The 47050-nt window shown below is 33.0% G+C and carries 48 protein-coding genes; 47 read left to right on the top strand and 1 reads right to left on the bottom strand.

The annotated features are described in order from the left end of the window. Positions 1-1473: 1473 nt before the first annotated feature. The 47 genes from CDOMF_RS10355 (at position 1474) to CDOMF_RS10585 (ending at position 45961) form a co-directional block, all read left to right on the top strand. A complete protein-coding gene (locus tag CDOMF_RS10355) occupies positions 1474-1869 on the top strand; it encodes a hypothetical protein (protein ID WP_260953189.1) in 396 nt (131 codons plus the stop codon). A gap of 33 nt (positions 1870-1902) precedes the next feature. Beyond that, positions 1903-2253: a hypothetical protein gene (locus CDOMF_RS10360; protein ID WP_260953191.1), complete on the top strand. Its 351-nt coding sequence runs from the start codon at positions 1903-1905 to the stop codon at positions 2251-2253. Continuing rightward, on the top strand, positions 2243-2746 hold the full coding sequence (locus CDOMF_RS10365) for a hypothetical protein (RefSeq protein ID WP_260953192.1): 504 nt from the start codon (positions 2243-2245) through the stop codon (positions 2744-2746). Before CDOMF_RS10360 ends, CDOMF_RS10365 begins: the two co-directional genes overlap by 11 nt. Beyond that, positions 2743-3483 carry a hypothetical protein gene (locus tag CDOMF_RS10370; protein WP_260953193.1) on the top strand — a complete coding sequence of 247 codons (741 nt, stop codon included), beginning with the start codon at positions 2743-2745 and terminating at the stop codon, positions 3481-3483. The genes CDOMF_RS10365 and CDOMF_RS10370 overlap by 4 nt, the downstream gene beginning before the upstream one ends. A gap of 4 nt (positions 3484-3487) precedes the next feature. Further along, positions 3488-3709 carry a hypothetical protein gene (locus CDOMF_RS10375; RefSeq protein ID WP_260953194.1) on the top strand — a complete coding sequence of 74 codons (222 nt, stop codon included), beginning with the start codon at positions 3488-3490 and terminating at the stop codon, positions 3707-3709. A gap of 20 nt (positions 3710-3729) precedes the next feature. After that, a complete protein-coding gene (locus CDOMF_RS10380) occupies positions 3730-4290 on the top strand; it encodes a hypothetical protein (RefSeq protein WP_260953195.1) in 561 nt (186 codons plus the stop codon). A 1-nt stretch (position 4291) separates the two neighbouring features. Continuing rightward, complete coding sequence (locus tag CDOMF_RS10385) at positions 4292-4447, top strand: hypothetical protein (protein WP_260953197.1); 156 nt, start codon at positions 4292-4294, stop codon at positions 4445-4447. Continuing rightward, positions 4444-5205: a hypothetical protein gene (locus CDOMF_RS10390; protein ID WP_260953198.1), complete on the top strand. Its 762-nt coding sequence runs from the start codon at positions 4444-4446 to the stop codon at positions 5203-5205. Before CDOMF_RS10385 ends, CDOMF_RS10390 begins: the two co-directional genes overlap by 4 nt. Position 5206: 1 nt before the next feature. After that, positions 5207-5491: a hypothetical protein gene (locus tag CDOMF_RS10395; RefSeq protein ID WP_260953200.1), complete on the top strand. Its 285-nt coding sequence runs from the start codon at positions 5207-5209 to the stop codon at positions 5489-5491. Beyond that, positions 5484-6431 (top strand): hypothetical protein, encoded by a 948-nt coding sequence (locus CDOMF_RS10400; protein ID WP_260953201.1) that lies wholly within the window; start codon positions 5484-5486, stop codon positions 6429-6431. Before CDOMF_RS10395 ends, CDOMF_RS10400 begins: the two co-directional genes overlap by 8 nt. 14 nt (positions 6432-6445) lie before the next feature. After that, positions 6446-7072: a hypothetical protein gene (locus tag CDOMF_RS10405; RefSeq protein ID WP_260953202.1), complete on the top strand. Its 627-nt coding sequence runs from the start codon at positions 6446-6448 to the stop codon at positions 7070-7072. Positions 7073-7090: 18 nt separating this feature from the next. Beyond that, entirely contained in the window at positions 7091-7654 is a 564-nt protein-coding gene (locus CDOMF_RS10410; protein ID WP_260953203.1) for a transglycosylase SLT domain-containing protein, read from the top strand. Between the two features lie 18 nt (positions 7655-7672). Further along, on the top strand, positions 7673-7969 hold the full coding sequence (locus CDOMF_RS10415; protein ID WP_260953204.1) for a hypothetical protein: 297 nt from the start codon (positions 7673-7675) through the stop codon (positions 7967-7969). Positions 7970-7978: 9 nt separating this feature from the next. Next, positions 7979-9106: a hypothetical protein gene (locus CDOMF_RS10420; RefSeq protein WP_260953205.1), complete on the top strand. Its 1128-nt coding sequence runs from the start codon at positions 7979-7981 to the stop codon at positions 9104-9106. A gap of 10 nt (positions 9107-9116) precedes the next feature. Beyond that, complete coding sequence (locus CDOMF_RS10425) at positions 9117-9941, top strand: hypothetical protein (RefSeq protein WP_260953206.1); 825 nt, start codon at positions 9117-9119, stop codon at positions 9939-9941. A 2-nt stretch (positions 9942-9943) separates the two neighbouring features. Continuing rightward, complete coding sequence (locus CDOMF_RS10430; RefSeq protein WP_260953207.1) at positions 9944-10408, top strand: hypothetical protein; 465 nt, start codon at positions 9944-9946, stop codon at positions 10406-10408. Positions 10409-10412: 4 nt separating this feature from the next. Continuing rightward, positions 10413-12818, top strand: a complete 2406-nt coding sequence (locus CDOMF_RS10435) for a hypothetical protein (protein ID WP_260953209.1) — start codon at positions 10413-10415, stop codon at positions 12816-12818. Positions 12819-12897: 79 nt separating this feature from the next. Beyond that, a complete protein-coding gene (gene abiEi / locus CDOMF_RS10440; protein WP_260953210.1) occupies positions 12898-13443 on the top strand; it encodes a type IV toxin-antitoxin system AbiEi family antitoxin in 546 nt (181 codons plus the stop codon). Then, on the top strand, positions 13430-14314 hold the full coding sequence (locus tag CDOMF_RS10445) for a nucleotidyl transferase AbiEii/AbiGii toxin family protein (protein WP_260953211.1): 885 nt from the start codon (positions 13430-13432) through the stop codon (positions 14312-14314). Before abiEi ends, CDOMF_RS10445 begins: the two co-directional genes overlap by 14 nt. A gap of 93 nt (positions 14315-14407) precedes the next feature. After that, positions 14408-14812 carry a hypothetical protein gene (locus tag CDOMF_RS10450; protein ID WP_260953212.1) on the top strand — a complete coding sequence of 135 codons (405 nt, stop codon included), beginning with the start codon at positions 14408-14410 and terminating at the stop codon, positions 14810-14812. Between the two features lie 2 nt (positions 14813-14814). Continuing rightward, positions 14815-15777 (top strand): adenine-specific methyltransferase EcoRI family protein, encoded by a 963-nt coding sequence (locus CDOMF_RS10455; protein WP_260953213.1) that lies wholly within the window; start codon positions 14815-14817, stop codon positions 15775-15777. 7 nt (positions 15778-15784) lie between these two features. After that, on the top strand, positions 15785-16390 hold the full coding sequence (locus tag CDOMF_RS10460; protein WP_260953214.1) for a hypothetical protein: 606 nt from the start codon (positions 15785-15787) through the stop codon (positions 16388-16390). Positions 16391-16719: 329 nt separating this feature from the next. Further along, a complete protein-coding gene (locus CDOMF_RS10465) occupies positions 16720-17385 on the top strand; it encodes an AAA family ATPase (RefSeq protein ID WP_260953215.1) in 666 nt (221 codons plus the stop codon). 11 nt (positions 17386-17396) lie between these two features. Beyond that, positions 17397-17636 carry a ribbon-helix-helix domain-containing protein gene (locus tag CDOMF_RS10470; protein WP_260953216.1) on the top strand — a complete coding sequence of 80 codons (240 nt, stop codon included), beginning with the start codon at positions 17397-17399 and terminating at the stop codon, positions 17634-17636. 140 nt (positions 17637-17776) lie between these two features. After that, entirely contained in the window at positions 17777-18541 is a 765-nt protein-coding gene (locus CDOMF_RS10475) for a hypothetical protein (RefSeq protein WP_260953217.1), read from the top strand. Between the two features lie 60 nt (positions 18542-18601). Further along, positions 18602-25735, top strand: a complete 7134-nt coding sequence (locus CDOMF_RS10480) for an SNF2-related protein (protein ID WP_260953218.1) — start codon at positions 18602-18604, stop codon at positions 25733-25735. 96 nt (positions 25736-25831) lie between these two features. Beyond that, positions 25832-27700: a hypothetical protein gene (locus CDOMF_RS10485; RefSeq protein ID WP_260953219.1), complete on the top strand. Its 1869-nt coding sequence runs from the start codon at positions 25832-25834 to the stop codon at positions 27698-27700. A gap of 1 nt (position 27701) precedes the next feature. Then, positions 27702-28454, top strand: coding sequence for a hypothetical protein (locus CDOMF_RS10490; protein ID WP_260953220.1), 753 nt, complete (start codon positions 27702-27704; stop codon positions 28452-28454). Between the two features lie 100 nt (positions 28455-28554). Continuing rightward, a complete protein-coding gene (locus CDOMF_RS10495; RefSeq protein ID WP_260953221.1) occupies positions 28555-29514 on the top strand; it encodes a hypothetical protein in 960 nt (319 codons plus the stop codon). A gap of 6 nt (positions 29515-29520) precedes the next feature. Further along, on the top strand, positions 29521-29901 hold the full coding sequence (locus CDOMF_RS10500) for a replication/maintenance protein RepL (RefSeq protein ID WP_260953224.1): 381 nt from the start codon (positions 29521-29523) through the stop codon (positions 29899-29901). A gap of 3 nt (positions 29902-29904) precedes the next feature. After that, complete coding sequence (locus tag CDOMF_RS10505) at positions 29905-31188, top strand: ATP-binding protein (RefSeq protein WP_260953225.1); 1284 nt, start codon at positions 29905-29907, stop codon at positions 31186-31188. An 11-nt stretch (positions 31189-31199) separates the two neighbouring features. Further along, the gene (locus CDOMF_RS10510; protein WP_260953226.1) at positions 31200-31832 is read left to right on the top strand and encodes a hypothetical protein; all 633 of its coding nucleotides are present in this window, start codon (positions 31200-31202) and stop codon (positions 31830-31832) included. Beyond that, positions 31833-32045 carry a hypothetical protein gene (locus CDOMF_RS10515; RefSeq protein WP_260953227.1) on the top strand — a complete coding sequence of 71 codons (213 nt, stop codon included), beginning with the start codon at positions 31833-31835 and terminating at the stop codon, positions 32043-32045. A gap of 101 nt (positions 32046-32146) precedes the next feature. Beyond that, positions 32147-33226, top strand: a complete 1080-nt coding sequence (locus tag CDOMF_RS10520; protein WP_260953228.1) for a hypothetical protein — start codon at positions 32147-32149, stop codon at positions 33224-33226. A 247-nt stretch (positions 33227-33473) separates the two neighbouring features. Beyond that, positions 33474-34082 (top strand): hypothetical protein, encoded by a 609-nt coding sequence (locus CDOMF_RS10525; RefSeq protein WP_260953229.1) that lies wholly within the window; start codon positions 33474-33476, stop codon positions 34080-34082. Further along, entirely contained in the window at positions 34079-35317 is a 1239-nt protein-coding gene (locus tag CDOMF_RS10530; protein WP_260953230.1) for a hypothetical protein, read from the top strand. The genes CDOMF_RS10525 and CDOMF_RS10530 overlap by 4 nt, the downstream gene beginning before the upstream one ends. Beyond that, positions 35314-36216 carry a hypothetical protein gene (locus tag CDOMF_RS10535; protein WP_260953231.1) on the top strand — a complete coding sequence of 301 codons (903 nt, stop codon included), beginning with the start codon at positions 35314-35316 and terminating at the stop codon, positions 36214-36216. The genes CDOMF_RS10530 and CDOMF_RS10535 overlap by 4 nt, the downstream gene beginning before the upstream one ends. 2 nt (positions 36217-36218) lie before the next feature. Beyond that, entirely contained in the window at positions 36219-36554 is a 336-nt protein-coding gene (locus CDOMF_RS10540) for a hypothetical protein (protein ID WP_260953232.1), read from the top strand. Further along, a complete protein-coding gene (locus CDOMF_RS10545) occupies positions 36554-38368 on the top strand; it encodes a type IV secretory system conjugative DNA transfer family protein (RefSeq protein ID WP_260953233.1) in 1815 nt (604 codons plus the stop codon). The genes CDOMF_RS10540 and CDOMF_RS10545 overlap by 1 nt, the downstream gene beginning before the upstream one ends. Before the next feature lie 103 nt (positions 38369-38471). Beyond that, positions 38472-38915 (top strand): hypothetical protein, encoded by a 444-nt coding sequence (locus CDOMF_RS10550; RefSeq protein WP_260953234.1) that lies wholly within the window; start codon positions 38472-38474, stop codon positions 38913-38915. Continuing rightward, a complete protein-coding gene (locus CDOMF_RS10555) occupies positions 38915-39169 on the top strand; it encodes a hypothetical protein (protein WP_260953236.1) in 255 nt (84 codons plus the stop codon). The genes CDOMF_RS10550 and CDOMF_RS10555 overlap by 1 nt, the downstream gene beginning before the upstream one ends. Beyond that, a complete protein-coding gene (locus tag CDOMF_RS10560) occupies positions 39166-39444 on the top strand; it encodes a hypothetical protein (protein ID WP_260953237.1) in 279 nt (92 codons plus the stop codon). Before CDOMF_RS10555 ends, CDOMF_RS10560 begins: the two co-directional genes overlap by 4 nt. Further along, positions 39441-40148, top strand: coding sequence for a hypothetical protein (locus CDOMF_RS10565; RefSeq protein ID WP_260953238.1), 708 nt, complete (start codon positions 39441-39443; stop codon positions 40146-40148). The genes CDOMF_RS10560 and CDOMF_RS10565 overlap by 4 nt, the downstream gene beginning before the upstream one ends. Before the next feature lies 1 nt (position 40149). Beyond that, positions 40150-40482 carry a hypothetical protein gene (locus tag CDOMF_RS10570; protein WP_260953239.1) on the top strand — a complete coding sequence of 111 codons (333 nt, stop codon included), beginning with the start codon at positions 40150-40152 and terminating at the stop codon, positions 40480-40482. After that, positions 40482-41300: a hypothetical protein gene (locus tag CDOMF_RS10575; protein WP_260953240.1), complete on the top strand. Its 819-nt coding sequence runs from the start codon at positions 40482-40484 to the stop codon at positions 41298-41300. The genes CDOMF_RS10570 and CDOMF_RS10575 overlap by 1 nt, the downstream gene beginning before the upstream one ends. A 55-nt stretch (positions 41301-41355) precedes the next feature. Then, entirely contained in the window at positions 41356-43545 is a 2190-nt protein-coding gene (locus CDOMF_RS10580; protein WP_260953241.1) for a type IA DNA topoisomerase, read from the top strand. 58 nt (positions 43546-43603) lie between these two features. After that, positions 43604-45961 (top strand): hypothetical protein, encoded by a 2358-nt coding sequence (locus CDOMF_RS10585; RefSeq protein ID WP_260953242.1) that lies wholly within the window; start codon positions 43604-43606, stop codon positions 45959-45961. A gap of 65 nt (positions 45962-46026) precedes the next feature. Here CDOMF_RS10585 and CDOMF_RS10590 read toward each other — a convergent pair whose 3' ends face one another. Next, on the bottom strand, positions 46027-46281 hold the full coding sequence (locus CDOMF_RS10590) for a hypothetical protein (protein ID WP_260953245.1): 255 nt from the start codon (positions 46279-46281) through the stop codon (positions 46027-46029). Positions 46282-47050: the final 769 nt, after the last annotated feature.

Here is a 47050-nt window from a genome sequence, read left to right on the forward strand (position 1 = left end):
GGTTAAGTGGATAGCGAAGCGGTTACTATACGTGAGTCATCTCACTCACTCCCCTAGCCTATTTCATATAGCATAAGTTTCATCTAAGCTTATTATATATGCTTAAGTATTTTTTAATATTTGTTATCCTTAAGTTATTCTTAGAATTATCATATCTTTAGTTTTATTTAAGAATATATTTTTATAATATTTTATATCATAAAAATCATACTGACCTATCTTGTCAGCTTGCTTATTTTTTTGAGAAAAATCTCTAGCTCGAGTAGCTTTTGTGAGCTTATCAAAATAATCCGACTTGCCTATTTTTTAAAGTTATGTTAAGATATGCTATATATGATTTTTTGGAGTTTTTGATTATGATTTCTTTAGATAATTTTTTAAAATTAAACCTTAAATACTGAGCAGTTTGTTGTCAAGATTTTAGAGAGCAATAATGAGTTAAAAAAGATGAGCTATATCTTGCCAAGAAGTATCTACTTGAGCCTGATAAAATAATGTAGAAAATTTTAAAAAATAATGCTTTGATAACAATTCGTTATTAGTTCAATATTTAGTTAATATTATATCATTAACAACTTAGTAATATCTAACTATTTAAATGATAATAAACTAATACTGATATATTATTTATATACTACTGATTAAATATCATAACACTATAATGTCAATAACATATCATTACTGATTTGATAGTGTTTTTGGTAGTGGTATAATAGTGTTATGTTAGTTATATGATAATATATCATTAGTGATAGTGTAGTGATATATAAGTAGTATTTTATTGATAGTGTAGCGGTTTAGTTTTGATTATGGTTTGATAATATAATAAAAATATAATGTTATGTTATCAATAGTATTTTTTTATGATTAGATACCATTGCTTATATTACTTAGTATTTTAGTTTGCTTGAATTCTTTTTTGTGAAATTTTAGAGTAGAGTAGAAGAAAATAGTGCTTTTAAATTTGGATATAATAGCGGTAAAATCGATGTTTAGAGCATTTTATATCTGTCCAGCTGAGTGGATTATCTGTCTATTTGGTAGGACTATCTGTCCAGCTGAGGAGACAAAATAAACTCATTTTGTTTGTAATTGATAATAGAAAGAGCCGTTTTTTATAAAAAGTCTCACAAAAATAGACAAAAAAGGCTATTTTAAGCAATATTTAAGATTATTTTCCACAAATTAGTAGAAAATTGTATAGTGAATAAAATGGAGATTACTATGTATCCATACTTGTAGAATGGAGTAGCGAGCTCTTGCTCCATTTTCTCTACATAATAGACAAAATCCCTATTTTTAAGCAAATATTAATTTTATTTTCTATTTTTTATAGACAATTCCTGATAGCATAGGCATAATTTTTTCTTTAGTTTCTTTAGGTTACAAAATGTAACCTTTTAAGGTTATTTTTATTTTTATATTTTTCTTTTCTTTTAGAATGACGATAAAAAATTCTAAAAAGGAGAGATTATGAATAAGAAACTTATTCTATCGTTTGGTTTGTTGGTCGGTCTAGCGACCTTTGGTTTTGGTGCTGATGAGTTTTCTGAGGCGGCAAATGTTGTTAGCTCTGCTTCTACTTCGGGTAAGAGCATTGTTAAAGAGGGCGTGCAATGGACTTTTGCTCTTGTATTGCCTCTAGCTCTTATGATTATTTCTGCTTTTCTTGCGTATAAATTTGAAAAACAAAAAAGTGAGCAAGATAAAGAAACCTCTAAAATATATATGAAAATGGCTGCTGCTGCACTTGGTGGCTTTTTTGCCTATATCGCAATATCGATGCTAGTTAGCCGCTGGTTCTTTGGTGATTTTACAAGTATATTCGATAAGGTTATCTATGCGTTCTTTAGCGGGGTCTTCGCATAATATAAATTTGTAAAAATTCTGGAGACTTAGAAAATGAGATATTTTATTTTTGCTTGCATTTTTTCTAGTTTTGCCTTTGCAAAATGTTATTACATTCCTTGTGATGGTAATGTTAATGCCACCGAACAACAAACTAAAATGGCTTTAAAGCCTGAATTTGAGAATGTGATTAGCGAGCTTAAGATTTTAAAAGAAAAATACGAGACAAATTTAAAAACTTATGAAAAAAGCAACCAATTATTAAGTGATCAGATAGCGCTTGCCAAAGAAAAGGCTTTGAGAAATAAGGAGATTATTTTTCTGCTTACGAAATTTAATCAAAGCCTTAGCACATCTATAAATATAGATGCTATAACAGACGAGGTATCTAAGAATGCAAATTAGAACAACTAAATTTCCGTTATTTTTTTGGGGATTTAATAGATCGTATGAGTGTTCGCTGGACTTCGAGCAAAATATATATAAAAATTTAGAGGCAAATACTGAGTATAAATTTAAAAAGTTGAATAATTTTTTATTTTTAATTCTTAAGTATTTGCCTATTTTGTTCGTTTTTCTATTTACTTTTAATAGATTTGATTTTTCTTTAACGAAACTTACTATGGTCGCATATATTTTTGCGGTTATATTAGCAAGCGCAATCAATCTGTTTGAAAATATGCTTCGTCAGTTTTTGAGTATTGTGATAATTGTCGTTTCGGCAGTTACAGGATTTTTTATCGGTGAAATATTCTTGGTCGCTTATACACTAAAGTATTTTTTACTTCTTAGCGTGCTTATTATGGTCTTTTTAGATATGAGACTCGATTCTTATTCTATCGTAGATGATAAAGGCAAAATTTTATCAAATTTTATAATTCCAAAGAGAACGAAATGAAAAAAATATCTTTGATTTTAATGACACTTTCAGGCTTTATTGTTGCAAATCCGCTCGATCCGCAAAATTTTATTGCACCTACCCAGCAGGAGTTGCAACAAAATCAAAGTCAAAAGATTGATGATTTAAAAGCAAATAGCTTTTATCTAAATTTAGATCCAAAAGATATAAATGCCATTCAAAAAAGAGATGAAGAGGTAAGAAATGCTTTTGATAGGTTTTCGCAAAAAGAGATAAATTATAAGCCAGCCATTCGTCCTATCGCTTCTATGGATAGTATAAATCTGCACCCATATTTTACCACTACCATATTGCTTCCAAAAGGTTCTATCATAAGCCATATCGATAGCTCAAGTAAAATGGCGGTTTTAAAATATGAGAATAATGCTGTTTTAATACGTCCAAATCAGGATTTCAAGATAGCTAATTTTACGATCCTTTATAAATTGAACGATGAAAATCAAATTTTAAACGTGCTAGCTAATTTCTATGAAAAAAACCCGCAGGACTTTCAAGATAAGCTAAATTTGGTTTATTCGTATCTTAATACCCCAAAACTGGATGATCTTGAAGTTTTGAGCGCATACGTAAAAGAATTTGGTTCTCTCCCAAAGGAGCAATATTCATTTATACAAATAGGCGATATAAGCTATCGTATAGTTAGAGATGAAAAATATGGAAATATTATGCGTGGCGGTAATAAATATCGCATAGATAACAATACGATTTACAGGTAAGAATATGGAAGAAATACATAAGAGGCTTGACGGGCTTTCTGAAAAAATAAACAAGCTGGAGGCTATAATGAATGTTATGGCTGATCATATCGAAGTTTTAGAAAAGAGAAGTGAAAAAATTACTGATAAATTTAAATTTGGAAGATTTAGATTTAGAAAACTTAGTGATGATTTACCAAAAATAAGTTTAGAAAAAAGAGCTAGTTTCAGCTTAAATGATGATTAAAAAAATTTAAAGGATTGAGTATGCTAAATAAAAAAACGATAATTTTCATTTCGATTTTGGTTGTTGCGATTGTCGGTATTGCTTTTTTAATCAAGCCTGATAATAGCGAGAGCGTAGCTTCTGAGCCAAAAACGCAAAATGTATCTGCAGCGACTTCGCCAGCAAAAACAGATAATCAACTAACGGACGGAAACGGAACATTTATTCCACCAAAGATGGAGATTAATCCATTTGCTCAAAATCTAGCGAGCGATAAAGATGAGGCTATAAAAAGCTCGGCTAAGGTTGATGCCGATGAGCCAAAAGTTAGCGATATGACAAATTATGAAAATGCGAGGCAAGAGGACGCTATCAAACAAATATCAAAAATGCAAAAACCCAACGATATGATAGCTTTTTTGAAAGAAAAGCAGAGCGAATTTCAATTTAATGCGAAAGAAAAAAGCTTTAAATTTGATCTAAAAGAGTATGCGATCGGAGATAAATTTTTGGATTTTTTTGAGATAACGGATGTCGGCTCAAATTTTATACGTTTTAAAGATGATGGCTATGAATATAATCTTAGGTTTATAAAGGACTAAAATGGGCGGTATAGCTGAAATCATTGCAGAGATGAAAGCGGAGCTAAATAGGCTCTATGCGAAAATCAAAAAAATTGAAGCTTCTCTTGACGAGATAGAAGAATTTTTAAATGAAAACAATGTTGAAGAAATCAAAAAACAAGGAATAAAAATATGAAGAAGATCATTCTTTTTATAAGTTTTATCGCTATCGGCTTAAATGCGGATAGCCTATATACTGAGCCAAGCCCAAAGAGTTTTAAAAATGGATTTAATGCAGGTATAAATGCAGTAGCGTTTCAGGCAAAGGTGGATGGATTTTCTCCGCAAATTATAAGAGTAACTAAACCTTATGTCGTAGCTGTTGAGATAAAAAATATGAGCCTTGATGAAGCTTTGTTTTTACAAATTATAGCTCATCGCGAGGGATATGATACTCATTTAACTAAGCAATATGTAGTATTTGGAGAGTATGAAAGAGAGATGGACGCTAAAAAGGTGGTTGATGCTTTAAAAACAAAGTATAAAATAGAAAGTAGCGTTGCCAAAATCTTAAAAGATCAAAAGCAATTTATTACGTATCCGTATCTATTCAGTGATTTTTATGAGAAACTTTTAAAAGAGGCAAAGGATAGCGGAGTAATAGAGGCTCTTAAAATAGTTGAAATTAAACCGCAGATCGTTAAGAAGCCTGTTAAGAAAGCTGTTGCGCCTATTGCAAAAACCCAAATGATTATCTTAAAAAATTCTAAGGCGATGAGCTACAATCTATCAAATAACGATGAAAGTAACTCAAAGAATTTAAATGATAATGAACTAAAAAGCGGTAAATACGTCTATGAAAAGACTATTACTACTAAACAGGGCGAGAAATTTGTAAAAGTAAAGGGTGAAAACCTATATTTTAGTGTGCTGGACACAGTTATCGGAGAATAAAATGAGAGTATTTTTTATAGCTGTATTGGCACTATTTTTTCTAGGTTGTAGCGGTAAGGTGCAAACAAATAAAATTCCAAATGAGAAAAGGTGGAATTTACCAGCTGAAACGAAAAAATATAATCCTAGTATAAATACGAAATATATATCTGATTTTGAGGAGTATGCGTCAGATTTTTTCCGTCAAAGCATCGGGACAAATAGTGGCTTAAGAAAGGGCTATACGGATGATGAAGAGCTGGATATTTATGGTGTCGGATTAAACAGGGGGCATTTTAGTGAATAAGGTTAAAATAACACTCCTATTTTTAGCTAGTGCGCTTTTTGCATCGGATAAGACAATGGATGGTCAAGCTGTAACTGATCACGCAATAAGATCGGCTAGCGAGGGACGTGAAGTAGTAGTGGAAAGAAAACTCAGTCCTATCGAAATAAATAAAAAGAGTGAAAAGCTGTTTTACGGCGAAACGATTTTAAATTGGCACTACGCTTTGCAAAAAGAGAACTTGCGAGGCAGTGAGTTTTTGGGAAAAACAGCCGAGAATACGCTGGTTAGAAACGTTGTAAAATCTGAAACTGACAATGCTAAAGATACGAATTCTACGACTGAACTTGTGGCGGTCAAAGGATTTTGTTTTATTCCTGAAGACATAAACGTAGGTAAGCAGCCTAGCTCTTTTAGGGTTAATTGCGAGACTAATTACGGCGGAATTGTAATGTTTGCCGATCTTGTAAATGTCAATGACAGAGCGAGCCTTATAGCAGATCCGAAATATATAGAAAAAAACGGATATCGCTTTAAAGTATCAAGCTCTATTGTTACAAATGAGGAAAAAACAAGTTACAACATAGCTACTTTTGTAAATGATCGAAAGCTAGCTGAAATCGGATGGGGAGCGGTAAGTGTAGGCTCTGACGAGTTTAAAACGCATACAAATGCTTATTTAAAGGCACTTGAAAGCTCAAAGACAAAGCAAACTACTGATTATGTAAGTGTAACTGATGGCTCGGGCAATGTCTATCCGCAAGCCGTGCAGAATACAAATACCGAAAAACCTGATCCGCTTGATTATCTTATAGTGGGTGGCGTGAACATGATTGCAAGTATCGCAAAAAATACAGCCGAAATTTTCAAACGAGATTTACCATATCTTTATCAAATCGTAGGACAAACAAAGATATGGATAGATTTGCAAGTCGAAAAAGACGGTGTTTATACTAAGTAAAAAAGGAAAAGCAAATGAAAAAGATTAGTTTAATTTTATCTCTCGGGGTCGCTTTGTTTGCAAATAGCACTAGCACAGAGGATTTTTTCTACAATAGAGGCTATGAAATGGGCTACTCATCTGGTTACGAAAAAGGCGTAGCAGATGCTTTTAAAGAGGCGAAAAGGGTTTTAGAACGATACAAAGATGATTTGTATGCTTATGAGGTAGGTAAATACTTGATTAAAACTCAAAGGCTAACCTATCCGCAAATTTGGCAAGAGCGAACCGATGACGGCAGGGTTGTATTAAGAATTATGCCTAGTATCGTTGAAAAAGAGTTAAATATCGATGAGCTTTTTAGCAGATTTGCAAACATTCCTAAGATGGATCAAGTTGCATCAAGCAGACTGGAGCTTACGACGGAGCAAAAAAATTCTGTAAATTTAAGTAGGCGCGATAGCAATATAAATGAGATGCCTCAAAATGTAAATACGGCAATCAATAAGAAAACCTTAAGAATTAAGAAAAATTCTGCAAATTTAGAGATTTTAAAACGTGCGAATGTTGTTTTTAGCGATGAAGACGATAGCTATAACGTGTTATTTTTTACCGAAAGAGAAGAGAGGGATTTTTGCAAACAATTTGAAATTTGCAAATAAAAACTCTAGGAATGTATGATGAAATCTATATTGTTTTTAATTAGTATGATCTGCCTTTTAAGCGGATATTCCGATCAAGATATTGCCGATGGATTAAGAATGGCAAGTGTTAAGAGCAATATAGATAAAAGAGTGCTTTATACCATAGCAAAGATAGAAAGCGATTTTACGCCTTTAATAATTAGCTTTACTAGCCACAACAAGGATCACGATTACCCAAATTTAAAAAGAAGTATCGGAAAATATAAAAATAAGTATCTTATCTCATTTCGCGGAGATAAAGAGAGCTTAAAGGCGGCTCTTGAAAATTTGATTGAAAAAGGATACCGAGTTGATGCTGGATTGATGCAGATAAATTCAGTCAATTTTTCAAAAGATGAGATCGATGATATTTTTAACATCGAATACAATATCGATAAATCCATATCTGTTCTAAAAATGTGCGTGAGCTTAACAAAAAATACAAAACAGGCTATTGAGTGCTATAACAAAGGGAAGAAAAGCATATATTCAAACTACGATTATTATGAAAAATTTAAAAATAACTACTTGATGGCTTTTGCCAAAATCTCAAATAAGTAGTTCAAGGGGCGGATAAAGATGAAAAAAATAGTAGTTTCTATTGCAATACTTTTAAGCTTTAGTCAAAGTTTGTTTGCTTGCTTGTGCGCTGGAGAGATCGTTCAAAGCTTTAAGCAGTATGAAATGGAACTTAAGAGAGCTTTAAAAGCTCAGCAAAATTCACTTAAGAATTTGCAATCAAAAGTAGATGATACGACTTCAAATTTGGACGAACAAAATATCTTGATTTCAAATGAAAATGAGCTATTTAAAGCAACTATTTTGAAGCAAAGAGAGCTCATTTTTGAGCTTACAAAAAAAATAAATCTAAGATAAGGATGAAAAATGAAAAAAGAGATTGTATTGTTGAGTGCTACGGTTTTGGCACTAAATTTAAATGCTTTTAACCTAGACGACATAACCAATAAAGCGATAGGGTCTGCTTTTAGTTCGCTTGATAAACAATTTAACGGTCTTTTAAAGCAAGGGACTAATCTTGTAAATCAATGCTACGATACAAGTAGTTTTCGTTTTAACACCAACTTGGATATATGTGAGCTTGCTAGCGAGATAGATAAGCTAAATGTTAATGTTTGCTCTTTGATCGGCGGAAGCGGAACAAAGAAAGTAGGCATAACTGGAGCGAAGTATTTATGTAATAGTAAGGCAAGAGAATTTTCTGATTATGCTAGCAAGCAAGCGGGGGATTTTGCCGAGTGGAAAATTCTTGATGAAGAAGAAAGCAATGAACTAAAAGCGAGTTTGCCTAGCGGTCAAAAAGTAAAGGAGTATTTTGGCAATTGGGATATATCAAATGTCTTAAAGACGGACAAGGGTATTGTAAGCTCGTATTTGAAAGATGGCAATATGAAAGCCGTCGGCGTGATAATGGAGTATGCTAAAACAAGCGGAGCAAATACCGATCTAACTAAAATCAAGATTGAAGACATCAAAGCCCCAGCAAATTTAGAAGCTTACAACAAAGGCGTAAGCGAAAGCGTAAAAACGTATAAAAGTGCTATAAAAGAGGCTAATCCAAATCAGGTTTCAAACTCCGTAAAGGCAACTTTATCGGAAGCTAGTCAATCTGAGCTATCTAAAAAGGCAAATGAACACGTAAGTAAAGCTAAAAGCAATTTTGATGTTGCAAAGCAAATTGAAATTTCAAATGCTCTTGCCATATCAAATCATAAAGAGATCGCTATCCCGACAGATGAATACGTCCAAACTATGAGAAAGGATTTAAGACCTTTGCTAGTAGCTCAAATCAGGAAACAACAAGCGATAGAGACATCTATCATCTCTGCTATTGAAGAAAAATATGCCAATAAATATGAAATTGCAAAACTGCTGGCAGATAAGGAAGTAATTATGGCGTTGCAATTTGATGAAGCTTCAGCAAAAGCAGAGATCGATCAGATAGCCAATAGTGCCTCATCAGGCGGTAATTCTATTGGTAAATTTATAAAATAAGAGAGATTTTATGGGATTGTTTAGTAAAAAAGAAAAAAAAGATAAAACAACTAACATTGAGATAAAAAGCGAGGCAGAGCAAGCAAAACAACCTGAATATAAGCCAAATTTAAAAAGTCCGAAAGAGACACTAAATTTTAAATGCGAGCAGTTTTTTGGTAAAAATTGGAAATTTGTAGGCAGCTTTATAGGTATTTCGATGCTAGTTATGGCATATCAAATAGGCGATATTAGCTCAAAAATGGATAAGCTTACGGAAGTAGTTTATGAAAATAACGGCAAGGTTGTTCTTACTACGACGGACGGCAGGGCTTTAAAGGTTGTTAAAGAGCCTTTAAAGGCTGAATATCTTAAGCAATTTGCGGTTTCAACATTTGTAAATAACTTCATTGTTTCCAAATCCCAGCTTACAAATAACTTTGAAAAAATCCAGTTTTCAAATGCTAGCGAAGTGCTTGATAATGTGCCTAGTCTTAGGTTAATCTTAAAGAATTTCATAGATACGCCACAAGGATCGGGCGATATAAAAGCATATTCTACTTGGCTGATCTCATCTGTTGTAAATGATAAATTGCCTGAATACATAGCTTTGAAAGATTATAGCTTAGATCGCTACGAATATAATGGAAATAAATATGAGCTAGAAATTTCAATCAAAGTAATAGCTCAATCTTGGATGATAGCTAAAAGCGAATATGTTGCGCAAAACGGCGTGATAAAAATCAAAGCGAGTGGAAGTTTTGATTTAAGTAAATCAAACGATATTAATCCATACGGAATGCGAATTGATAGGATACAGATTAATCCTGTCGTAAAAGCTTTTGTAAAGGGGTAGGGATGGAAAAAGACGCAAAAAGTATTGAGGAATTAAATCAAAAGCTCATCGATTATATTACAAAGCTACAAACTCAAAACAAGGAGTTGATAGAGGATACGAGCTTAAATGCAATGCATATAAAGCAGCTTAGAGATAAATTTGAAAGAGCCTATAATGGCTTAAATGACGAACTAAGACAGACAAATAAAAACTGCGACGAGTTTTCTCAAGGACTAGAGGTTAAATTTAACGAGAGTGGCAATAACAACTATGCAAACTTTATCAAAGAGCTTGTAAAAAATGATTTTACGGCTATGCAAAACAATATTGTAGAAGACTTTAAAAGAGAGTTCGGAGGAAAAACGCCAGCAAAGCAAGGATCAAGCTTAGTATCTATCATAGCATTGATCTTATCGGGCATTAGCTTTGTATTCTTAATGTTGCTTAATTTTAAATTCGATCTATTTTCACAAATTTTAAGGTAAAGATATGAATATGCTTAAATTTATTAGATTTGTCTTTTTTACATCTATTTTGTCGGCTACTTTTGCAAATGCGAATATGACCGCAGAGGAGATGGAGGTTTTTGCTGGAAATGATAGAGTTGTTGAAAGCGGAGCTTGCAAATGGACGTGTAGAGAAACTAAAGAGCCGTATAAGACAAGGATTATAGGTTTTGATATAGCTAATGGAGAGACCTTTTGTAAAGTTTATAAGGACACGGATTACAATACATATTTAAAATTTAACGCTTCAAAGGTTAATAAGGCTTGCGTGAAAAATATGGGGGAGATTAGCAAGGACATAATGAACTCTACAAAGGGGCTAAAAGAGGTTTATAGGCAAGCAAGCTTACAAACTAGCTCTGTTATGCAGGCTAATACAAGCGATACTCAGCTAACTTTTACTCGGTTTTTAGCTTCTTTTTTAACGCTTGATCCAAATATCATCGATAGAGAGGCGACTGAAAAAATTGGCGAACTAACGCTAAAAAACGGAATTTCAACTTTTAGCGTTTTAAATTTTGCAAAAGAAAAAGATGAAAAGATAGATAGGGGTTTTTGGGAAAGATTAAAAAGAGGTGATGTCGCAGGTTTGGGAGAACGGGTTGAGGAGTGGATGAACCAAGCATATAATAAAAAATTAAGAGAAAAATCTCAAAGCTTATCAACTGTCGATGTTACGCAAACATCCGTTGCAGATGGATTTAATAAAAACAATATGGCATATTTTTCAAATCTATTTCTAGCTAACGAAAAGATTTACCAGCACTTACAAATTATCATATTTATCTTAGTGGGCGGATTTTTTGTAAGCAGGATAGGGGCTGAAAAAATTCAAGTATATTTAGAAAATAGAGGCGAAAGCTCAGGCAAGCAACCATATTTGCATAAATTTTATATTCCAATCATTATGGTAGGCACATTTTTTATGCCTATACCTGAAGCTAATAATCTAGCTCACTCGACCATAGTGCAAAATATGATTAGGTATTTTGCTACTGAAAGCACTAGAGTAGCCGACATCGCAAGCGCCACTATAAACAGAGTTTATTTGGAAAAAATATATAAAAGCTTAGGTATTCTTACTCCCGATGGCATAGACGTATTAGTAGATAGACAAGCGAAAGCGAAATATACGTATCAGCAGATTAGTGAAATTTATAAAGATACTTGCAAGAAAAGATTCCCTGAAGCTTATAATGCTCCTACGATTGAGTATATTACTAGCTTAACGGAAGAAGAGAAGAAAAAATTGCAAGAAAAGGATAAACAAGATTTTCAAAGCGTAAGTGGAGAGCCATATGATATTACCCTTGATGCTTGTTTGCTATTAGAAGTTACCGCTTTAAATGCTAGAAATAACGAAATAAAGTTAAAGCAACAGCTAGACGGAGTTATAAAGGCATTTGATAAAAAAGAGATGCAAAGCAGGATAAATGCTTTAGACGGCTATTTTTCTTTAAGAGAGCAGCAACTAGGCTGGATCAATTCCATTTTAACGCCTACTAGCAGTATAGCTGCGGAAGTTATTATGTTCTCTGGAGATAGAGTTAGTAATTATAATTTAAAAGAGACTACGGCGGCGAATACAAAAAATGCTCTCGATGCGATAAGTAAAGGACAAGCACAAAATGCTAGCGAAGATGAGATAAATGAAAGTTGGCTAGCGATGCTCGGAGGACAACTTGTGTATATGACCTTGCCCGGTGCGACAGCTATCAAGGATTTTGTATATGAAAACGCTAATAAATTTGGTTCGATAATAGGCGGAGCGGTTGGCTCTTCTGGAACGCCGATAGGAACTATGATAGGTAGTATTGTTGGATATTTTGTCGGAACGATCGGAGGTAGCACGGCATCTTATGCTACTGCTATTTATTTAATGCACAAAATGCTTGCGTATTTACCTTTGATTGTTTGCGCTACTGCTAGTGCGATAGCCTTTGTAGCCTATTTAGTTTCGCTTTGTAAGTATTTTTATATCTCTCCGTTTGTCGTGGCTTTTTCGCTCACCACAAAGAAGATGGATAAGATAGTTGAGTTTCTAGTAAGCGGTATAGCGATCTTTTTAAAACCAGTTTTAATAGTCCTATTTATAGGGCTTGCTCTATTTATTTATACTTTAGTCGATGAAGTATATCTTTTCTTGGCGACGGAGCAGTTTAGCGGCATAAAAACCGATGCGTTTAGCCCTATAATTAATTTTACGATCGGATCGGTTACAGGTATGCTTGAAATCTTTGGAAAGCTAGCTTCCGTGTATGTTATGTGGAAGTTAATAATCTCAGGTCCAGCTTGGGCGTTATCGCTTGTTGGAGTAGATGGAAAACAAGATGATATGATATCTCAAGGTATAGAGCAGAATTTATCTAGGAAAGCGTTTGTTGCATAAAGTTAAGCTTTCCTTTATCTAAAAGATTCTATACTAACCTAAAAATTAACAATATTGTTAATTTTTAGGGGATTTAAAAATGACAACAAAAGAATTAATTGCTGTTTTGGATAGACTAGATAACGAGTTTAAAATGCCTTTTATTAGAGTTAAGCAGCTTCGTATATTTTTCCCAAATGAAAGCAATGAAGTATTTAGAGTATCGCTTGCAAGGCAGGTAAAAAGCGGAGTTATAGAAAAAATTTGTAGAGGTTTATATCTAAATCCTCGAAGCAGGCATATCCCTGAAAATCTACTTGAAAATATCGCTTGTCTAATTCGCGATAGAAGAGAATTTTATTTAAGCTTAGAGAGTATTTTAAGTAGTAATGGGATTATCTCACAAATTCCAAATCGCCTTACGTTTATTTCAAAAAGTAGAAGCGATACAATCAATACGCCTTACGGAATTATTGAATTCTCAAAAGGAAATGTAAAGGATATGATTTTTAGTTCGGATATTTACTTAGATAATAACACTGGTATTTATACGGCTACGCCTGAACGCGCATTAAAAGATGCGTTTTTGCATAGACGTTCGATTGATTTAATAGATGAGCAAAGGAAAAAAGATGAGCTTTATTGATCTAAATAAAATTGCGGATACGTATGCTAGAGATAGAGGTGCAAATTTAAAATCTGTAATTATTAAAGAGATGTTGCATTTGGATATTCTAAGGGCGTTAAGTAATTCTGATTTATCCAGCCAAATAGTTTTTCAAGGCGGAACCGCTCTTAGACTTTGTTATCAAGGCGGTAGGTATTCAGAGGATTTAGACTTTGTTCTAGCGGATGAAAACCTTATTTTTGATAAGAGTTTGTTTAGAGAGTTTGAAAGAACATTTGCTGATAGTATGCTTAAAAAATACAATCTGCAATCGGAGCTAGTATATCCAAAGAATGATGATGGACTGGTTCAAAAATGGGTAGCTAAGATATTATTGCCTATCGAAAACAGAAAAGAGAAAATCAATATAGAGATATGTAAAATACCTAGCTATGATAATTCGGTAAAAAGTATAGAAAATTTTTACTCGAGTGCGGCTAGCGATCAGCTAGATAAAATATTATTAAAAGTAGAGAGCCTAGAGGAAATTTTAGCGGATAAGATTGTGGCGTTTGGAGCAAGAGAGTATCTAAAGTATAGGGACATATGGGATATAAAATGGCTCGGTGATAAAAATATTGCTATTGATAGCGATTTAATTTCAAAAAAAATCAGCAACTATAACATAGAAAATTTCGATGAAAAAATAAAAAATAAGCTTGATATTTTAAATAATGAAAATTTAGATGAAGCCTTTAAAAATGAAATGCAAAGGTTCTTATCTCCAAACCTGCTTGCTCAAGTTGTGAAATTTGATTTTTTTAAAGATATCAAAAAGGCTGTAAATGTCGTTTGCGAGGATTATTTAGGCGATCAGTCTAAAAATGTAAGAAAAAGACGCAGGTTATAAGATAATATATTTTTAGTAAATTACATAAAAATAGTTGATTATTTTTAAAAAGTATGCTATAATTCTTAAAAAATTTATCATAAAGGATATAAAATGAAAAAAGTTATCAGTGGTTTAATGGTTTTAGGGCTATTAATAAGTGGCGTGAGTGCGGATATTCTTTCTAAAAAAGATTGTAATGATCCTAAAATAATAAGTGCTTTAAAGACTTACTACAAAGACTTTGAGAAATACGAGGGCAGACCAGCTCCGACGTTTGAGGGTGTTAAATTTAGGATAAAATCCTCTACTTTAGGACAAGGTTATGTAAAAGAGTTTGGTATAAAAAAAGAAGATGGATATATATGCGAGACAGGCGGAAGTGGCATAGGAAAAGCATATAGAGTAATAAAGTTAAACGAAAAAATTTATGTTTATGATAGCAATTATGTTTTTGATAATAAAACAACAAGAGATACAAAAGAATTTGTCTTGAAATACGGGGTTATATTGGAATAATAATGGCAACTAATCAAAAGCTCAATAAGGCAATGCAAGCTAAAAATGATGAATTCTATACGCGTAAAGCGGATATTGAAGTAGAAATTCAAGCTTATCTCGAGTTTAATCCTAGTTTGTTTGTAGGCAAAATCATTCTTTGCCCTTGCGATGATCCGACTTGGAGTAACTTCACAGCCTATTTTGTTGAAAATTTTGAAAAATTGGGCTTAAAAGAATTGATTAGCACTTGCTATGTGCAAAATGGTAAAGGTAAAATTTTACGAAAAACTGCAAGGAATACTGATTTGGCTTTTTTAAATGGCGATGGCGATTTTCGTAGCGATGAGTTGGTATCATTAAGAGATCAAGCCGATTTTATCGTAACTAATCCGCCATTCTCCTTATTTCGTGATTTTATAGCTTGGATTATGGATGGCAAAAAGCAGTTTGCGGTCATTTGCAATAAAAATTGTGTAACGTTCAAAGAGGTTTTTCCTAAAATTAAGGCTAATGAAATATGGTCTGGCTATCGTTCTTGGGCTGGCGGTATGTGGTTTGAAACTATTGATGAAAATGATGTAGATAAGGTAGAAAATGGAGTAAAGCTAAAAAATGTATCGTCCATTTGGCTAACAAATATTGAGCATAATCGTAGATACGATCCTATTGCTCTATATGAAAAAGAAGAAAATCTACTGAAATACCCTAGCCTTAAAGAAAAAAATGCTTATATAAAATACGATAATTACGATGCAATAGAGATTCCATTAACAAAAGCAATTCCGCGCAACTACAAAGGTATTATGGGTGTTCCGATTAGCTTTTTGGATAAATTTAATCCTTGTCAGTTTGAGTTAATCGGTGCAACCGAAAGCGAGGGTAAGGGGTTTTCAAATGGTCTTTGGATTTCTTCAAGCGGTATTGCGCAAGCTTGCGTAAATCAACAACGAGTTTATAAACGCGTATTTGTCAGAGCAAGGTAATAATGAGATGATAGATGTTGCAGATGTTATTCGATTTGAAATTAGCAGAACAGATTTAGTAACTTGTGTTGAGAATGCAAAAAATATCCTATCGGCAATTACTGATAGAAAAGATTTGCATAGTCGAGATGATTTAGAGCGATTTAATAATTTACTTATGGGCGAAATTTCTGAAATGATAGTTTTAAAATGGCTACATAGCAATGGCAAATATGCAGTATCCGCAGTAGATAAAACATCAAATCAGCCTGATTTAGGACACGATCTGCAACTACGTAAAAGCGATGGCGAGCCTATTCGCTGCTCGATTAAATCATCTTTATCAGCACTGAAAGACTTAAAAGACATTATTAAAAATTTTAAATTAGCGACAAAAAAAAGTGAATTAAGAGAAGTTAATATTCAAGTTTATTTTTGGCTCACAATCAATCCTGCTGATGGCAACAAAAGCAGAACAACTGTATTGAGTTTGCGCAATTCAGCAATTATTGGTTGGTTTGGATTGAATGATTTAGCTTGTTTTGAAAGCTATGCAACGGAAAATCGCGAAGTGCCAACAAAGCCATTGAGCGAAGCGCGTAGTATGAAAAGCTTATTGCCTCTTTTATCTTGATGTTATTTTCTCATTGGAGATATTTTAATGAAAAACGCGGATAAGGCTTTCTAGTAGCTGTAAAAATTTTTAAAAGTTCATTTGTATCAAGATCAAAATTGACCATTCTTTGGTATTTTATACTTTTTGACACGGCTTTATACTCCACTCCTCAATTAAAATCAAAAAAACATAAAGAATAGATAACTATTTTTATGTAATTTACTAAAAAAATATTGACAAAGGAATAATAATCTGATATACTACCAATACACTAACGATACGGTAGTGTTATGTTATTATTTTATAATTAATAGCGTAACACTAATTTCTTAACAGAAAGGAGAGTTATGATAATTTCAGTCGTAAATGAAAAAGGCGGCAGCGGAAAAACTACGATAGCTATCAATTTGGCTTTTAAGTTGGCTAATGAGGGTGTAGATGTTATGCTAATCGATGCCGATCCACAAAAAAGTGTTGAAGTGGTGCTTGATTATAGGGTAAATAATGGGCTTGATTTGCCTTTTAATTCCGTATCGAAAACTGGCGATAGCTTAGCTATGGAGGCAAAAAGCTTGGCGAATAAGTATGATAGTATTATAATCGATACTGGAGGCAGAGATAGCAAGGAAATGAGACAAGCTTTGTTGGTAAGTGATATTGTCCTAATACCTACTATTATCACAAGCGGTTTTGATCAGGCTGTTTTAGTTAAGATGTTAAATTTATTAGCAGAAACGTCCATAATCAATACAAAACTAAAGGCGTTGATTATAAACAATAGAGCCTCGACAAATCCAATGCTTCAAACAAAAAATATGAAGTATATGGATTTTTTAAAAGAGATTGAGTTGCCCGATAATATAAAACTAGCCAAAACAATACTATACGAAAGAGAAATTTATAAAAATGTAGTGTTTGACGGCAGAAGCGTTATCGAGATAGAGGGCGAAAATAAAGCGAAAAATGAAATTAGCTCATTATATGATGAGCTTGTGGAATTTGTAAGAAATTAAAAGGAGATACAATGAAAGACAATCCGTTCAAAAATAAAACAAACAATGAAACATTAAGCAAAGCAGAAAAAGATTTCATCAATAAAAATACTGATGAACCTATAAGTGAAGAAAAGGATGAAAAAATATTCGTTCATTTTCCTATTGATAAAGAGCTAAAAGAAAAAATAGTTAAGTATGCAAAGAGTGTCGATAGATCACAAAATTATGTTATGAGGCAGGCTCTTAAAGAGTGGTTTGCAGAAAAGTGAAATCTAGCCTCGCATGCAGAGCTGTGGCAAGTGTTAAAAATTTCTTAGGTTACAAAATGTAACCTTTTAAGCATAATTTAAAACTTAAAAATTTTTTTTATTATATTCTTGGGCTTGAATTTTTTATTAAAGGAGAAAAAATGGCAAGCTACACAGAATTGGCACAAACTGAGCTAGGAAAGGAAATGTTAAAATCGCAAGAGCGATCTCATCAGCTTTCTATGAACAAACACACAAACCAAATAGGCGAAGAGGTTTTTAACGCTTGGAATCCGTATAAGTTGCAAAGCAAATTTCCATTTGCCGTTACTATTGCAAATGCTTACGATCAAATGATAGATAGAACTATCCCAAAAGATATGATCATTTCCACTCGTTTTGAAAACTGGTTGATCAAAGAAAAAAATGAGCTTATGGTCGATAGCAAAATCAACAGAGACAACTATTTTAAGGAGCAGATGAATTTTGAGACTGGCGAAGTTACAAAAAATACGGGCTCGAATTTAGTGCAAGCAAAAATTGACTATCTAGTAAAGGAGCTTGAAAAACTAGAAAAGTCATTTAAAACCCATATGCAAAATAACCCTGATATAGCATTCGCAAGCAAAGAAGAGCTTGGAAAATGGCAAGAATACTATGAAAAACAGCTTCAAAACGTAAGAAACAATATCGAAGCTGGGAATTTTAGCGCATACGATAAAAAAGATGGTGAGAATGTTGTTGCCGCAGGGACAGAAGAAGATGCAAAGCAACACGAGATCAATATAGAGGCGAAGATAAAACAAATCGATACCGCAACTGCTGAGCTTGAACTAAGAACCGCTAAGCAAGAAGCCGATAAAATCGAGGCGGAAACATCGCAGGAAGATATGCCTGACTACACGCAAAGAAGACGACCGCAATAAATATATCGTTAGCCGACTTTAGTCGGCTAACTCCAAAAATGCATATATCATAGGTATTAAATGATCTACAATACACTTTTAGCAATTAGCGAAAATAATAAAATATACGGAACACTTATAGAAAGCGATAGGTTAGATATTCAAAATCTAAAAGATTTACAAGTCGATTTTTTCAAAAATACAATTGATACGGAAATCCATTTTTTTAACGGCGAATATATTTCGGACATAAATTTGGATGATTTTACTCAACAAATAACTACAAAAATTATTTTCAATAAAGATAACAACGAAATTTTAGTTTATAATGATAATAAAATAATACAAACCATACAAGGAGAGAATAATGTATATAGTATTGCCGAAACTAGCGGAAGAACAAATAATATCATACAAACAACAAACGATTTTGGAAGAAGCTCGAGCCGAGAATTTGAAAGAGAGCTTGGCAACAGCGATAATGGACAACATAATATCGGCACAGATGACGGAGAAAAAAAAGGAAATCTCATCCAAAATGTGGGATATAGCGGAAAATCCATTACAGATGAGCTTATCGGAGATATCAAAACTGATAGAGAAAGCGCCATCAAACCAACGGGGGACATACGACTATCAACTCAGCAAAGCACTAATGCCTTATCAGATAATGAATTTCCAAAATTTGAGCTTGGAGCAAGAATTGACAATTTGCTTAGATCAGAACTTGCAAACAAAATTATTTCAGCTTTTATCTCAAATTTTAATGGAACAAGAATTGGAGAAAACAGAACAGAGTTTGGAGAGCGAGATCAAGCAAGAGTTGGCTGGAGTGATAACGATATTGCAGAATATGGATACGACACGGATGATACAGGAGAACAAATATCATCAGAATATGACGGAGGAGGACAAAGAGAATTCTCAGGATCAGGATACTTGGGAGAGTTTGGACTTTTTAGCCAAAGAGATACAGACGCTAAACGGGAAGCTGGAGAGCCTGATAGAGAGTTTGCAAACGAGCAATCTACAAATCAATCAGAGCTTGGAGGATTTGAGAACGGAAATGATGAACATACTATCGGAGATAACGCAGGGCAAGAACAATTTACAGATGATCTCGAGCAATCCGAAACTAAATTCGATGATACAAATGGGCAAGGAGATAATGCAGAATTTGCCAGCTTCGACGACACCACAGATAGTAATGCAATTTTTAATGGCTCAACAGAGCAAGAATATATTGATGAGATTTATAGAGCAGAAGATAATGCCGATAACTCAAATATTTCTGAATTACATAGTCAAGATGAACCATCAGGAACTAACGAGCCAAATCAAACTGGAAGCGATGAGCTTAGCAAAGAGCAATCCGTCAATCAAACTTCCCAAACAGTGGAACAATTAGAACCTGATGAAGCAATAAAAGAAAACAATAAACTTTTTCTCACATTCTCATCATATCAATTTTTAGTCAAATATAAAGCAGAGGGATATAAAGGTAAATTCGATTTTAATTTGACGAAAAGAGAAAGGGTAAAGGCAAACTATGAAGCCTTAAAGCTTACTCAGATTATTTTAACCGATATTAATAGAAAAGACCCGATAGCTACGCCAAGCGAACAGGAAATACTGGCTAAATTTAGCGGATATGGCGGATTAAAAGAATTTTTCGTGGAAGATAGATTTCAAGAGCAAAGGTCCGAACTTTTAGAGCTTGTCGGTCAAGAAAATTTCGATGATTTGATGAGAAGTAGCGAAAATGCCTATTATACGCCTGATGATCTAATAACTAGAATGTATGACGGATTAAACGAGCTAGGCGTTAGCAAAAAAGAAAAGGTTTATGCATTAGAGCCTAGCTGCGGTATAGGCAGGTTTATATCTTTAGCTCCGAGCAATTTTATCTTTGAAGCAATAGAAAAAGATAAAATAACAGCTACGATCGCAAAGCTACTACATCCAAATATAAAAATTTACAATGATGGCTTCGAGAATGTAAATACTTATAGAGAATATGATGTCGTCGTAGGCAATCCGCCTTTTGGGCAAGATAAAATAAACGATTATAAAAGTCGCGGCAATAAACAAAGTATTCATAATTATTTTGCAATTAGGGCTGGAGAGCTGATTAAAGAGGGAGGCGTAGTTAGCTTTGTAATAAGTTCGTATTTTCTTGATAGTTCTACGGATACTCAACGATCGATTATGTCTGAAAACGGCGAATTTATATCAGCGTTTAGGCTGCCTAGTTCTATTTTTCAGCACACTGAAGTATTAACGGATGTATTTTACTACACAAAACTTGCCGACGAAGAAAAAGGTAACAAGGCTAGAAACAGTAATTTCTTAGTTTCAAGCAACAGGGCAAGAAGCTTTAGTAATCAACAAGAAATAGGCTTAAACGAATATTTTGATATTAATCCACAAAATTTAATCGGCTTGCCAGATGTTAGAACAAATCAATTTGGTCAGAATGTTTTAGCATTAGAGGAGGATAGTGGCAATAGATGGCAAGATGAGTTAAGAATTAGAATACACGAAGAACACGAGTTTAGAGGCGATATTTTTAAGCTTAATGAGCCAAATGTTACGCCTACGACGGAAATTCCTTTTTATGAGATGACGGATGAAGAAGTAAGATATATCTACAGCCTTGCTAATGGAAATTTGTTTGAATTTGATGGTAAATTTTACGTTAAAGATGATGAAAATAACTGCCACGAGGTTTATTTTGAAGATGATCTAAGCTTGGATAAAATTGATCTAGTCCCAAAAAATGATGTGATTGAAACAAAAAATAAAAATTTTACTTATAAAAGCTATTTAAATCACTTAGAATTTAGTCTATGCAAGAAAATAGTGGCTTTTAGAGACAAATTAAAAGAAGTCTTAAATGACGAAAAGACGATGCCTAATGATGATAATAGCAGCTTTGCTATTGAATTTAAAAAGCAAGCTCTACTGAATATGAGAGATGAAATCTTAAAAGATTCAGGTGCTAAATTTCTTAATTCAAACACAAGACACAAAAAAGATATCAATGGCAAAATAACAATGCACAATCTATCAAGCATAATAGACCTTGACGGCATTGATAGTTATAAGATTTATGCCACAGAAAATGAAATTAAAGATAAAAATGGCAAAAAATCCTATGTGCTAAGCGACTTTATGCGAAAACGCGTTTTATTTGCAAAAGAGCTTACTTTGGCGAATGACCCTGTTGAAGCATTAGCAAAATCGATTAATGATTTTGGAAAGTTGCAGGAGGACTATCTCACAACATATTTGCCAAGTATGAGCCTTGATGAAATTTTAACCGAGCTTACCCAAAAGAAACTGATTTTTAAAAGTTTAGAAAACAACGGCTATGAGCTAGCAAGCGAATTTCTAAGTGGAAATGTAAAAGCCAAACACGCCAAGATCGTTAAAATGATAAATGATAAAATTAGCTTTGATGGCGTTTCATTAACCCCGCAAGAAGTTGCTAACGAGCTTGAAGCGTATTTTCCTGATTTTGTAAATTATGAAGATTTGGAGGTAAATTTCGGTTCAAACTATGTTGATATTCAAATTTATGAAGATTTTATAAGACAAACATTCTTTTACGAGCCTGAAAAGATACAGGTAAAACTTGAGTATATAGACGGCACTTATGTTTTAAATGATTTTGAAATATTTAGCGAGAGGATCGCCGATGACGGCGTAACAATAGAAAAAAGATTTAAATTTGCCACGTCTGCCGACTTAAATGATAATGCGCTAAACGTAATGGTTAAAAATGAAGCTGGAGAAATAAAATTTAATACTAGGAAAATATTAGAACTTGTAATTAACAATCAAAGCCTAGAAGTTAAAAGATACGAAAAGCAGCTTGACGGCTCAATAAAAACAATAATCGAGCTAGCCCCGACAAAACAAGCAATGGATAACGCCGAGGTTATAAAAGAGCTATTTGATAGTTATTGCTTCAATAATGAAAAAGTTAGAGACAGCATAGAGCAAAGCTATAATCAGAAAATCAATGTTTTTGCAAGCAAGAACGTTAAATTTGATGAGTATCTAAAATTTGATGATTTAAATAACGATATAAAACTTCGCCCGCACCAAAAAGACGCAGTTTATAAAGGTATTATGAAAAATTCATTACTGCTAGATCATCAAGTGGGGGCTGGAAAAACTCTTGCCAGTATCGCGATAGCGATGGAGCAAAAACGTATGGGAATAATTAAAAAAGCCCTTGTTTTAGTTCCAAATCATCTTACGCGTCAATGGGCGGATGAGTTTTTACGCGCCTATCCTGCCGCAAATATACTTGTCGGCGATAAGATTGATAGTAAAAAAGCTAGAAAAGAATTTTTATATAAAGCTAGATTTGGCGAATTTGACGCTATCATTATGAAACATTCTACGTTTGAAAATATGAATGTAATGCAAAGCTATCAAGAGGACGTGATAAGAGATCAGATTGAAAATTTAACAAAGGCAATTGAAGAAAGAAAGGGTGCAAGAGAGAGCGAGAAAGACGAAAATAAATTTCAGATGTATCTTAATAATCAAATCGCAAAATTAAAAAGAAAGCTTGAAAAGCAGGCAAAAGGTAAGAAATTTGATGAAGAGATAGCATTTGAAGATCTAGGCATCGATGCTTTATTCGTCGATGAAGCTCACAATTTTAAAAATTTATTTATCAGCACGAATTTGCAAGGCGTAAAGGGCTTGCCGCTAACAGATAGCGATAAGGCTATGAAAATGCTATGCGCCACTAGATACTGCATAGAAAATGGCTATAAGCTATATTTTATGACTGGAACTCCAGTTAGCAACTCGATCAGTGAATTTTATATTATGCAAAATTATTTGCAACCGCAAGTGTTAAAAGAGCTAGGATTAAGTTTTTTTGATGATTGGCAAAAAGCTTTTACTAAAGTTACTCTAAATGAAGAGCTTGATAGTAGTGGAGTTAATTACAAGATAGTTCCACGTTTGGCGAAATTTATTAACGTTCCCGAGCTTATGAATATCTATAAGCAAAATACTGATATTGTCTCAAATGAAGATATTGAAAGTAAAATAGGCAAATTTGTCCCTAGTATAAAAGGCAATACGCCAACTAACATAATAATTCCTAGAAGCGATGAAATAGCGAATTTTATAGGCGTAGAGGACGAAAACGGCAACTATAATCAGGGTTCGATCATTTATAGGATGGATCATATCGATAAATCAAATAAAAAAGAGAATATATTAAGTCTAACTACAGAAGCAAGAAAAGCGGCTCTTGATTATAGAATGATAGACCCGTTTAGCCCAAAAACGGAAAATTCAAAAATAGCGGAGCTTGTAAGAAAGGCAATAGAACACTATAAAGACGAAAGCTATCCGAACGGAACTCAATTAATTTTTTGTGATATGGGCGTTTCAAAGCAAAATAGTCAAAAAATAGACATAAATAGCGATGCGTTAAGCTCATTTGAAACATTGGAGCAGATTGTATGCAGGCTGGAGCTTGATGTTATTGAAAACGAGGACGGTGAAAGCGTATATGTGAGATATCATCAAGGCAAAGATGGTAAAAAAACAGATAAGATTGTAAAAGAGTATAGCGTTGAAGAGCTAATAGAGGAGCAGGGCGATAAATTTGATGTGTATGCCGATATTCTAAAAGAGCTTGTAAAAGCTGGAGTAGCGCAAGAGCAAATCGCATTTATAGGCGATGCGAAGACAGACATAGCAAAGCAAAATTTATTTGAAAAAATGAATAGAGGAGAGATTAGGTTTTTGATCGGATCAACTTCAAAAATGGGAGCTGGGACAAATGTTCAGCGTCTAGGAGTAGCTATGCACGAGCTAGATTGTCCGTGGCGACCTTGCGATTTGCAACAAAGGCTAGGACGATTTATTAGGCAAGGCAATTATTGGTTTGAACGCGATCCGAATTTTGAAATGTCTGTGTATCGATATGCAACAGAGCAAACGTATGACGCTAGAATGTTTCAAGTTAATGAACAAAAGCTCCGTCCGCTAGCGCAAATAAAAAAAGGTAATTTTGGCGATGGAGTTAGGGTTTTTGATAGTATTGACGCGGAGGTGGCAAATATAGCCGAGATGAAAGCTTATGCGACTGGGAATATGTTTGTTTTAGAAAAACATCGTATTGCAAATTTTATACAAACCGAAGAGCGACTTTATGAGAACTACAAAAAATCAATTATTGCAAATGAAAAAAACTATAAAAAAGCGAATGCAAATATTGTCGAGGAGAAAGAAGCGATAGACTTCTTGCGAAATATCGTTAATTTAAAGATCGATGATAATGAAAACTACGCAATCAAAGCGTTTGGGATAGATACGACACGAAAAGCAAAAAGCAAAGAAGACGAAAATGATTTTAAATTAAGAAAAGAAAAGATCACCCAAATTTTAAATAAGTTTGCAAGGGGTGAAAGCGGGAAAGATATAGTTGCACTTGAATTAAAGGGCATAACGCTTATGTTGCAACATAAATTTACATACTCGATGTTGGACGGTAGCTCAAAATCTCACATAGAGGGTATTTTAAGCGACAAAAACGACAACACCTTTGCCCCGCAAAACCTAATTTTTACAGGAAGAATAGGGGCTTTATGTGTCGATATTAGCTATGACGGAATGCTTCAAAGAGTGGAAAATACGATTAAGAATGCAAATCATATATTCAATATACACAATAACAATCTCAAAGAGGCTGAAGACAAAGCTAAGCTTTATGGTAGGTTTTTAGAAAGCAATAAGTTAGATAATTATAATAGAGGCGATATTTTAAAGACTTTAAAAGAGGATTTAAAAAATATAAATGAAATTTTTAGAATTAGAAATGAATTGCGAAAACAAGGCATCGTCATAAATGACTTAAATGCCGAACAAATTGCCGATCTTGCTCCAAAATATCCGCAATTCTTAAACAAAAACGGCAAGCTAGAACCAAAAACTTCAATGGCAATCGATGATATATCAAGCGTGCAAACCCAAGAAGTCAAGGCACAAGAGCAGGTTGAGCAAAGTAACCAGCCACCAAGTGTTGATATCCAAATTGATGGCAAAATAGAGCCGATAGAAATCAAATTAAAAGAGTATAGCGACCAAGATACGGAAGAAGAAAAATTTAATATTATTTTAGAAAACGACAGAATTCTAAAAGAAGCTAGGCGGGCTAAATCTATTTTAGGATAATAATCAAGTTTTTTTTAGTAATTTACTAAAAAAATATTTACAGAAAATATTTTTTTTGATATAATCAACAAGTTTTATGTTAGTAAGGAGATGGCAATGCTAAAACTTAGCTTATACGGTGCAAATTTTGAAGAACTGAATATCAATAACTTATCAAAAAGAGGCGTTTTTTATTCGCTACAAACCTTTTGGAACGGGGATGAGAGAAGCTATATAGATTATCTTGAATCGATAGGTATTGATTACTTTAATAACTTAAATAATATATTTTCATTTAATAAATCTTTAAATGAAGATATTGAAAAATTTAAATATGCAATTTCTAGCGGGAATACTGGAAATTTTGATTTTAAAGCCATTCCGTTATTTACCAATAAAAATCTACAACCTATACAAGATAGTCAATATTTAAAACTAAACATTGACTTAAGAGAGATACAAGATCGCTCAAAAATAGATGAAATTAAAGATATTTTTCTTATGACGCCTAGTGTATCGCTCGTAGATTTTAAAGAGGCAGGAGAAGAAAATTTAAGTCTTGTATTCCATAAGCGTGGAGCAATGAAATATTTTGATGATTACTTGCTAAATATAGCGAAAGATAAAATCCAGCTATTAGAAAATTTTAAAGTGCCAAAGGATAATAGCTTTATAGTTACTAGATTTTTGCTAGATATTTCGCACAAGCTAAAGGAAGTTGGAATAGATGAAGTCTTTGGATATAGCTATGAGCAAGGATCGCAGATAAAAGAAATTTCAAAAAGTGTCGATGAGATTATTTTTTGGGGAGGGCTAAATTTAGCAGAAAAGGAAAAACAAAAATCTATCGAGCGTCAGAACGAAGAGATCTCAAAAAATGCAAAAGAGATAGCAAAGGCAGAGATAAAAGAGGAAAGAGATGAAAAAAGAAACTCTTTGCCAAAAGATTCAACAATCCAAATTTTGCAAACAGAGAAACAAAATCCTAAAGTATTCAATATTGCATCTATGTCAGAACCTGCAAAACAAAACGAAAAATATGCAGATGTTCCAAAGGTGAATATTGATAAAATCATTGAAGAGAGCTTTTCTTTATATACGCAAAAAGAATTTGAAAAAACAAAACTCAGGCTAGAAAAAGCCCAAAGCGATTCAAAAAGCGCGTATATTGATTTAAAAGAAAACCTAAATAACGGTCTTTCTATAAATGAAGCGATAAAAAATATAACTCAAAAATACAGAAATGAAGATACCATAAATTTTGCCTCCCTGCTTTTTACCAAAGATATCTTAAATTTAAAATTCAAAGAGCAAGAAATAACTGAACTAAAAAATGAACTAGATATTGCCAAAAAAGCGGAAGATGAGCTTTTAGAGCAGATTGCGAAGCGCGAGGATACTATATCCAAGCAAAAAGGCACTATTCAGCTTAAAGTTAATGAAATGACGCAACTAAGAGAAGAGTTTGAAAGTGAGTTAGAGGTATTAAGAGAGGCTGATAATAAGCTTAAGGTTTTAACGCAATATTCAAATGAGCAAGATCAAACGATAGCCGATATGGATAAAGAAAATGAAGAGCTAAATGAAGAGCTTCAAGAGGTAAAACAAGATAATATCAGTCTAAGGGCTAAGAATGACTATTTGCAAAAAACAATTAAAGAGCATAGCGAAAAAATAACCCTTTTGGAAAAAGAGGTAAAAGACGGTTATAAATTTCAAATCGATAACGAGAATTTAAAAGCTAAGCTAGAAAATCAAACTCAAAAAAATACATTTTTAGAGGAAGAAATCAAAAAAGGATATGTGTCGGAAAATAAGATATTTAAGCTTGAGTTAGAAAATCAGAGCCTAAAAGAAAGAGAAAAATTTTTGCAAGAACAAATTGACTATTTAAAAGAAGAATTAAAGCAGGCAAAAAATATAAAAAGCGAAAGTGAAGATCCAAAGGATCACAAAATACAAAGAAGCAAAGATATTTTAAATTAAAATGCTACAAAAAGCTAGAAGTGCGAATTCAAAGAGCTTCTTAAGAGAGCTAGAATTTGCGCTTATTATTATACCAGATGACAATGTTAGAAATTATTTTTTAAAAAAACTGGCAGAAGTTTTTGCAAAGAGAAAAGACCCAAGCCAACTCTTTACTGGCGAAAAAGCCGTTAAAAAAGAAATTCTAGCCTACCTTAATCAACAAGGAGAGGTTAAAACGGCTAATATTTGGTGTAGGAATATCGATCTTAGCATTGAGGCGATAGAGGAGCTAAACGCAACTCTAACAGATAGATTATTAGCCGCTGGCGTGATCGGAATTGTAGAAATTCACTTGCAAGATAGAGAAATAAATTCGCCTCACATTCAATTTGTAGGAACAAATGCTGAGTTTGCCGAACGCATTATCGCGCAAACGCTAGTGGATTTTAAATTTGAAATTAGTGTTGAAAGTGCGATCGGCAAAAAAGAGGATTTTATACCATATTATGAAATTGATGATAGGGCTAGAACGGCTGATTTACAAGATACGATCGAATATGTCGAAGAGAAAAAGAAACAAGAATTTGATGCATTTGCAAATAGATTTGACAGGGAAGCTGAAAAGACGCAAGAGTTATTAAAGAAAATAAAAGAACGAACTCAAAATCTTAAAAAGACGATGCAAAGCAGCGATGAAATTTTTGCAAAAGACATTGCTGAACGTCGTAAAAAACTTAGAAAAATAAGAAAAAGAATAATTAAGCGTAGATAAGTTATTGTTTTCTTGTAAATTACAAAAAATATATTGACAAAAATAAAAAAATATTATATACTCATTTTTAGTAATTAACTTTTAAAAAGTGGTATAAGGAATGAAAGCTAATATAGTCAGCTTAGATAGCAAACGCAAAAAACGTATAACGCTTTATGATCATACGAAAGAAATCGTCGATCAAAATACTGGCGAGGTAAGTAGAACTATACACTCTTTTACAAAAGAAACTACTACAAAAGACGAATTTGTAAAACTCTACCTTGAGAATATCAACTATTTGCAAATCTTGTCAAATTCCGAGCTAAAAATACTTCTCTATGCGATTAAGAGAATTGATTATACAAACTCTTTTTCTTTCTCATCAAACTTTATTGGATATTTTTTAGAAAATAAAATACTTAGCAGATCGGCGGTGTATAAAAGTTTTAAGGCTTTAGTTGAAAAGCAAGTATTCTTAGAAGCAACAGACGAGCTTAAAAAAGAATTTGAATTATATGGAGATGATATATATTTCATACATCCTGATATTGCCAGCAAGGGCAGCTTCTTACAATTAAAAGAACTAAAAAGAACCATAGTCCAAACCTTTGATTTTACAAATCTTACTATGAAACAAGAGCTTATTACCGAAAACAAGTATGATGAGCTTGATGACGTGAGGGATAATAGCAAAGATTACGAGATTAAATCTATATCTTACGATAAAAAAGACAGAGAAGAGAAAACTGAATTTATAGTTGGGAAAAAAGAGGATCATTCGGATGTCATCATAGATGTGGAAGCCAAAGACGGACAAGAAGAGCCTAATTTATTTAATACTATTCCGTCAGAATTATCATCTGTAAGCAATATCTTAATTGACAGCAGTAAAAAAACTGACAATAAAATTGAGATATTAAAACTGGAGCTGGAGCAATCTCAACTGCAATTAGACAAGGCAAATTTGTATAAAAATAAAAACGAATTATCGCAAGTAGATTTTGATTATAAACTCGCCGATATAAATATGAAAGAAGCAAAAATTAAACTAACTTTAGAATTATTAAAAAAAGGATAGCATAAGATGAGTAATTTAAAAGAACAGTATCTAAATGATATGAAAAGTTACTTGGGGACTGGAACGCATAATAAATTAATGTTGGCTATATTAGAAAGAGTAGATGAAAATAATGAGATAGTATTACTCAAGCCACTCAAAGAAGAGATATCAAAAGAGACTGGATTAAACGTAACGACAATAAATAGTCGTATACCGCTCCTTATAGCTAGCGGACTCATAATACGAAAATCTACATTGGAATCAAAAGAGGCAGTCTATGTTTTAAATCCTGATATTTTTGGAAACAAAAACTGGAATGAGATAAAAAAGATAAGCATAAACATAGAATATGATCTCTCTAAAAACAAAAGAAATAAAGATATAAAAATAGAATACAAGGGATAAAAAATGAACTTATTTTCTAAACCGCAACCTCCTAAAATCGGGGGGGGGGGGTTAAATCACCTTTCTCAAGATAGTGCAAATAAAAAAGAAGAATTTGCCGTAAATTATTGGCTCATAGCCAAAGATGCCGTTTATTACAGGGACAAAGAATACTTACTAAATAAAATAGAGCAAGTATTAGGCTTTAGACCTAAAGATAACGGCGGACACAGCGTATGCATACTGCCTAGCGATACTCAAGTAAAGAATTTTCTCTCAAGTATTGATGGAACAAATTATATACTTATATCCACTACACCGCCTTCAAAGGATTTTACAGAGCTTTTTATAGTAAAAAATCTTCCTAATAAATACGGATTTCTTACATCTCAACAAAAATTTTCAAATATCAATGAAGCTCAAGCATTAGAAGCGGAGCTTGGATTATCCGTAATAAATAGCCCTTTTACCCTTAAAGACGTAGGCGGCGCAAAGCCACTAAAAGATTACACCGCGCAACTTATCAACGCTGAGAAATATGGCTATAAAGCAAAAGGAATTTTTCTTGTAGGAATACCGGGTACAGGTAAAACTTTTTTCCCAAAATGCTTTGCTGGAGAACTAAATCGTAAGCTAATAGCCCTAAATTTATCTCAAATAATGGATAGTGATGAACCTATCAGTAAAATAAATCAGATTTTTAGCTACCTAGATGAACGAAATAAAAAATTCCCTGATGAAAAATTCGTTATTTTGATCGATGAGATTGAAAAGATGATTGGCAATACATCTCCAAAAGAAAAACAGATGCTTGGACGCTTGCTTACCGTCCTAAACGATATTCATACGCCTGCTTGCGAATATGAGTTTAATGCCATATTTTTTGCTACTGCAAATGATTTGGCGACCATACTAGATAATAACCCCGAATTTCTACGTAGAGGTCGCTGGGACGAGCTGTTTTTTATTTCGCTCCCTACGCAAGAATATGCAAAAGAGATGTTTGAAATTTATATACGTAAATTTAAACTGGATTATATGCTTGAAATAATGAACCTAGATAAAATTTTTGCGCTTATAGAGAATTTATATCAAAAAGACAATCCTATATCCAACAAATTTCCATACACCCCAGCAGAAATTGAAAACTTTTGCAAAAGAATAGATTTTCTTAAAAAGGCAAAAGGAGATGATTTTAGCACCAATGATATCAAAGATTGCGTTGCTATGATTATACCGCTAGGCAAATCCGCAAAAGATGGCATCAATAAAATGGTCGGACAAAAAGAGCTCTTTATCGAAATTTAAAAGGATAAGCAATGTTAATAAAAGAGTATTTTGATTTTTATGAACAGCACAAAAAGACAGATGGCAAGCTGAAAAAATTTAGCTTGATCGATAAAAAGCTATCAATAGTTACTTTCTTTAAAAGAAATAAGAAAAACCTGATTAAAAACATAAATTTTATGTATTTTGATAGCGATGAAGAATATTTAATGCAGGTTTATAATTCTGATAAAGCAAATCTTATTTTCATAAATACTAGATTGACAAAAGATGTATTGTCCATTTTTACAAATAAGCAGGAGTATGAAAATTACCTTACTATTTACGGCACTTTTTGCATTTTGCTTAATCAAGATTTAAAAATAACAAGCCTAAGCGATACAAGAATTCCAGTTTTTATTAGAGATTTTTTAAAAGACCTTACATATTTCATTTTTTACTGCGATGATTTTCATCTCAATTTACAAGATTTTGTACATGATAATTTTACGCTAAGAATGATATATAAATATGGCTATGATCTACTGTTTAATATCTTTTTGGCTTTTGACGACGGCAGAATAAACGATCGGGATGTTGTCTTATTTTTTGAAAATGAAATATTGGAAGAAAATAGCTTGAGGGGTCTTTATAATAGTTTTCTTCCAAATATAAAGGGATTTTAGATGGACGCAATCAAAGAGAATGAATATATTTGGTTGCCTATGAAAACGTATTGTAAGCTGAAAAATATTACACGCAAGACTTGCTGGCAACAGAGAAAAGAGAAAAAACTAATATATAAAACGGAGAAAAATAAAATTTTCATAGCCATTGACAAGAATAGTTGTTTTATTAACAATAAAAATGAGTATTTTATTTTTAATAGTCAGCTTTAGAAAACTACGTTACAAAATGTAACCTTTTAAGGTTATTTTAAAACAAAAAAAGTTTTTTTAGTGTATTTTGGCAAATATAAATTTTCTATAAAGGGTAATAGATGTCAGCCATAACCACTACTGAAGAGCATATATTGGCTTTTGCCAAATATGCTAGAAATTCCGATGATGAAACTATCGTTCAAGCTAGCGATAGTCTGCTTTTGCTTTTTGAGGCGAACAAAAATAAAATGGACTTAAACGGTAGCAATGCTTTTGAGGAGTTATATTTTCAAGAAATCGAGCGAAGCGGAAATGAAAGCGAAACCTTTTCTAAGTTTAACAACTATCAAATTTTTACAGAATTTTCAAAATGCTATGACAAGCTAAAAGATAATTCTTTAGATGAAGAGCAAGCAACGCAAGAATTTAAAGATAAAGTTGAAACAATAAAAGGGTTTGAAGCTAATTTTGCAGAGTTGGAAAAAGAATTTAGTATCAACTGTCAGCTAAAAGATGAAAAAGAGACGCTTAAATCAGAAATTGCAGAACTACAAAGTGGCTTTACACAGCCTGAACCTATTAAATTTGATGACCTATTTGGCAATTTTACACTAAAAGTTCAACCGCAGGAAATGGTAAATTTCATAAATGATAAAGAACAAACAGAGTTTCCGTTCAAAAGCCAAGATACGCTAAAAAATCCTGCCTTTATGCGTTCTTTTTATAAAGAAATGCTCGGAAAAAGTAATTTGGAAATTCAGGATATGATAAAAAAAGTAAAGGAAAAAAATCGTGCGCTAGAAAGAGAGATAAATGAATTTAAAGCGCAAAAGACGGCTCTTTTAGTCGAGCTTAATCAAGCCTTAACGGCTAATCAAACATTAAGCACCGTAAATCAAAACAAAGAAGAGATACTGAGTGCAGAGTTGGCTATGGATACAGCGCAAAAAATTTCTAATGATCCGCAAGGGGCTACCGATCAAGATCAACAGGTAATGAAAGCCGATAAAGATGTAGAAGAGGCTCAAAAAGAGCAAAAAGTAAATGAGCCGCAAAAGGATACAGAGCAAGATCGGCAGATTGTAGAAACAAAAACAGAGCAGCCAGACGACAATTCTATTCCTGATTGGCAAAAAGAGATGTTAAAAGTTCAAGAAGATCAGGATGAAGAAAACAACAAGAAAAGACTAAGAAGATGATAGCATTTGAAAAGCAATATACTCTAAAACAAGGAATATTCTACTTCCTAGCGACAAGATTAAATTTGATAATTTTGTTATCAATTTATTTTTATGTTGATAATTTTATGGATTTTTTTCTAATTTATCCAGTATCGGTTCTTGTTGCGTATAGATTTTTTTATGATCAAACTAAACTTGATAATCCATATAACACCTTTTTATATGAAAAATTTATTTCACTTATTAGAAAAATAAGGAGCTTACAATGATTGATTTGCAACAAGAATATGCTAATCAAAATAATCCTGCTATGCAAATTGTTAAAAAAACTGCGACAGGAACAAAAAATATATTCTCGGCATTCAGTGAAAATTGCAAAAATGTAATGGCAAATTTGGATCAAAAAAAGATCGATGTTAATGTCAGCGATTCTATAAACGATAAAACGTTATTTGCATTTTTAGCCGATATTTTAAAAAGCTTCAAAGGCGAAAAAAATGAACTTTTAAAAGAGCTTAAAAGAAACGAAGAGCTAACCAAGCAAAAGCTTGATCTCGTGTTAAAAGAAGAATTAAGAGAGAATAATTTTTTAACTGCCGAGAACAAGAAAAATATTGAAAGATTTCTTGATACTCAAGTAGGCAGTGAGATAACGAATGAAATTTTAGCAAAAAAGATTACTCAAATTAATAATTTTACAGAAGAGGCTCAAAAACGCGGAATGCCACAAGCGGATATACAAAATAAGCTTGACGATCCTCGATTTTCAATCAGACCAAGCGACGTTGTAAGTATAGATTTACAAAATAAAGCAGTAAAAGATACTGTTTCGCAAGCTAGCGAGCTAGTAAAAAAAGCAGTGCTTAAAAAATGAAATTACATATAATTGATGAAAATGTGATTATAAACAGCAAGTCGGCTGAAATTGAAATAAGCGATTTCGATTTAACGATTTATGATAAAAATAGGCTAGTTGAAATTTTAGAAAATATCAATGAAAAATATCATAACCAAGGATTGAGCGATTATATAAGCCAATATCATAAGCTAAAACCGCAAAAGAAAAAAACCGCCCAAATCAGTTTATTTGATTTTGATGTAGATAACAATTTTAATGAGGTTATCGGCGCAAAAACAGATTTTGAAGAAAAAGAAAATTTGGGTAATATTAAAGCAAATTCCATACAAGGAGACATAAATGAGCGCGATAATAAATATGCAAGAAGTAATGAGCCAACTGAGCGAGCCGACCAAGAACAAAGCGCGAAGCTTTTACAACAACCATCTGCTGAGCTCGACAAACGATCAGCTAAAGAAACTAACGCCTATGAGTATGAAAATAGTGGAATATATAGCACTGGAGGAATACAACAAAGCTCCAACCAAAATAAACGAACAGAAATTGAACTTAATACAGGCAAGGCTAATTCTATTCAAGATGAAAGAAGAGATGCACAGAGAGAGTATGAGACTTCACAAGCGTATAATGAGCAATCTATCGCGGAAAGAAGAATTGCTGGAAAAACGCAAAGAGACAATGAGCAAAGTAGAGAGCTTAATAGAGCAAAAGAGAGCATTAGGGATATTGTAACCCAAAAGGAAATCGATGATCTTATGGCGGGAATGCCAAGCTTTGATGAAGACATAGATGAAATAGACAAGAGCCTGCAAGAAGATTTAAAATCAATGCGGCTCTTATCCGAACTACAAGAGAACTGCTACGACTTAGCCGTTAAGCTAATGGATATTAAAACCGTTGAGAACTTTTATAAATCAGTTAATAACTCCAAAGGATTTTCTGAGAAGTTTTTTGAAACAAACCTTAACTATAAAGCCAAAAAAGCCGATTATGATTTTCTAAATTTTAACGAAAAGGCGAGAGAATTTTTTACATATTTTCTTAGCCTAGCGGTGGCTCAAGGCAAAGCCTCTAAAATAGATATGCCAACTTCAGAGATGGTAGGTAAAATGCTGTTACATCAAACAAATAACCTTTCGATACTAAACGCAGCCATAGAACAATCAGCTAATAACTTAGAATATATAATGGGCAAAGTGGCAGATTTAAAAGAACTGGACGAAAGCAGTAAAAAAAGGTATAGACGATGATAGTCTTAGTTATGTTTCTTGTAATAATATTTTTTACCTATATAAGCAATAAAGGTAATCTTGAGGTCAAATCTTTAATAGAATTCTCTAGTTTTATTCTAGCAATCTTTACGATAGGTCTTTTTATAATAATTAGCTCATTTGATGAGCTAAAGCCAAATTTATTCTATCTTTTACCTATTCCTTGCATTCTTTACTTACTAAAATATATTAGTGAGTCAATTCAATCAAAACCTCTTACGATAGTTGCCAACCAACAAAGATACTTCAAAGATGCAATAGCTCAAAGAATAGTAAAATTCTATGAAAATCGCAAAGAAAAGAAATCAAATCGAATTGAGGTTTTTGTAAATGAAGAGAACAAAAAAATAATAATCAACGATACGATACGCCCGCAATTTTTTATAAATTACTTTGGTTTTAATGGAACAAAGATACAAAATTTGGCTGAACTAGAAAAAAGCGATGTCTTTAAATCCGTCTTTAATAAGGTAAAAGATTTCATTAAAGATTTGGAGGTTAAAGTAGATTTTGATAAAGAACTGCAAAATAACAACTTTATAGCCGAATTTTTCTTAATGGATTTATGGGAGCGATATACGCCAAAGTTTAATATAAGTGTTGCAAATTTGGATATTTTGGCGAGAAGCGAGAATGAAAAGGAGTTTTTGGGAGCTATCGATCTGCTTAACCTGAATTGTATAAAATTTAAAGGAGCGGGTATGTATTATGCTTATTTGGAGTTTAAAGATAGGCTAAAGGACTTTATACCCGAGCTTAGAATAGATGGTGTAAGTCAAGTAAATACAGATATAATCCCTACTGAGGGAACATTTGATGAAAAATACGCAAATGAAAACGATAGTTCAAAGACAATTTATAAGAATAAAGAGGAGTAAAAATGAAAAGAGCAATCGTCGCCCTTGTTATATTAAAGATTTTTAGCATAAATTTATTTGCGTGTAGTGGCTGCACCGATTCATTTATTGCGCCGATAAAATCAGCAGAGGCAATCGCAAAATATAATACGGAAGAAAGTCAGATAGCGGCTCAAATAGCTCAGATAAATATCTATTTTCAAGAAGCCATTATAGCAACAGAAAAAAGAAATTTAATAGAAAATGAAAATCTAAATGCGCTTGCAAAGAATAAGGCACTAAAAGAGCGTAAAGAAAAATTCATAGTAAAAACACAAAATGAGATACAAAGCGTTATAAATAATATTGAGGGGCAATAATGCAGCATCACAATTCAGAACTTCAGTATTATAGACCTAAAGAATTAAGCCTAAAAGAGTTGATACAACAAAATGAAATATATCGGTTTTTTATTTATTCTTGCGCTTATATATCGATACTGCTATGCTTAATTGCTTCAATAAAAAGCAACAGCGTTAATATAACCCTGTTTATTTCAGTAAGTATTCTTATCTTATCGCTTACGGCAGTTTCATTTTATCTTACCCCTGAAAAACGTGATGATAAAGAAATCATTATTGAAAACGATCCAAAAAAAGATTATCTAATATCGCTCGGAACAGAAGTTAAGAAATTTTATGGGGATGCGGTAAAGTCTGGAAAGGCTCAAAATAATAAAACCCGTCCTATCTTAGTCAATGCTGAAACTATGAAACGTCATTTTTTATGTATGGCTACCATCGGAGCTGGAAAGTCTGTTTTGATGAAAGGCTTGATAGAACAATATGTCTTGCTTGGTGGCGGTATGCTGATCGTTGATGGTAAAGGAACTGATGAATTTGCCAAAGAGATTTACGGGCTTGTGGCAAGCATAGGTAGAGAAGATGATTTTGTGTATCTAAATTTTCTTGATATGGACAATACGCACACTATAAACCCGCTTTTAAGCGGAGGGGCTTTATCTATCTATGAGATTATGATCTCGCTTCTAATAGGCGAAGAGAATGAGTGGAAAGAGAAGCAAAAAGAGTTTATGAAATGTATTCTAAAGCTAATGGTATATAAAAGAGATAATGAACGAGATTTTATCTTTGATTTCTCGGCGCTTACTGAGATGATGAGCCTACCGACGCTTGTAAGACAAGCTTTAAAATACAAAGATATAGCAAAATCAAACGTTGGCATAATGGACTTCATAAAATATATTACTTCAACAATTGAGATCGATTTAAATGAATTTTTAAATGGCAATGCAGAAGATAAAAAATGGGTTGATAGCGTTATGAAAAAATGTAGCGGAGATGGACAAGGTATTTACGATGTCTCTGTTTGTGTCGGCGCGTGGCGTAACGTCATAACAAACCTAAGCTCAGACTATGGTAGAATTTTCAATGCTCCTAATCCTGATATAAGTCTATGGGAAGCAACTCAACGTAATAAAATCATCTTTGTAACCTTACCGACTATGGATAGTGATACTACGCCAAAAGAGCTTGGCAGACTTATATTAGGACTTATCAAAGGCGTTGCGGCACAAAAGGCTAAATTTGCTAAAGAGCCTAAAATTCCTTTTGTATGTTTCCTTGATGAGCTTGGCTCATACGTCATTGAGGGTTTCGGGCGGCTTGAGTCAAAATCAAGATCGCTTGGCATTAGTGTATTTCCATTTTTTCAAAGTCCAGCTCAAATCGATGTCGTGGCTAAAAACGACTATGAGAGAAAAGAAATTATAGACGTTACAGGTGTGCATATACTTATGAAAAATATGCATCCTGATACAACGGAATTTTACGCAAAAATGGTTGAGAAGAAAAAAATAATGAGCAGAGATTTTACTGCAAGAAGAGAGCATACGAAAGGAAGTGGCGCAGTAGAAGATAGCTATAAAGTAGAAGAAAAAGATGCGATTGAGCATAATGAAGTTGTAAATATGAATAACGGCGAAATGATAGTATTTGCAAACGGAAAAATGCATAGAGCCATAGCGCAAGCGGAAAGCTCGCTTCTATCGCAAGGTAAAAAGACCACTTACAAAATGATGAGCGACGATAAAATTCCGCTTACGCAATATGTTAGCAAAAGAGATTTTCTAAGCAAAGCCTATCAAATTATCAAAGACGTAAAAGTGGCATAATTCCAAAAATTAAAAGGTTACATTTTGTAACCTTTTAAGCTAAATTTTATAATACCCAAAAGCATTTTTTATATTATCTTTGTAATTTTTTTAGGAGTTACAAATGCAATTAATAGGAAGATATGTTTTTGAAAATTTTGAGATCGGCGATGAAATTAAAAGTAAGATGGATTTAATAGAAAAATCCAAACTTTCTTATGATGAGTTTAAAAAATACGAATATGCAAAAACTAAATTTCTACAAGAGCGATTTAATCAGAACCTAAGCGATAAGCAAAAGAATATTATACTAAATAAGCATATTCACGAAACTCTCACGGCATTTAATGCTATTTTGGAAAATAATCAGCTGAACTCTTTTTTCCAATTTATGACAGACTTAGAACAATTTAAAGATGATCCTACGCCCGATAAAGCGGAGCAAATAAAAACAAACATTCAAACATTAAAAGAGTTAAATTTAAGTTCAGAGCAATCTGAGTTTTTATCTCAAGTGGAACAACTAGATTTTGATGAAGTGCTTACAAATCCTAAAAGGATGAGATAATGAAATATAAAATACTATTTCTAATTGTTATTTCGACTGCGTCTTATGCACAAATCGTATCAAATGCCATTGATCAAAAAAGCGCATCTCAGCAAAATTTAACCGATACCATAACATCACAAAATACAGCTCATAAAAATTATATAAATTTAAATAAGGATATATTGCTTAGTAAGTATAGCAATGTATTCTTAATTCATCAGAGAAATGAACTTATATTAAATCAACTAAAAGTTAGAGGTGTTAAACAATGAATAACATAGAAAAAATAGCTGATTTTATCGCTAAATGTGATAATAAGGACTTCATCAAGGCACTTATTTGGTATGAAAAAGATTATTTATTTGAAGATAGTAATTTGACAAATGAACAAAAAGCAGAAGTGTTAGATAATGCCTATAATGCAATAATGGCGAATAGTCAAGCTTCGCTTTTGGGCGACGAGCATTCCGAGATCATAGATGAAGTTTTAACAAAATACTTGGAAGAAAATTCTGAACAAACCAAAAAAAGACAAAGAACAAGATGAAAATTTTAAAAATCTTATCACTAATTTTTCTTTCAAGTATCTATATCTTTGCAGATGATGCAATAGGAAGCAGTGCAGGAACTCAGCTGATTGCAACGGCTTTTACCTTTGGGACGGCTGGATTTGCATTCGCCACTCTGCCTTTCTTATTCGTTTTAGTTAATGGAATGATAAAAGCTAATAGTGGGCATAACGCTCACTCTAGCAACTTTACGGGCGTAATATCTTTTGCTTTTCTAGTGCATCTATGCTCTTGCGTATTCTTTATGATAGCTATTAAGCTACTTGATATTTTAGGAGCATTGGGAAAAGGAACGGATTATTTTTCAAACAAGGTCTTTACGCTCTTTTGGACGCGAGGAGAGAGCGCAGTTTTTTCTTTGGCTGGAGCTAGTGGAAGCGTAGAAGACAGAGGGGCGTATTTACAGCTTTTTGTCGTTCAAACAATAGTAGATTGGGTTATCATCTTAATGCCTATCGTAGTTTTCTTTACAGCTTTTGCTTACGGAATGGCGGGAGCTAAAAAGGATCAAATGCACACAAACGTATTACAAATCATAACGTGGTGTGCCATTGCGAATATAATGGGTTATTTTGCCTATTTTTTATGGTCGAATATAGCTAGTCTCGCCCTATTTATTCCTAATGGTGGAACTATCATATCAAAAACATTAGAGCTTTATACTGAAATTATGGGAAAATAAAATGAAATACTTAGTAACTTTATTCTTTTTAGTAATAGCTACTGCTAACGGTGCTACTTGGTCGAATATGCAAAAAAGCGGATTTAATCAAGCTTGGGAGCGAACAAAAAATTTTACCACTCAAGAAAATGAGAAAATAGAACAGTTTTGGACGGATGAAATAAAACCTCTAATTGAGAAAATAGCCGAGCAGGTCAAACTAAAAGAGCAAAATTTAAAAACAATAAAAGCCTTAGAAGCTGAAATAAATTTAACCGATAAAGAGATACTGTTTTTATTTGAAAAAGAAAAACAACTACTAGGAAACGAAGCAAACGTGAAAGGGATTAAATAATGGAAAAATGGAGCTTGGAATATGCAAAAGAGTTAGAGGATTTCAATTTAAATAAATCAATCAATGAAATCTTAAATGATAAATTTTCGCATCAAGAAAGAGAGTTTTTAAAAGATATTTATTCGTGGGCTGATTACGATCTTGATACATTTGATCCTAAAAAAGTTTTTGAATATAGAGCAAATTGGGATAAGACAAGTCCGTATCAAATAATTGCAAACGAGATAAGTTATAACCACGGCAATCCTGATAAGATACTTAAGAGCTGCTATGAGGACTACGATAATCTTTTCGATGAAAACCATCGCTACGCGGAAGTATTGAATGTTGTGTGCGAAAAATTTGTAGAAATTGATAAAAAGCTACACGAGCATTTATATGTAAAAATTGATGAATTTGAAAAAGCGCAAGAGCTAAAAGATGATGTTATGAACTATTTGACCGATGAAAACAAAGAGTTTTTAGCGCGCCTAATGAAAGATAACGATAGAGCCACTGATTTTAGAGTAGAAAAATTTATTCGCAATGATTTGGTATTTGGTGGAGATACAACGCTTATAATATCTGCAAATTTAAAAGAAACAAATGAAAAAATATCTTTACAAGTAGATTTGCCAACTCTTAGCGCAGATGTTTTTTTAGATGAAATGCGTAGAGACATAAAGCAATATGAAAGTGAAAATCCTGAGCCGAATTTCTTTTGCGGAGATAAAGGTGTTTCATTTTTCTTAAAAACAATGCCATTTGAAGACTTGGAGCGCATAAACAACGAAACATCTAATCAAGAACAATCAAACACAAAAAGATATAGGAGGTAAGTAAAATTATGGAAAATGCTTATTTACAACAACTAGATTTAGAAAGTAAGAAACTATGCAAAACACAATAATCATCATTGAAAGCCCAAATAAGTGCGAAAAGATAGAAAAAATAACAGGCGCAAAGACCTATGCAACAAAAGGACACTTTAAGGAGCTAAGCAAAGATATCGTAAAAGATTATCAAAGCTATGAGCCCGTTTTTGAATTTAAATTTGAAAGCAAAAGCAGAATAAATGCAATTTTAAACGACTGCAAAGGCAAAGACGTAATAATCGCAACTGATCCCGATAGAGAGGGTTATGGTATAGGCTATATGGTCTATGAGATTATAAAAAATTCGGCAAAAAGCGTAAAAAGGGCAGAATTTCACGAAATTACCGAGAGCGGAATTAAAAAAGGACTTGAGAAAGCCGTGCCGTTTGCGAGTTCAAATTTAAAAGAGTGGGATAGCTTTAAGGCAAGAGCGGTGGGTGATAAGCTAGTGGGCTTTATAATGAGTCCTGAATATATCAACAAATTAAACGACAAAAATCTATCAGTAGGTAGAGTTCAAACTCCTGCTCTAGCTTTAATAGTAAAGCGAGAGCTAGAGATCAAGGAATTTTTAGCGAGCGATGCAGCAAAGCAGATAGATTACAAGATCAAAGCCAAATTTAAAACCGCTGACGGCGTAGAATTTAGCGGAGTAAATGATAATATCTTTAAAAGTAAAGATGAAGCCAACGCCAAAATAGCCGAGCTTAACGGGCAAAATTTAGCAAAAGTCTATCAAATAGACGTAAAGCAGAGCCAAACAAAGCCGCATGCACCATTTAGAACAAGCCAGCTTCAAGAATATGCAAACAAAAGGCTAGGGTTTAGCTCGGATAAGACAATGAGCCTAGCTCAGAAGCTATTTGAAAAAGGGCTTATAACCTATCACAGAACCGACAGTAATAGTTTATCGGTTGAATTTATAAATGAAGTAGAGGCTAAATTTAAAGACCAAGAGTGGTATGAAAAAAGGGAATATAAGGCAGGAAGTCAAAGCCAAGCTGAAGCACACGAAGCCATAAGAATAAGTCATATCCACGACTATACAAGTATAGAGCAAATCGCCAAAGACGAGAGTTTAACGGATGATGAAAAAGCACTATATGAACTAATTTTTTTAAATTCGCTTCAAAGCCAAGCTAAAAATGCAATCAACGAAAATAAAATCTACGATATAGACATAAAGGCGTTAAGCTTCAAAGCAAAAACTACAAAATGCATATATCAGGGCTTTAAATCAGCCATAAAATATACGGCAGACGATGACGAAAGTGATGAAGCAGAAAAGATAGACCTAAATTTAAAGCAAGGCGATGAAATCCAAATTGTGGGCTATGAACTTCAAGAGGTAAGAAAACAAGCCCCGCAGCACTACAAAGAAAGCAACTTCATTTCCCTTTTAGAAAAAGAGGGTATCGGCAGACCAAGCACTTATGCTACGTTTTTACCGATACTCTTAAAAAGAGACTTCATAGCCATAGAAAAAAAGGGAAAGAGCGAAAATATCATAGCTACCAACAAAGGTATAAATTTTATACAAAATGTCAAGGTTAATGACGACTGGATCACACAGAGCGAATTTACCAAACAAATGGAAAGCGTGCTGGATGAAATCAGTAACGGCAACGTAAGTTATTTGGACTTCATAAAACCGCTACACGAGAAAATGGGCTTTAAAAAGCTAAGCTCGAGCGAAATAAAACCTCCAAGCGAAAAACAGCTGGAGTTTGCCAAAAAGCTAGCGAGCGAGCAAAATTTACCGCTACCGCAAGGCATAGAGCAAGATTATAAAATTTGCTCGGCTTTTATCGATAGGCTTCAAAAGACTGCACTGCCAAGCAAAACAACAAACAATAAAGAAGCTATAAAGTGTCCTGAATGTGGCAATGGTATTTTAAGGCTCATAAAGGGGAAAAACGGAGACTTTTTTGGATGCTCTAATTACTCTCAAGGATGTAAATTCTCCGCAAATAGTATCAACGGCAAACCCGATTTTACCAAAAAAGATAAATCAAAAAATAGCAATCAAGCAACAAATAATCAAACGACTGATTATGAATGCCCTAGTTGTAAAAAAGGCAAACTTATACGCCATCCTAGCAAAAACGAACCAGGCAAATTTTGGTATGGTTGTAGCGAGTGGAAAAGCGGTTGTAAATTTATCTGCTTTGAAAGTGATGGGAAACCAAATTTAAGCTCTTATAGCTGACTGACAAGAAAAACAAAGACTAATAAATATAAAAAATACAAAAGAAGAGTGAGATAAAATGAACTTAGCACTATTAGCACTTGCTGGAACAGCCCTTGCAGGAACATATTTTGGCTTTAAGAAAAAAGACCCAAATATGAATATTTCAAGTTGTTTTTTCGATAAACTGGCAAGCCCCGTTTATAACCTTTTTAATGACTGGCATTCTAACTCTCTATTTCTGATCGATCACATAGGCGAGGACTATGTTAGCACAAATACGCCATTTAAAAATTTATACGCCGTAAAGCTAGCTACAAACCAAACTATTAAAACTTATCTAAGTAACGATAAAATAGAGGAGATCATAAGGGATTACAAAGAAAGCAACGATGCCTTTATCTTTTATCTCTTGCATAAACAGGGCAATTATCAAAAGCAATATATTTTGACACACAACAAGACTATTGCAAAGATCATTGCTGATTTTTATGATACGTCGCTTTTAGACGGCGTTGAAATTGTTAATCTGCTTTATAACTCATATATGCAAAATAGCTTTTTTATCGACAATAAGCAGCTTCATCAAAGCCTTTATATAAATAGAGATGATGAGCTGAGCGAGCCTGAATTTTTACAATTCAAACGTCTTGCAAAGCAAGCAATCCGTAAAAACTATCAAGATGTGTCTATGTTTCAGGCATACAAGCACTTAAACATAAAAGAAAGCGATATTCTAGGTATTTTTAAATTAAAATTTACAGGCACGATTTGGATATATATCGATTTTAGTAAAAATCACGTGGAAAATCATATATCAAGACTTATAAATTACTCAAAAATGATAGGAAATAAAGCTCCATTCGTAGAACTACAAGATGCTTATAAAAATAAAGAAATAGACTGCGCCGTTGTCAATGCAATGGCATTTTTAAAAGACTATGATGATGAGGTTATAGGAAGCTTAGGAAGCTATTTAAAAACCAGCTTTATCAAAAAAGAGATTTATCGCTCAAACCATTTTCAAAAAAATCTTATCAAATTTAGAGATAGCGAATTCGATTTTCTAGTCAAAAGCGACTATCTATATAACTATATCGCAAGTATTCACAAAACAAATATTTCAAAACCTGATATTTTTGGCACTGATAAAAATGGCTCATTTTTGAACTACTCTTTCTCGGCAGAAAATGATAATCCACATTCAGCCATAATAGCTAAACCGGGTAGCGGAAAATCTGTATCAAAACAAAAGATAATGGCTCAAATGATAGGTCTAAATTTTGCCGATGGCTCTTGCGCCAACTTGGGCAAAAATCCAAACAACGTGCGCATTAGAAGCTACGATATAGGCTTTAGCGATGAAAAATTTATGAAGCTTATTGCATCAAATCCTAATAATAGCACGGCTATCATCGACTCAAGCTTGGCGAACTTTAGTTATAACATCGTCAATATACCAAATTTTAGCAATAAAGAGCTATTTGAAGCAGATATGCAATTTAACGTCGATCTTTGCTCTATCATTCTTGAAACTCAAAATGCAAAGCCGCTTAGTATAGAAGAAAGCTCGCATCTAAAATCGATCTTTAGAGAACTTTATGAGAGTAAAGAATACACGAGATATAGAGTAATTAATCTTGAGGAGCAAAATAAAGAGCTTTATGATGAGCTTTTAGAGCTGGGGTATAAGACGGATACATTCTTGCAGGATATAACCGAAAGCAAATATGACTTTCTTAAAGTACCTCTATTAAACGATTTTGTTAAAAAGGCGGAGCAAAGAAGTAAATCAAAGCAACTCAAAGCTGACGAGCAAGCTTCTTTCTCGAGTTTGGCAACAAAGCTAAACTCAATAGAAATGCTAAATTTGTTCTCAAATTTCGACAAATTAAAGATCGACGACGTCGATGTCTTAAATATGGACTTAAACAACTTTAAAGAAAGCTCGCTTTTTACAGCCATATTCCTATCAATATTTCAAAAAACATACTTAAAAGATAGAGAATACGCCCTAGAGTGCAAAAGGCTAGGCAGACCAGCACCAAAGCTATTTTATGCGGTAGAAGAGGCAAAAAACTATTTTAGAAACAATCAAACTTTCACAGATATGTTCGATAAAGTAACTCTCGAGGCAAGAAAATATAACGTGCATCTATGCTTCATAGTTCAAAACGCCGATCACATCCCGTGGGGTATTTTGAAAAACATTGATACGAGAATTTTTCTACTTAGACCCGATAAGAAAAATGAAGTTATAGGCGAAGTTAGAAATATGTTTGGAGACAATGGAATGTTGCCAAAAAATCTTGAAATAGCACTACTGGAAACCAAAAAATACGAAATGTGCGTTTGGTATAGTAGCGGTGTCTTTAATATGAAATTTGATATTACACCTGATGAAATGGCAGTATTTAGCACAAATCCGAATGAGTAAAAATAAATGCAAACAAGAACAATAATGATAGTAAGAATATAAAATAACACCAGAGCCTATTAGTTTTATCCCAAATCAACGATTTCTAATAGGTACTCAAATTTTCCTATTTTTTTACTAAAACATTTTTTACCTTTATAGATTAAAAATTTTTTATTTGAAGTTCTTCTTTTAATACCGTCAGCAAATCTGGCAACTGGGAAAAAACCTTGCCCTTCCTTTAATATCATCGCTTCATTAAAAGGATCTAAGGTTAACTCACATTTTAGTATTTTCTCTGCCTCGTTTTTTAATTCGTTAGCTATTTCAATAAGTCTCATTATTGTCCTTTTTTATTTAATTATAACAAAAAATCATATTAAATTTCTTATATTCTACTCTAAATTTAGTCTTATACTATCAAATAAGTAATGATATATTACTGATATGATAGTGTTATGATATTTAATCAGTAGTATATAAATAATATATCAGTATTAGTTTATTATCATTTAAATAGTTAGATATTACTAAGTTGTTAATGATATAATATTAACTAAATATTGAACTAATAACGAATTGTTATCAAAGCATTATTTTTTAAAATTTTCTACATTATTTTATCAGGCTCAAGTAGATACTTCTTGGCAAGATATAGCTCATCTTTTTTAACTCATTATTGCTCTCTAAAATCTTGACAACAAACTGCTCAGTATTTAAGGTTTAATTTTAAAAAATTATCTAAAGAAATCATAATCAAAAACTCCAAAAAATCATATATAGCATATCTTAACATAACTTTAAAAAATAGGCAAGTCGGATTATTTTGATAAGCTCACAAAAGCTACTCGAGCTAGAGATTTTTCTCAAAAAAATAAGCAAGCTGACAAGATAGGTCAGTATGATTTTTATGATATAAAATATTATAAAAATATATTCTTAAATAAAACTAAAGATATGATAATTCTAAGAATAACTTAAGGATAACAAATATTAAAAAATACTTAAGCATATATAATAAGCTTAGATGAAACTTATGCTATATGAAATAGGCTAGGGGAGTGAGTGAGATGACTCACGTATAGTAACCGCTTCGCTATCCACTTAACC

The sequence above is a fragment of the Campylobacter sp. RM16187 genome (assembly GCF_025319965.1).
GTDB lineage: Bacteria > Campylobacterota > Campylobacteria > Campylobacterales > Campylobacteraceae > Campylobacter_A.

What these genes read in the sequence shown, in the direction of transcription:
- CDOMF_RS10395 (WP_260953200.1), top strand. Translation starts at nt 5,207, where the DNA reads ATGAGAGTATTTTTTATAGCTGTATTGGCACTATTTTTTCTAGGTTGT.
- CDOMF_RS10485 (WP_260953219.1), top strand. Translation starts at nt 25,832, where the DNA reads ATGCTAAAACTTAGCTTATACGGTGCAAATTTTGAAGAACTGAATATC.
- CDOMF_RS10560 (WP_260953237.1), top strand. Translation starts at nt 39,166, where the DNA reads ATGAATAACATAGAAAAAATAGCTGATTTTATCGCTAAATGTGATAAT.
- CDOMF_RS10425 (WP_260953206.1), top strand. Translation starts at nt 9,117, where the DNA reads ATGGGATTGTTTAGTAAAAAAGAAAAAAAAGATAAAACAACTAACATT.
- CDOMF_RS10375 (WP_260953194.1), top strand. Translation starts at nt 3,488, where the DNA reads ATGGAAGAAATACATAAGAGGCTTGACGGGCTTTCTGAAAAAATAAAC.
- CDOMF_RS10420 (WP_260953205.1), top strand. Translation starts at nt 7,979, where the DNA reads ATGAAAAAAGAGATTGTATTGTTGAGTGCTACGGTTTTGGCACTAAAT.
- CDOMF_RS10470 (WP_260953216.1), top strand. Translation starts at nt 17,397, where the DNA reads ATGAAAGACAATCCGTTCAAAAATAAAACAAACAATGAAACATTAAGC.
- CDOMF_RS10515 (WP_260953227.1), top strand. Translation starts at nt 31,833, where the DNA reads ATGGACGCAATCAAAGAGAATGAATATATTTGGTTGCCTATGAAAACG.
- CDOMF_RS10555 (WP_260953236.1), top strand. Translation starts at nt 38,915, where the DNA reads ATGAAATATAAAATACTATTTCTAATTGTTATTTCGACTGCGTCTTAT.
- CDOMF_RS10535 (WP_260953231.1), top strand. Translation starts at nt 35,314, where the DNA reads ATGATAGTCTTAGTTATGTTTCTTGTAATAATATTTTTTACCTATATA.
- CDOMF_RS10480 (WP_260953218.1), top strand. Translation starts at nt 18,602, where the DNA reads ATGATCTACAATACACTTTTAGCAATTAGCGAAAATAATAAAATATAC.
- CDOMF_RS10475 (WP_260953217.1), top strand. Translation starts at nt 17,777, where the DNA reads ATGGCAAGCTACACAGAATTGGCACAAACTGAGCTAGGAAAGGAAATG.
- CDOMF_RS10370 (WP_260953193.1), top strand. Translation starts at nt 2,743, where the DNA reads ATGAAAAAAATATCTTTGATTTTAATGACACTTTCAGGCTTTATTGTT.
- CDOMF_RS10460 (WP_260953214.1), top strand. Translation starts at nt 15,785, where the DNA reads ATGATAGATGTTGCAGATGTTATTCGATTTGAAATTAGCAGAACAGAT.
- CDOMF_RS10575 (WP_260953240.1), top strand. Translation starts at nt 40,482, where the DNA reads ATGGAAAAATGGAGCTTGGAATATGCAAAAGAGTTAGAGGATTTCAAT.
- CDOMF_RS10500 (WP_260953224.1), top strand. Translation starts at nt 29,521, where the DNA reads ATGAGTAATTTAAAAGAACAGTATCTAAATGATATGAAAAGTTACTTG.
- CDOMF_RS10365 (WP_260953192.1), top strand. Translation starts at nt 2,243, where the DNA reads ATGCAAATTAGAACAACTAAATTTCCGTTATTTTTTTGGGGATTTAAT.
- CDOMF_RS10550 (WP_260953234.1), top strand. Translation starts at nt 38,472, where the DNA reads ATGCAATTAATAGGAAGATATGTTTTTGAAAATTTTGAGATCGGCGAT.
- CDOMF_RS10450 (WP_260953212.1), top strand. Translation starts at nt 14,408, where the DNA reads ATGAAAAAAGTTATCAGTGGTTTAATGGTTTTAGGGCTATTAATAAGT.
- CDOMF_RS10590 (WP_260953245.1), bottom strand. Translation starts at nt 46,281, where the DNA reads ATGAGACTTATTGAAATAGCTAACGAATTAAAAAACGAGGCAGAGAAA.
- CDOMF_RS10390 (WP_260953198.1), top strand. Translation starts at nt 4,444, where the DNA reads ATGAAGAAGATCATTCTTTTTATAAGTTTTATCGCTATCGGCTTAAAT.
- CDOMF_RS10520 (WP_260953228.1), top strand. Translation starts at nt 32,147, where the DNA reads ATGTCAGCCATAACCACTACTGAAGAGCATATATTGGCTTTTGCCAAA.
- CDOMF_RS10360 (WP_260953191.1), top strand. Translation starts at nt 1,903, where the DNA reads ATGAGATATTTTATTTTTGCTTGCATTTTTTCTAGTTTTGCCTTTGCA.
- CDOMF_RS10410 (WP_260953203.1), top strand. Translation starts at nt 7,091, where the DNA reads ATGAAATCTATATTGTTTTTAATTAGTATGATCTGCCTTTTAAGCGGA.
- CDOMF_RS10505 (WP_260953225.1), top strand. Translation starts at nt 29,905, where the DNA reads ATGAACTTATTTTCTAAACCGCAACCTCCTAAAATCGGGGGGGGGGGG.
- CDOMF_RS10430 (WP_260953207.1), top strand. Translation starts at nt 9,944, where the DNA reads ATGGAAAAAGACGCAAAAAGTATTGAGGAATTAAATCAAAAGCTCATC.
- CDOMF_RS10525 (WP_260953229.1), top strand. Translation starts at nt 33,474, where the DNA reads ATGATTGATTTGCAACAAGAATATGCTAATCAAAATAATCCTGCTATG.
- CDOMF_RS10545 (WP_260953233.1), top strand. Translation starts at nt 36,554, where the DNA reads ATGCAGCATCACAATTCAGAACTTCAGTATTATAGACCTAAAGAATTA.
- CDOMF_RS10415 (WP_260953204.1), top strand. Translation starts at nt 7,673, where the DNA reads ATGAAAAAAATAGTAGTTTCTATTGCAATACTTTTAAGCTTTAGTCAA.
- CDOMF_RS10495 (WP_260953221.1), top strand. Translation starts at nt 28,555, where the DNA reads ATGAAAGCTAATATAGTCAGCTTAGATAGCAAACGCAAAAAACGTATA.
- CDOMF_RS10540 (WP_260953232.1), top strand. Translation starts at nt 36,219, where the DNA reads ATGAAAAGAGCAATCGTCGCCCTTGTTATATTAAAGATTTTTAGCATA.
- CDOMF_RS10435 (WP_260953209.1), top strand. Translation starts at nt 10,413, where the DNA reads ATGAATATGCTTAAATTTATTAGATTTGTCTTTTTTACATCTATTTTG.
- CDOMF_RS10455 (WP_260953213.1), top strand. Translation starts at nt 14,815, where the DNA reads ATGGCAACTAATCAAAAGCTCAATAAGGCAATGCAAGCTAAAAATGAT.
- abiEi (WP_260953210.1), top strand. Translation starts at nt 12,898, where the DNA reads ATGACAACAAAAGAATTAATTGCTGTTTTGGATAGACTAGATAACGAG.
- CDOMF_RS10510 (WP_260953226.1), top strand. Translation starts at nt 31,200, where the DNA reads ATGTTAATAAAAGAGTATTTTGATTTTTATGAACAGCACAAAAAGACA.
- CDOMF_RS10355 (WP_260953189.1), top strand. Translation starts at nt 1,474, where the DNA reads ATGAATAAGAAACTTATTCTATCGTTTGGTTTGTTGGTCGGTCTAGCG.
- CDOMF_RS10405 (WP_260953202.1), top strand. Translation starts at nt 6,446, where the DNA reads ATGAAAAAGATTAGTTTAATTTTATCTCTCGGGGTCGCTTTGTTTGCA.
- CDOMF_RS10465 (WP_260953215.1), top strand. Translation starts at nt 16,720, where the DNA reads ATGATAATTTCAGTCGTAAATGAAAAAGGCGGCAGCGGAAAAACTACG.
- CDOMF_RS10580 (WP_260953241.1), top strand. Translation starts at nt 41,356, where the DNA reads ATGCAAAACACAATAATCATCATTGAAAGCCCAAATAAGTGCGAAAAG.
- CDOMF_RS10585 (WP_260953242.1), top strand. Translation starts at nt 43,604, where the DNA reads ATGAACTTAGCACTATTAGCACTTGCTGGAACAGCCCTTGCAGGAACA.
- CDOMF_RS10530 (WP_260953230.1), top strand. Translation starts at nt 34,079, where the DNA reads ATGAAATTACATATAATTGATGAAAATGTGATTATAAACAGCAAGTCG.
- CDOMF_RS10445 (WP_260953211.1), top strand. Translation starts at nt 13,430, where the DNA reads ATGAGCTTTATTGATCTAAATAAAATTGCGGATACGTATGCTAGAGAT.
- CDOMF_RS10380 (WP_260953195.1), top strand. Translation starts at nt 3,730, where the DNA reads ATGCTAAATAAAAAAACGATAATTTTCATTTCGATTTTGGTTGTTGCG.
- CDOMF_RS10565 (WP_260953238.1), top strand. Translation starts at nt 39,441, where the DNA reads ATGAAAATTTTAAAAATCTTATCACTAATTTTTCTTTCAAGTATCTAT.
- CDOMF_RS10490 (WP_260953220.1), top strand. Translation starts at nt 27,702, where the DNA reads ATGCTACAAAAAGCTAGAAGTGCGAATTCAAAGAGCTTCTTAAGAGAG.
- CDOMF_RS10570 (WP_260953239.1), top strand. Translation starts at nt 40,150, where the DNA reads ATGAAATACTTAGTAACTTTATTCTTTTTAGTAATAGCTACTGCTAAC.
- CDOMF_RS10385 (WP_260953197.1), top strand. Translation starts at nt 4,292, where the DNA reads ATGGGCGGTATAGCTGAAATCATTGCAGAGATGAAAGCGGAGCTAAAT.